Raw genomic sequence first — 41,402 nt, 5'->3', positions numbered from 1 at the left:
ATGGGAGCGAGTTTTTAGGGGAGTTTGACAAATATTTAAATGAGATAGGGATAGAGCATTACTTTAGCTATCCGAGAAGTCCAAAGACAAATGGAGCTGTAGAAAGATTAATAAGGACAATAGAAGAGGAGTTATGGTTTATAGAGAAAATGGAATATACGATAGATGAGATGAATAGAAGATTAAGTAGTTATGTGGAGAAATACAATTTTATAAGACCGCACTACTCTTTAGGATACAAAACTCCTGCAGACATAGTTAATAAAATGTAATAAAATTTTTTAGGTGTGGGTGTTCACGATGTATAGAACTTATACAATCTATGAGCTAAGGTTTACAGGTTATAATAAAATAATGGAAGTTCCCTATCTCTCTGGATGTTTTATGTTTATAAGAACTAAAGTATTAGAAAAAGTAGGCTTATTTGATGAGAGATTTTTTATGTATTTAGAAGATACGGAGTTATCAAGAAGAATCCACAAAGTTTCAAAAACAATTTTTTTATCCTTATGTCCATATATATCACTAATATGGGAAAGGTTCTTATAAAAACAAAAAACTACTTAAATATCACATTGAAAGCGCTATAAAATACTTTAATAAATGGGGATGGTTTTTTGATAAAGAAAGAGAGATAATAAATAAAAAAATTTTGGAAAAGCTTAGATATGTGAGGAATTAATGCTTTATTTAATAACATCTTTTATAGTGAGCTTTTCATTGTGTTTTATTTTTATAAAGTTAAAACATAGAAGCTTCGTGGATAACCACTTCTGGGGTTCAGAAATTCCACGACTGGGAAGTGTCAAGAATTGGTGGGGTAGCGATATTTTTTAGCTTTATTGATATTTGCATACCAGAAGACTATGAAAGAGCGAAAATTGAAATTGCCAAAAGTAAATAAAAGCTGGACTCTTTTTTTTAGATAGAGGTGGAGTTATAAATAAAAAGATTGAAAATGGATATGTACTAAACGTCAGTATGGTTGAGTTTTTAGATGGCGTTTTATCTGCGTTTCCTATTCTCAGTCAAACATTTGGTAGAATTATAGTTATTTCAAATCAAAGAGGTATAGGAAGAGGTTTAATGAGTACAAAGGACGTAGAATCTATCCACAACTTTATGATAAAAGAAATAGAAAAAGTCGGTGGAAAATAGATGCCGTGTTTTACTGCCCTCATGATTATGAAAAGGAAAATTGTAGCTGTAGAAAACCTGATATAGTTATGGCTTTACAATCGAAAGAAAGATTCAAAGACATAGATTTCAAAAAATCCATAGTAGTGGGAGATAGTTTGTCAGATATAGAGTTTGGAAAAAATATTGGAGCTTATTCTGTTTTTATTGATAAAAATAATAAAGAGCCAGAGTTAGCAGATTTTTCATTTGAAAACCTATACGAGTTTGCTTTACATTTAAGGATATAGGGGAACTTTTATATGCTAATACATACCATAACCTTTGCAATAAGTTTTTTTGTTTGTTTTTTAATAATACTTTACTCTAAAAAATTAGATATTTTCATCACAGACCATCTACACGCAGGACCTCAGAGATTTCACGAGAATCCTACTCCAAGAATAGGAGGGTTTGGTATTTTTATTGCTTTAAGTGTTGGACTTATGATTTATAATCCTCACTTCTGGATTTATGTTATTGTATCTCTACCTATATTTCTCTCTGGATTTGTAGAAGATTTAACAAGGACTTTACATCCAAAAATAAGACTTTTTCTTATGTCAATCGGCGGAATTATAGCTTACTTTGTTTTAGACGTAAAAATTACGAAGGTTGACGTTCCATTGATAGACCAGCTACTATCAGTAGGTATAATCTCACTGTTGTTTACTGTCTTTGCACTCGTTGGGCTTTCTAATGCTATAAACATTATAGATGGGTTTAATGGTCTTGCTTCTGGAGTTAGTATTATGATTTTGTTAGCTATTGGGTATGTTGCAAATGACGTTGGAGATTTTTTAATAAGAGACTTTTCAATAATGTCTGTGTTTGCTCTACTTGGATTTTTTATTTTAAATTTTCCTTTTGGTAAGATTTTTTTAGGAGATGGAGGAGCTTACTTTATAGGTTTTTGGATAGGAGGTTTAGTGATTCTTCTTGTTAAAAATAATCCATCTGTTTCTCCTTGGTTTGCCTTAGCTGTTAACTTTTATCCTGTTTATGAAGTTCTGTTTTCATTTTATAGAAAAGAAATTATCAGGGGGACTTCTGCTTTTGAGCCAGATCCTCTTCATTATCATATGATGGTATATAGAGTAATTTCATTAAAAAAAGTTCCGTTTAATAACAAAACTTTACAAAACTCTGCCACTTCTGTTTTTCTCTGGGTTTTAAATCTTTTTGCTGTTCTACCATCGGTGATTTTTTACAATAATACTCTATATTTAATAATAGTTTGCCTATTTTTTGCAATAATTTACAATCTAACCTATAGAAAACTAATACACAGTAAAGCCAAAGCATTTTTAAAGTAAGGAGGGAAATTTCAATGAAAGCTGTGATACTTGCAGGTGGTAGTGGGACGAGGTTGTTTCCTTTATCAAGGAAAAATTATCCTAAACAGTTTTTAAAAATAGGAAGTGATAAATCTTTATTTCAAAACACAGTTTTAAGATTACTTCCTATTTCAAAAGACCCAATTATAATCACAAATACAGAGTACAAATTCCACGTTATAAACCAGCTAAAAGATATAAATCTAAACCATTATCATCTCATAGAAGAACCTGTCGGCAGAAACACAGCTCCAGCTGTAGCCTTGGCGGTAAAGTTTGCCTTAGAAAAGTTAGACCTTCCTGAAGATGAAGTCTTAGGCATATTCCCTTCAGACCATCTTATAGAGCCAACAGACCTTTTTGTAGATTACATTAAAAAAGCTGAAAAAGTAGCAAAAGATTATCTTATAACCTTTGGTATAAAACCAACAAAACCAGAAACTGGATACGGCTACATAGAATCAGGAGAAAAAATTAACGATTACACTTATAAAGTACTAAAATTCCACGAAAAACCTTCATTAGAAAAAGCCCAAGATTACCTACAAAAAGGAAACTACTACTGGAACAGTGGAATGTTTGCCTTTACTATATCAAACATCCTTCAAGAACTAAAAAAACACAACCCAGACATATATCAACTTTTCCAAGAAAACTCTTACCAAACACTCCTTGAAAACTTTTCAAACATGCCAGACATATCCATAGACTACGCCATAATGGAAAAAACAGACAAAGCATCTGTAATCCCTGCTGATATAAAATGGTCAGACCTTGGCTCTTGGGACAGTGTATATGAAACGTTAGAAAAAGACCAAAACCAAAACGTAAAAGAAGGGAATGTAGTAAACATAAACACGAAAAACTCCGTAATACTTTCAAATAAGAGACTAATAGCTACTGTATCAATAGAAGACTTAGTAATAGTAGAAACAGACGATGTTATTCTTATAGCTAAAAAAGGAGATACTCAAAAAGTAAAAGATTTAGTAAACACTTTAAAGGAAAATCCTCAGTATAAAGAGATAACAGAGATACACAAAAGAGTATACAGACCTTGGGGAAGCTACACAGAGCTTGAAGAAGGAGAAAGATATAGAATAAAAAGGATAGTGGTAAATCCGGGAGAATCTTTAAGTATGCAACTTCACCATCACAGAAGCGAACACTGGGTAGTAGTAAGAGGAACAGCTAAAGTAGTGCTTGAAGATATATACGGAAAAGAGAGAAAAGAGTACTACATCCACGAAAACGAGAGTATATACGTCCCCAAAAGCACAAAACACAGACTCTCAAACCCGGGTAAAATTCCCCTTGAAATAATCGAAATCCAAGTAGGAGAGTACGTAAAAGAAGATGATATAATAAGATTTGAAGATAACTACGGAAGGACATAGATTTTTTACATAAGCTTCTTTGGAGGAGATAAAAATGGAAGTATTAGAAGAAAAAGTATCCAGACTTGAAGAAATGATGATGAGACTTTTATACATACAGCAAAAAACAGAAATGGAAATTCAAAGTTTGAGCAGAGAGATAAAAGAGTACAAGCAAGAAAACGATAGAAAATTTGCCAAAATGGATGAAGAGTTTGAAAAGTACAAACAAGAAGTTGACAAACAGATAAAAGAGTACAAACAAGAAGTCAACAAGCAGATAAAAGAAATGAACAAAAGATGGGGAGAGCTGTCTAATAAAATGGGAACTATCGTTGAAGACATTATCTCTCCAGCTACAAGACCTGTTTTGGAAAAGTACTTTAAATGCAAAATTGATAGAAAATCAATAAATGTTGAAGTAAACGAACAAAAAGTTCATACAGAGTTTGACGTTATTGCAATAAGTGAATCCTGTAAAACAGTATTTTTAATAGAAGTTAAAACTACTTTTAGAGGAAAGTTTGTAGAAGATGTGTTTGATAAGGTTGAAAAGTTTAAAATAGCTTTTCCAGAGTATAGAGATTATAAGATAGTTCCAATTTTAGCATCTTTATCAATGGATGAAAATACTGTAAACACTCTAACTAAAAACAAAATATACGCTATGGCTTATAGAGAGTGGGAATATATGGATATTCTTAACTTTGACCAGATAGAATAAGGAGGGATTTTGTGAAGGCTGTTATACTTGCAGGAGGTAGTGGAACAAGACTTTATCCAGTAACTATTGCAATAAATAAACACTTTTTACCGATTTATAATAAACCTATGATATATTACCCCCTATCATTAGTTATGCTACTAAAAATTAAAGACGTTATGTTTGTGGTGAATCCATCGGATTTAGAAATGTTTAAAAATCTGTTTGGAGACGGTAGCAAGTTAGGTATGAACATCCAGTACACTATACAACACAAACCTAATGGTCTTGCAGAAGGACTTATACTCGCAAAAGATTTTATAGGCAACGATAACATTTTATACATGCTTGGAGACAATGTATTTTTTGGACACGATTTAGTAAAAATAATGAACCAGGCAAGAGAAGACATAGAAAAAAACGGTGGTGCATACGTATTTGGATATTCTGTAAAAGACCCAGAAAGATTTGGAGTAGTGGAATTTGATGAAAATCAAAATGTAATATCAATAGAAGAAAAACCAAAAAAACCAAAATCACATTATGCAGTAGTTGGAATGTATTTTTACGATAGTAATGCAGTTGAAATAGCAAAAAACGTAAAACCTTCAGAAAGAGGAGAGCTTGAAATAACTTCTGTAAACGAAGAGTATTTAAAACAAAAAAAGTTAAAAGTAAAGCTACTTGGAAGAGGTTTTGCATGGTTTGATGCAGGAACCCACGACAGTTTCCTTGAGGCTGGAGAGTTTGTAGCAACTATAGAAAAAAGAACTGGACTTATGATAGGATGTATAGAAGAAATAGCTTATAATAATAACTGGATAACAAAAGAGCAACTTTTAGAACTTGCTAAACCCTTAGAAAAAACAGATTATGGAAAATATTTATTAGAAATTGCAAAAGAGGAATAACATGCCTTTTGAGTTTATAAAAACTGAAGTACCAGAAGTAATTTTAATAAAGCCAAAAGTATTTAGCGACAAACGTGGATTTTTTATGGAAAGCTATAAAAAGTCAGAATTTGAAAAAGCTGGAATAGACACAGATTTTGTTCAAGATAATCATTCAAAATCTATAAAAGGCGTTTTAAGAGGACTTCATTATCAGAAAGAACCTGCTGCACAAGGAAAATTAATAAGATGTATAAAAGGAAGAATTTTTGACGTTGCGGTAGATATAAGAAAAGGAAGTCCTACTTATGGAAAATGGGTAGGATACGAACTATCCGAAGAAAATAAACTTATGCTATGGATACCAAAAGGCTTTGCTCACGGTTTTTTAACGTTGTCTGAAGAAGCTGAAATTATATACAAAGTATCAGGAGCTGAATATTCACCACAGCATGATGCAGGCATAATATGGAATGATAAAACAATCAACATAAAATGGCCTATTGATAGTATTGAAAACATAATACTATCTGAAAAAGATAAAAATCTACCAACGCTTGAAGAAGCAGAGATAAATTTTGTATACGGAGGATAAGATTTGAAACTATTAATAACAGGTGGAGCTGGGTTTATAGGAAGTGAATTTGTAAGACAGGGAGTAAAAAAAGGATTTGACGTAGTAGTAGTTGATAAACTCACATATGCAGGAGATTTAGAAAGACTAAAAGAAGTAGAAAACAAAATAAAATTTTACAAGGCAGACATTACAAACAAAGAACTTATAGAGCATATTTTCAAAACAGAAAAGCCAGATGTATTAGTCCACTGGGCAGCAGAAAGCCACGTAGATAGAAGTATTTTAGACCCTTCAATTTTTATAGAAACAAATGTAAAAGGAACACAAGTTTTATTAGACGTAGCAAAAGAAAGTAATATAAAACAGTTTATAAACATAGCCACAGATGAAGTTTATGGAGAATTAGGAGAAGAAGGACAATTTTATGAAGATACACCATTAAATCCAAACTCTCCTTACTCTGTTAGTAAGGCGTCAGCAGATATGCTTGGAAGAGCCTACTATAGAACTTACAAACTGCCAGTTATTACAGTAAGACCATCTAACAATTACGGGTGGTGGCAGTATCCAGAAAAATTAATTCCAGTTGTTATTTTAAAAGCGTTAAATGAAGAACCTATTCCTGTTTACGGAACAGGACAAAACATTAGAGAATGGCTATTCGTGTCAGACTGTGCAGATGCAGTATTTCAAATAATGGAAAAAGGGAAAGAAGGTGAAATTTATAACGTAGGAAGCGGAGAAGAAAGAAGAAATATAGATGTAGTAAAATCTATTCTTCAAATTTTAAATAAACCCGAAAGCCTTATAGAATTTGTAAAAGATAGACCAGGACACGACTACAGATATAGTTTAAATACCGAAAAAATACAAAAAGAAATAGGATGGAAAGCAAAAATTAAATTTGAAGAAGGAATAGAAAAAACAGTTAAGTGGTATTTAGATAACATGGAATGGGTTGAAAAAAAATTAAAACATCTTAAAGATTACTGGGAAAAAGTTTACAGATGAAGTATTTAATATTTGGGAAAAACGGTCAATTAGGTTCAGAGTTTTCTCAGTACTTTGAAAAAAATGGCTATAAGTATCTGTCTTTATCAAGAAATGAGTGTGATATTACCAACTTTCAACTTGTAGAAAAAATAATAAAAGATTACAAACCAGACATAGTTATAAACTGTAGTGCTTATAACTTAGTAGACAAAGCAGAGGAAGAGTTTAAAGAAGCTCTTGAAATAAACGGTTTTGCAATAAAAAACTTAGGATTAATTTGTCATGAGTATAAATCATTTTTAATCCATTACTCAACCGATTACGTTTTTGATGGGACAAAACAGGACTTTTATACCGAAGATGATACTCCAAATCCATTAAGTATGTACGCAAAAAGCAAGTATATAGGAGAAAAATTTATAAAAGAAATTTTAGATAACTACCTTATTTTTAGAGTTAGCTGGGTTTACGGAAAAGGAAAACAAAACTTTCTATACAAACTCAACCAGTGGGCAGCTGCCAACAATATTTTAAAAATAGCGGTAGATGAGTTTTCAGTCCCTACCTCAACAAGAACAATCGTAGATATTACTTTAAAGGCTTTAAAACAAGGTTTAATAGGATTATATCATCTTACAAACTCTGGATATGCATCAAGGTACGAATGGTCTAAAGAGTATTTAAAATTAAAAGGAATAAATAAACTTATTTATCCAGCTTACCAATCAGACTTTAACCTTCCTGCAAAAAGACCAAAATGGTCAGCTATGAGTAATCAAAAAATAAGTAAGGCTTTGGGAGTTGAAATACCTATGTGGAACGAAGAATTAAAGTTTATGATAGAAGAAAATGACTTGTGAACTACTACTCTATTTTTATCTCATTCAAACTATTTGCAGTTAAAACTTTTCTAAGCAGCTGCCTCCTATCTCTTCCTTCACATCGCTACAGATCCAGTACAAACTCTTGTTTATTTAACTCTTGAAACTCTTTTAACTTCTCTTCGTAGCCTTTTCTTCCCATTAGACCGTATGCAAAGTTTTTACCTTCTTCTACTGCTGGCTGGTCAAATGGATTTATCTTGTATAAGTATCCTGTAAAGCCAGTTGCAAGTTCGTATATGTAAATTAGCATTCCAAGGTTGTAAGGGTTTAGTTCGTCTAATGTAATAGTGAGGTTTGGTACTTTACTTTTAGTTAAGGCAGATCTTGTTCCTAAAAGTTCTATGTCTAAGATTTCTTTTAAAGTGTGTCCAGACAGATAGGATATTTCAGGTGGCAAATCAGAAGGAATTTTAAAATCCCTTAAAGATTTTTCAACATTAATAAACGTAACTATCTTATCTTTAGGACCTTCTCTAAAAAGCTGGATTTGAGAGTGTTGGTCTATTGTTCCTATTGCTTTTAAAGGTGTTTGTCCGTATCCTTCCTTTCCTAAACTTTCTGCCCAGAGCTGTCTATACCAGTCTACAAATGAAGATAGTCTTTCAAAGTACGGCATCATAACTGAGATTGATTTTCCTTTCTTTTCGGCTGCTATGTAATGGATTAAACCTATTAGATAAGCTGGATTTTCTGTTATTAAAGATGTTTTACCGCAAATTTCATCAGCTTTTCTTGCACCTTCAAGAAGATTATCTATATCAATTCCACAAACTGCTGCAGAAAGTAGTCCAACAGCCGTCAAAACAGAAAATCTTCCTCCTACAAAAGGAGGAATGTCAAGGATTCTTATGTCTTCTTGCTGTCCAAACTTTCTTAAAAATCCTTTTTCTGGGTCAGTCGTAAATATTAAGTGATTTTTATAAGTGTTTGGTAGCAAATCTTTTAAGGTTTTGTAGATGATAGCAAAGTTAGCCATCGTTTCAACAGTTGACCCAGACTTTGTTATCACGTTAAACATAGTTTTTCTTACGTCTATCAAATCTAAAACATTTCCAAACTTTTCTGGGTCAACGTTGTCAAGAATGTATAACTTTGGAAACTCAAAGTTGTTGTAGTTAAACCCATTTATAGCTTCTTGAAGCATCTGATTACCAAGAGCTGACCCCCCTATCCCAATAACTACAAAGTAATCAAAATTTTCTCTTATTTCCTTGGCAAGATTTTTAATCTCTTGAGTGTTTTGATATGGAAGCTTCGTAAAGTAAAATTTAGTATCTTTTTCTTTTTGTATTTTTTCGTGGATTTCTTGGACTATATGACTGTACTCTTGAAATTCTTCTAAAATTATACCGTCTTTTTCACCTATGATTTTTGCCATTACATTTGTGTAATCAATTTTTATCATCAATCTCCCCCTAAAAACAACGTTTATAATATTTTATGATAGAAATCAAATTTTTGTTTTATAATAATGTTAGTAAATACTAACTATAAGAGAGGTGTGGCATGAGAAATTTTTCTTTTCTCCTAATTCTTTTTTCATTTTTTTTATTTTCCTGTGAAGGAAAAGGTAAGTTATCAGTTAAAGAACCTCAAGGTGCAGAGGTTTACGTTAATGGAAAACCAATAGGAAAAGCACCATTGGAGGTAGAATTAAAAGAAGGTAGCTATACAGTTGAAGTTGCTACAAGTGAGTTTGATAGAGACAGACAAACAGGAGTTTGGGTATATTATGACAAAACCACAGAACTTTCCTTTAAACCCAGACCAAAAGGAATCCTTGAGGCAAACACTATTCCTCAAGGCGCAATTGTAATGGAAGGTAGAAACTACCTTGGCAAAACACCATTTAAAGATTATCTTGACGTAGGTAAGCATCTGATAGTTTTTAAACTTGGGAATGTTGGAACTTCAAGAAAAGTCGTTATAGAGTACGGTAAAACAACTTCTTTAACAGTCAATTTAGAAAAAGCCGTAATACACTTTGATGCAAACCCAAGCGATGCTATTGTTTATGTAGATGATAAAAAGTTAGAATCATTACCTGCTACAGTTGAGTTAGACGAAGGAGTCCATAAAATAACTGTAGAGAAAGACGTTTACAAAGATACATTTACGTTAAAATGGAAGAAGGGAGATGAATACACCGTAAAGTACACACTTGAAGACGTTCAGCTTCCACCTGTTCAGGCATATGGTCCTATAACTATTACAAAAGACTATAAACACTTTGTATCTTTAGGAAAAGCAGGTATCTACTTCTGGGATTTATCTGACTTGAAACCTCACATCTCTTTATGGGACCCTGAAGACGTAAGAAACTTTGATAAATTTACAAATTTTGCTGTTTCTGACGATGGAAAACTAACATCAGGTATAAAACCTATAAAAGCTCTATCTTACAAATATAAAGATATGAAAAATCCTGTTAAAGTCTTAGTTTGGGATAACTCTACAGCTATGGTAGTTGTTAATAAACTTTTTGATGCCAATATTTCTTTTGTTGCATTTGGTAAAAACGGTTCTAATGTATATCTTCTTGGCAAAGACGGTAAAGGTTTTATAATAGACTCTAAAACAGGAAATAAAATTAAAGACGTATCAATTGGAGATACTATCTCTTCTGTAAAATCTTATTCAAATAAGATATATTTAGGTACAGAAAGTGGAAAACTTATAGTTTACGATACATCTTCTGACTCTTCAGTATCTACAAACCCTGTTCATAGTGGTAGAATAAACGATATTCAAATATCAAAAGATGGAAAATACTTAATTACAGCATCTAACGATAAAACTGTAAAAATACTCAATATTAATGATTTATCTACAGTAAAAACATTCTCTTCAAACGTTCCTGCAGTGTCTGCAAACCTTTCACCTTCAAACTCAAAGGTCGCTATTGCCAAAGCTGATAAAACTGTAGATGTGTTATCCTTTGATGGAAATAAACTTTACACAATATCTAACTTACAAGCTCAGGTCATCTCTGTAGCGTTTACATCAGAAGAGATTGTTCTAACTGCTTCTTCTGTAGATAATCCAGTTATAAATCTCTGGTATTCTGGAAAATTACTTAGAAAGTGGGTTCAAACAATTGAGTAATGTAAAAGACAGCTCCCTTTACGGGAGCTTTTTTTATTAATTTGAATAATTCTCGTTTAAATATTGGATAATCTTCTCTGCATCATCTTTTGATATAGGAGCTTTAAACTCATTTATCATTTGATAGACAACAGTTCTCCACATATCTTTTCCTGTTTTACCTTTGGATTGACCAAATACATAACCAGGAGAATGACACATTAAACAATTTTGTTCAAATACAAGTTTATACTTGCCTTCTTTCATTTTCCAATCATAGTATGGAAGATTGATAGAATAAACTTCGTTATCTTGTGCTTTTGAGCTACCAACTAAAAAAGTACTAAAGATTAAAGCAGATATTGAAAAAACTTTAAAAACTTTCATATTAGGCACCTCCTTAAACAACTTTTATCTTTATACTGTCAACTGCGTTCCACATATAGCCACCAGGGTTCCATCCTGCTTCAAAAGGTTGAGTTTCTCCATTTTTATTGATTGCTCTAACCATTACCTTTACTTCACCTTTTGTTGTAGGTTTAAAGTAGTAATACCACTCCCTAAAAGAGTATCTTCCTAAGTCTGGTCCAAGACCTGTAGGTTTCCACCTTTTACCACCATCAAAAGATATTAAAACATCTTGAATACCATAACCTTGGTCAAATGCTACACCAGCAATTTTAACAGTCTGTCCTAACTTTACTACTGTATTATCTTCAGGCGTTCCTATAACAGATTTAACGTTCATCTGAGTAATCATCCTTAATTTTGTTGGCTTTTGACCTACAGGTACACAGTGGCAAGCATTATCTGAAATATGGTAAGCTTCTTCCATCCAGAAATTTTTCAACTCTTGATTTAAGACTGTTATTGTTGTAACAGATTTTATCCAGTGGGTAGCATACCATCCTGGGACTATAAGTCTAAGTGGAAATCCATTTAGAATGTGTAAAGGTTCCCCATTCATCTCGTATGCAAGGATTAAGTCTTCATAGAGACATTTATCTATAGGTAAAGACCTTTCAACGTCTGGAGTTTGTGGATAAGGTGCTTTGTCAAGCCCTTTAAACGCAACTTCTACACTGTCCCATTTCACTCCTGCATAATTTAAAACATCAGATAGTCTTACGCCAGTCCATAAAGCATTTCCCATCGCTCCGTGTTTCCACTGTATTCCAAGGGCTGTTTGTTGTTTTTCAAAGAAAGACCTTCCATTTCCAGAACATTGTAAAACAGCATAGTAAGAGACGGGTTCAAATAAAGACTTTAGCTCGTCTAAAGTTAAACTTACAGTTTTGTTTACGTTTCCCGTTATTGTTAATCTCCATTTTTTTAAATCAACTTCTGTAGGTATGTCTGACAAGTGCCATCTAACAAAGAATGCTTCGTTAGGAGTTATGGCTTTTGAAAAATAGCTTCTTGGTGTTTCAAGCAATGGTGGTCTGTCTGAGTACATTATCAAATCGGCTTTGCCAGGATACTTTACAATTTTGGGATAATTTTGTAGGTCTATTGAGGGTATCTCATCTGCAAAAGATTTCTTCATCGTTAAACCAGCTACAGCCAACAATAAAGAGCTTTTTAAAAAATCTCTTCTTGAGCTCATAACTATGACCTCCTAAATAGTCTTTACGTAGAATAGGATAGAGCTGATTTTATAAAAAATCTAATAGAATGTTTAAATATGTGTATTGAAATTTTAAATCCTTTCTAAAACTGCGACACTTTCTATGTGATGGGTTTGAGGGAACATATCAACCATTGATACTTTCAGCGGATTAAATCCATGCTCTTTAAAAGATTTTAAATCTCTTGCTAAAGTTGACGGATTACAAGATATGTAAATAATTTTCTGTATTGAATCTATCTTTGATATCTCGTTGATTATCATTTTACTTAGACCACTTCGTGGTGGGTCAAACACTATAATTTCTGGTTTAAAGTCTTTTGCATACTTTAAACCTTTTTCTGTTTTTGCTTTTAAAAATTTTAGATTTTTGAGGTTGTTGTGTCTTACGTTTGCTTTTGCATCTTTTACAGCTTCTTCGTTTGCTTCCATACTTAAGACTTCTTTTGTATAAAAAGCCAAAGGGATTGAAAACGTTCCAACACCACAGTAAAAATCAACAGCTTTTTTATAGCCCTTATCATTTACTTCTTGTATTACTAAATCAATAAGATTTTTTATCTGAAAAATATTCACCTGAAAGAAACTATTCATACTTACCCTGTACTTGTAATTATCTACACTTTCAAAAACAACATCTTCTCCAAGTAGTATATGTCTTTTTTCCTTATCGTAAAATCCTATACCTTTTATGTTTTGATCTATTTCATCTTTATAGATTTCCATCTTAGGAATTACATTTACAATCTGGGAGCTGTCTGGAAAGACAAATTTAATAAGTTTTTGGTTTTTACTGTTTGAAAAAACGACAACCTGCGAAGGAGTTAAAGTATATTTAAATAAAAACTTTTTTAAAGGCTGAATTATCTGGTTTAAATCTTCTTTTAAAAGGTAGCAGTAATCTATATCAACTACCTGATTAGAGTTTGGTTTGTAAAAGCCAAAGTTTTTACCGTCAAACTTAAATTGGGCTTTGTTCCTGTAGTTAAAAGGCTGAGATGGATAAACTTTTTCTATAGGAAGCTCTATCTTTCCTATTCTTATTAGCTGGTCTTTTAAAATCTCTTTTTTTATCTCTACTTGCTTTTCATAGGGTATGTGCTGAAAATCACATCCTCCACACAAAGTAAAGTACTTACATACAGGCTCTTGTCTTTCTAAAGATGGTTTTATTATTCTTATTGGATTTGCAAGGGAGTAATCTTTCTTTTCTTCTATAACTTCAATCTCTACTTCTTCTCCTTCCATAGTATAAGGAACAAAGTAGACTTTATCGTCCTTAGCTAAACTATATCCTCCGTAAACGACTTTTTCTATCTTAACTACTTTACTCATCTTCCTTTATCTCTAATGGTATGCTTTTGTTGTTTGCTTTATCAACTGCTATAACTTTGTAAGTATCTGTTTTTTTGTAATCTTTATCTATAAAGTAGTAAGTCTTTAATGGTACATTGTTTAAAAGGGTGTTATTTTTGTATATCAAATATCCTACCATATCTTTAGACTCACTTTCTTCCCAGATGATGGTTGCCTGATTTCCTTCTACTATAATTTTTCCTCTTTTTGGCGGTTTTGGTGGGAATATATCTTTAAAAACACTACATACAGTTGGCGATTTCTCTGTCTCAACAGATTTATATATGGATAAAGTGTAGTAGTAGCAGTACTCTTTATCTAACTCTACATTTTGGTCTGTAAATTTTTCTGAATCTATGGTGTAAGAAGCTGTAGGAATAAACTCTTCTTTATTATGGACTTTGTAGATGTTTTTTGCGTAATTTACAGCAGGAAGATAGAGCTCAAAACCTTCTTCAACTAACTCTATCTTTGGAGTGTTTAACTGTAAATTAGGAACTTCTTTTTTAGATATACATACGACTTTAGAAGGTAAACTTTCTCTTCTTTTAGTTTTTACAACCACTTTATAACAGTTTTCTTTTCCTTCAAAACTATCAGTAAACCAGTATAAATTTTCTTTTGATTGGATCTGAGGGTTTATTCTTTTTTCATTTTTATAGATTATAAAGTAAACGTCTTCTTTTATAGGGTTTGAATCTGTGTACTTTTTATCGTAGTAAAAGTATACTAATGAACTATTGCCGTACTGTTTTACGTAGATGTTCTCAACTGGTAAAGGGGTAAAAGATGGAGGTGGTTTTGGATTTCCTTTTACACCACAGGCTGATATTATTATAGTTAAAACCAGTAAAAGCCTAAATATCATTACTTTCTATAAACTCTCTTAATTTTAAAAGATTTTCTACGATGACAGGAAAATCTTTTAACGGAATTTGGTTTGGTCCGTCTGATAAAGCTTTGTCTGGGTCTGGATGGGTTTCAAAAAATAGACCGTCAACACCTACTGAGACAGCTGCCTTTGCCAGAGGGTAAGCAAACTCTCTCTGACCTCCTGATGCTTTACCTAAACCACCTGGAGTCTGAACGCTGTGAGTTGCATCAAATATAACAGGAGCAAACTGTCTCATTATCTTTAATCCTCTAAAGTCAACTACAAGGTTATTGTAGCCAAATGTAGTACCTCTCTCTGTAAGGTATATCTTATTAGCACCACCAAATTTTAGTTTATCTACAATGTTTTTAGTATCCCAAGGGGCTAAAAACTGACCTTTTTTAACGTTAACTTCTTTTCCAGTCCCAGCAGCTGCCAAAAGTAAATCTGTCTGTCTGCACAGGAAAGCTGGAATCTGAATGACATCTACAACCTCAGAAACAGGCTTAGCCTGATAGCTTTCGTGAATATCTGTAAGCACCTCTAAACCGAATTTGTCTTTAACATCTTTTAAAACAGACAACCCCCACTCTAAACCTCTTCCTCTAAAAGACTCTAAACTACTTCTGTTAGCTTTATCAAAAGAAGATTTAAAAACGAATCTAACTTCAGGATGTTTTTTTTGGAGCTGTTTTAAAACTTCGGCTACTTCAAAACACAGCTCTCTACTTTCAATAACACACGGTCCTGCTATAATCGTAAACTTATCCAATATAAAACCTCTTTGTTTACCTTACTATAATAGATAATAGTTTATCATAACAAGGTTGCAATATTTAAAATTCTGTGTTAATTTTATAGAGGGGATAAATACAGTAGCTTGATTTTTTAATCATATTTGCCTATAATTACTAACATTAAGAAGTTATTAAAGAGCTAAAAGATGGATAATTTAACCCTTTCATACAGCTTAACACTACCCCAAAGCATATACCCACACTTAGACTATTTAATGTCAATAAACAAAAGACAGATTAAAAACTATTTAAAAGACCTGTGGAATAATGAAACACTAAGTAAACTGACAGAAAAAGCAAAAGCATTAGCAGTATTAAAAAAAGACACAAAAAGAACAGATAAATGGATACCTTCAAGAGTTTACAGAAACTCATTAGAGCTAACAGGACAGATACTCCGCTCACAAATAGAAAGAAAACAGATTTATGAATTTATAGCAAATCACCCTTGCACAATAGTTTATAACGAAAACTATTTAGCAAAATATTTAGAAAAATCACCACTATTTATATTAAACATACAAAGACAACTAAAAAAGCAAATAAAAAAAGGATACATAGAAAAAGACTACCTAAAAGCAGTAAAACCAGATTTTAATGCAGATATATTTATAAGCTCAGCAGACGATAGCATAGAAAACGGGCAGTTTAAAAAATTAGAGTTTTACAAGAAAAAAGGACTATGGTTTATGAAATTAAAAATAAAACTACCAATAACAAATCAAAAATTCAAATGGTTTGAAATAAAAAAAGCAGTTTCAAACAAAATAGCAAAATTATTAAACAAAGAAGCAAAGCCAAAAGCACCGTTAATAAAAAAAGAATTACTATCAAACGGATATGAGATATTCAAGCTAATAATACCTTTTGAAATAAAAATAAACACACCAAAGGTAGAAAAAATAGAAGAAGAAAAATTATTATCAATAGACCTATCACCAAGTGAAAACAGACTTGCAGTGGCCACAGTAGTAGAAGAAAAAGGACACTCAAAACCAGCATTTTTCAAAGCAAAACGAATAATAAGAAAAATAGACAGAATACAAAAAGAGATAGACAGATTAGAGAAGAAGATAGACCACATAGCAAACAACATACACACAACCACAAACAAAACACATAAAGAAGAATTACAAAAAAGACTACAGCATCTATACCAAGAACAAAAAAGAAAACAAAAGAAGATAAAGCAAATCAGAAAAGAAGTCTTAGAGATATTCACAAATTGGATAATAGAATATGCAAGAAGTTATGGTATAAAGGTAATAGCGATAGAAAAGCTATCATTTAAAAATATACCAAACTGGAAAATCAGTAAAGCAATAAAAAGATTTACAGACTGGTTTTACAGTAAGGTAAAAGACAAATTAGAGTATAAGGCAAAAATAAAAGGGATAAAGATAATAGAGATAAACCCAGCAAATACAAGCAGATACTGTCATAAGTGTGGGGAAAAAGGAAAAGCAGAAAAATTAGTATTTAAGTGTGAATGTGGAGAGTATGATAGAGACTACAATGCAAGTGTAAACATAGGAAAAAGAGCGATAAAGATAATAAAGAGAATAAAAGAAGAAACTGGCAAGTCAAAATCCCAAGAGCAAGGCTCAAGAGATACTCCTGCCAGAAATCCGTTCCGTCAGGGGCTTGCCAGTTTTAGAAGTTTATTGTCAATAAAACCTTTAACTCAGCTTGTAGCCTACAGTAGTTTAGTGGAAGTATCGGCGATAAAACTCAAAAAACTATCTAAATGGATAGACTTACACGATTATGGATATGGATAGATGGGACGGATAAAATGATATGGATTGTATTTTTAGCCTTTACTATATTTAGTTTTGCTTATTCTCAGACTTTAGATGAATTGATTAATCTTGCATTAAAAAACAATCCTCAGCTAAAAAAATTAGAAAAAGAACTCTCTATTATAAAAGAGAAGTCAGAAACTGCAAAAAAACTACCCAACCCTTCTTTTTCTTTATCTTACAGTGGTGGCATTAATGTTTCAATGAGACAGTACATACCGTGGTATGAAAAGTTAGAATTATCAAAAGATATAGAAAAACAAAACTACAGATCTCAATTTTACATTTACGAATTAGAAAAAAATAAACTTATCCGTCAAGTAAAAGAAGTTTCTTACAGAATAAAGATTTACAAAGATAAAATAGAACTTTTAGAAAATTATCAAAACGACGTAAAAAATCTTATAAACTTAAAGAAAGACAGCTACGAAGTAAATAAACTTAAAATTTTATACACAGACCTACAGTTGGAAAAATTAAATTACCAAAGAGAGATAGAATCTTTACTCTCGTATTTAAAAGAGCTTGTTAACTATGAAATACAAGATATTGAAGTAAATGAGATAAATTTTAGAGAAGATTTAAACATTGAAACTATCTTAAGAGAAGCAGAAAGACAAAGTCCTATATTAAAAAGTTTAGAGGAAGCATTAAAAAGAGATAGATTAGCCTACAAACTTGCAAAAGAAATTTACTATCCAGATGTTTCTTTGGGATTAACATATAAATCTAAAGAAAGGTTGCAAGATGCTTTTTCCGTTGGTTTTAACTTAAATTTAAACTTTCCTTTTTGGAGAACTTTAAGCCAAGAACAGATTGTATTAGAAAGAAAACTCTTTGTAATAGCCCAAGAGGAACGAAAAATACAAACCTTAAACAGTTTAAAAACTCAGTTAACAACTTTCTACAACGAATACAAATACAACTTACAAAAGTTAAATCTGCTTTTAAGTACAAAGGAAATTTATGAAGAGGACTTTAAAAATACTTATAAAAAATTTTACTCTGGAGAAACTGACTTTCAAACGTTTTTAACTTCTTTTAACAGCAGGAAAAAGTCTGATTACGATATTTTAGATTCTAAATTAAACGCGTCCATATCAGCTATGAAGATAGAAGAGTTAATTTATACAAGTTTTTAAATTGACCTTAGAGTATAAACTGTCACGTTTTCAAAAATTTACTTTTTTCGTAACAGATTTAAGTTTTTGTTATAATTATAATTATAAACTTTTTAAAAATCTTATGGTGACAGATTGATTGATGAAAAACTAATAGAAAAAAGGAAAGAGATATTAGAGTCTTTAGGAGGACTTCCAGAACCAAAAGTTAAAAACAAAGAATGGCTTTATTTGTTAGAAGAAGAAACAAGAAACTCTATAATGATAGAGGGTTTTTTCATTTCTGAAAAAGAGCTAAAAGAAGTTTTATCTAAAAATCAAACCTTAACAAAAACAGAAGAAGAGGCTTTTAACTATTTTAGAACTGCTACGTTTATCTACGAACTTGCCTATGAAAATTATAAGCAAAAAGATTTTTTGTTTGGAATTCCTTTAATCAGACAAATTAATAAAGGTTTAGGGAAAGGTGGAGAATTTAGAAAAGGTAAAATCAAAATTGCAGGGGCAAAATTTGAACCGCCTGAGAGTTATATAGAAGAATGGGTCAAGAGTTTTGTAGATTTTACTCTTTTTACAGAGAAAAATTTTTCTTTTGAGTATTTATCAATACTTCACGGATTTCTTGAAGAAATTCATCCTTTCTCTGATGGAAATGGAAGGACAGGAAGAATACTTTTAAATTATTTCTTGATAAGTAAAGGCTATCCTCCTGTAATAATTAAAGGAGATGAAGAAAACAAAAATCTGTACTATAAAGGACTTGAAGAAATAGATAAACAACTTTTAGAAGTTTTAAAAAAAAATAAAAATAAACCTCCTGAAAAAGACCAAGTAATCAGTAAATTAAAAACTACAAAATCAAAAATCTTAAAAAATCTTATACTGGAAAGCATAAAAAACAGTTTAGATATGATTATAATTAGTGTTTATGAAAACCAAGGTAAAAAATTACAACCAGTATCAGATTTAATATCTAAAATAGGATACAGTCCATCAAGTGGGAGACAGTTAGTAAAAAGAGGTAAAATAATAGCTGTTAAAAGAAAAAATGTATGGTTATCTGTCAAAGATGTTGTAGATAGGTTGTTGAAGTAGTAAAACGGGACTTTGTCCCGTTTATTTTTAACTTCTTAAAGCTTTTAACACTTTCTCATCTAACTCTAAGGCTTTTTGAACATTTCCTGTATGCTCAAAAGGTATGGTACCTTTTACAGTAGCTCCCGGGAACAGGTTATCAACAACATTTTCAACTTTAACGTCTAAAACGGATACGCCAAAAGGAATGTCATCAATAGTGTCCTTTATAACTTCTGCTTTACCGTAAATTGTGGCTGCAATCTCTGGACCAAATACAGAAACTGCCACGTTTGGATTGTTTTTTACGTTTTCTACGGATTTAGAGTTTTTACTTAAAGCAACTCTTATCGTGTTTTGGTCTTTTGCTATAAGCCAGCTTACAAAAGCAAGATAAGGTTTATCACCATCTGCAGTAGCAAAAACAGCAGGAGTAAGGTCATTTAAAAGCTTCATCAAATTTTCGTTTAACATAGAATACCCCCTAAAGATTTTTAAATATAATACTACAACTTTAAAAAAAGGGTATCTATGCTTTTTATCAGATTAAGCCGTTGCAGTCAGTTGCCACTTTTCTATGTTTACACCTTCCGGATTAACCGGTACAACGCCTCTTTCTGCTATCTTTTCATCAACTCTTTTTGGCTTTAACATCTTAATTATGTATTCCATAGCCTTAAATGTTTTCTCTTTACCACCGCAGGTGTAAACATCTATAGCAGCATAACCGTGTTCAGGCCAAGTATGAATTGATATGTGAGATTCTTCTAATAGGATTACTCCTGTTGCTCCGTGAGGATTAAATTGATGAAAGTGAGAAGATAACTTACTTAGGTTTGCGTATTTAACAGCTCCTTCAAGAAGTGCCTTAATGTCTTCAACATGGTCTAATTTGTCAAAATCTACTCCGTAAAGGTCAGCTATGATATGCAGTCCGAGGGTTTTTTCCATTTTCTTTCCTCCTTAAAAGTTTTTTTAGTTAAAATTTTCGTCGGGCTAATACTGCCCATAGTAAAAAACCTCCTTTGGAGAATTTTATTCTTAAAAATGAAAAATATATTATATGATAAATTTTTAAAATTTTAAACCTGATTGCATAAAAAATATGCAAATTAAATTTTTTTTAGATATGATATAATTTTGATTCAAAATTTAAAATAAAGTTAAGGAGAGTATAGATGAACGTAGTTGTAGAGTCAAACGAATTAGTTAGAACTTTAACTATTAAAGATGAGGGAGAAAAAGTAAAAAATCTTGTAGAAGAAGTTGTAAAAGAAATATCAAAGGTAGCAAATATACCTGGATTTAGAAAAGGGAACGTTCCCAAAAATATAGTAAAAGCAAAGTACAAGAATGAGATTAAAGAAGAGGTTGCAAAGAACTACGTAAATAAATACTTACCAGAGATCTTGGATCAGCACAATCTTAAACCTGTTACTCAAGAAGTTTATTTTGGAGAAGTTGAGATTGTAAATGACCAAGAGTTGACTTTTAAAGTTAGCTTTGAAGTTGCTCCAGAGTTTGAATTAAAACCTTATGAAGGGATGGAAATAGAAATTACAAAGTTAGAAGTAAAGGATGAGGACGTAGAAAAGTACATACAAAATCTCTTAGAAAGAAATGTTGAGTATGTAGTAGAAGATAAAGAAGTAGAAGAAGGAGATAAAGTTAAGATAAAGTACCATATAGTATCTGAAAAAGGCGAAGAAGAGGAAGACGAGTTTGAAACTATAATAGGGTCTGGAACTTTAAGAAAAGAGATAGAAGATACAATAAAAGGAAAAAAGGCAGAGGACAAAGTAGAATTAGAGAATATTCCTCTTTATAACGAAAAAGGAGAAGAGATAGGTAAAGCAAAGGTTGAAATAGAGATTTTAGAAGTAGCTAAGAAAGTTATACCTGAGTTTAACGATGAGTTTGTTAAGAAGGTAGGTTTAGGAGAAAACGTAGAAGAAACTAAAAATAAGATAAGAGAAAATCTACAAAAACAAATTGAAGAGATTAAAAAACAAGAAACTCAGCAAAAAATATTAGATAAAATAGCTTCAGAGTATGACTTCCCTGTTCCAAATTCATTATTAGAGTTAGAACTTCAAAATTTAGCTCAAAGATACGCTCAGCAGCTGCAAGCTTACGGTATAAATCCAAACAGAGAGATGTTAGAAGTTGCTAGAGAAGGTTTAACAAAAACAGCTATTAACAACATTAGAGTAATGTTTGTTCTCACAAAAATAGCAGAAAAGGAAGGTTTAACTGTTTCGGAAGAAGAGTTAAACAAAGAGATAGAAAGGTTGGCTAAACTTTACAACACCGAAGCCCAAGATTTAAAAGAGTACCTAACTGAAAGAAATATGATAGAAGGAATTAAAAGTGATATCTTAAGACAAAAAGCTCTTGACATATTAGTGCAAAAGGCAAATATTAAAGAAGTTGAAAAACAAGAAGAAAAGCAAGAGGAGAATAATGGATAAAATACTAAACCAACTGGTTCCTATAGTAATTGAACAAACACCAAGAGGTGAAAGAGCCTACGATATATACTCAAGGCTATTAAAAGATAGGATTATACTTCTTGGAACGCCAATAGACGACCATATTGCAAATCTGGTAGTAGCTCAACTTTTATTTTTAGAAGCTGAAGACCCTGAAAAAGACATATATATGTACATAAACTCACCCGGTGGAGTAGTAACAGCAGGACTTGCTATCTATGATACTATGAACTATATAAAGCCTGATGTAGTGACTATATGTATGGGTCAAGCTGCATCTATGGGAGCATTTTTACTCTCTGCAGGAGCTAAGGGAAAAAGATACTCTCTCCCTAACGCAAGAATTATGATTCATCAACCACTTGGTGGCTTCCAAGGACAGGCTACAGACATAGAGATTCACGCAAGGGAGATTCTTAGATTAAAAAGAATGTTAAACGAATACCTTGCAAAGCATACAGGGCAACCTATAGAAAAGATAGAAGCTGATACAGAGAGAGATTACTTTATGTCTGCTGAAGAAGCAAAAGAATACGGTCTTATAGATAAGGTGATATACAAAAGAGGTGAAAACGTATAGATGAGAAAGTGTTCATTTTGTGGAAAGCCTGAAAATCAGGCTGAAATTTTAATAGAGGGACCAAACGGAATATACGTTTGTGATTCTTGTGTAGATAGACTGGCAAGTATTGTAAAAGAAGAGATTGAAAATAAAAAGTTTGAAGGATTATCTCAAGTACCAACTCCTGCTGAGATAAAAGCTAAACTTGATGAATACGTTATTGGTCAGGAAAAGGCAAAAAAGATACTTTCTGTTGCGGTTTACAATCACTACAAAAGAATATATCAAAAAGACCTTTTTAAAAACACAGGGGTAGAAGTAGAAAAAAGTAATATTTTGCTTATAGGTCCAACAGGTTCAGGAAAAACCCTTCTTGCAAGGACTTTAGCAAGGATACTCAACGTTCCATTTGCCATAGCTGATGCTACAAACATAACGGAAGCTGGATACGTTGGTGAAGACGTTGAAAGTATTTTAGCAAGATTACTTCAAAACGCTGATTACGATGTAGAAGCTGCGGAAAAAGGAATAGTATATATAGATGAAGTTGACAAAATAGCAAAAAAATCTGGAGATAACCCATCTATAACAAGGGATGTTTCTGGAGAAGGTGTACAGCAAGCTCTTTTAAAAATCCTTGAAGGGACGATTGCAAACGTTCCACCACAAGGTGGAAGAAAACATCCACATCAAGAATTTATACAGTTAGACACTACAAACATTCTCTTTATACTAGGTGGAGCTTTTGTTGGACTTGAAGATATAATCAGACAGAGATTGGGTAAGAAGGCAATAGGTTTTGGAGCTGAGATAAAAAGTAAAAAAGAAGAAGGAAATTTATTAGAACAAGTCCAGCCAGAAGACCTTATAAAGTTTGGACTTATTCCTGAGTTTTTAGGTAGAATACCTGTTATTGCAACCTTAAAAGAACTTGATGAAGATATGCTTGTAAGAGTTTTAACAGAGCCAAAAAACGCACTTATAAAGCAATATCAGGCTCTTTTAGCTGTTGATGGAATAGAACTTGAATTTACAGAAGATGCTTTAAGAGAGATTGCAAGGGAAGCAATAAAAAGAAAAACAGGAGCAAGAGGTCTAAGAGCTATAATAGAAGATATAATGCTTGACATTATGTATGATGCTCCAAATCAAAAGACTTTAAAGAAGGTTGTTATAGATAAAGATGTTGTTTTAAAGAATAAACCACCTATATACGTGTATGAAAAAGCAAGTTAAAAATGAGTATTAAAAGTGTAGAGTTTATAAAAAGTGCAGTAAAGCCTGAAGATTATCCCCCTCCGGATAAACCGGAGGTGGCTATAGTTGGAAGGTCAAACGTAGGAAAATCCTCACTTATCAACGCCATCTTTAAAAAGTCCGTTGCAAAAGTAAGTTCAACCCCAGGAAAAACAAGATTTATAAACTTTTTTACTTTAAACAAAGACATCTACTTTGTTGACCTGCCAGGATATGGTTTTGCATCTGTTTCTCAAAAAGAGAGACTCAGCTGGCAAAAAATGATTGAAAACTACCTATTAAACAGAGAGAATTTAAAGCTTATAATAATGCTTGTAGATACAAGATACCCACCAACCAACTTAGACATACTTATGAAGCAGTGGCTTGATACGTTTGAAAAACCTTACTTTGTCGTTGGAACAAAAATAGACAAATTAAACCAAAGTGAAAAAGCCAAAGCAAAAAAGATTATAAAAGAGACGTTAGATTTAGATGAAAACACGCCGATATTTTTAGTATCAGCAAAGGAAGGAACAGGAATAGATACTCTCGTGTCAGAAATTTTCAAAGCGGTTAAGGAGTAAAACGTGATAAAAGAAGTTTTTCAAAGTAGAAAACCTCTTATATGCTACTTTATGGCAGGTTATCCTTCTGTAGAAGACAGTATTAAAACAGCTTTTACTCTAATAGAAAACGGAGCTGACATACTTGAAGTAGGATTTCCATTCTCTGACCCTGTTGCAGATGGCACAACAATTCAAATTGCTCACGAAAAAGCCGTAAAAGACGGTATTACACCAGAAAAAGTGTTTCAAATCACTAAAACAATAAAAGAAAAGTATCCAAACATACCTTTGATAGGAATGAGTTATTATAACCCTATATTTAGACTAGGAGAAGAAAACTTTTGCAATAGAGCAAAAGAAAGCGGTATAGACGGTTTTATAGTTCCAGACCTACCACCAGAAGAAGGAGAAAGCTTAAAGAAAGTAGCAAACAGTAAAGGGCTGTCTTTAATATTTTTACTTGCACCTACTTCTAACGAAGAAAGAATAAAACTTGTATCAAAGATGAGCGATGACTTTATATACTACGTATCGTTGACAGGGATAACGGGAGAAAGAGATACACTACCTTGGAACGAACTTAGAGAGAAGATAGCTACAATAAGAATAATAACAGATAAAAAAATTGCTGTAGGTTTTGGAGTTTCTAAAGGAGAACATGCAAAGATAATATCCCAGATAGCAGATGGTGTTATAGTAGGTAGTAGTGTCGTAAAACTTCAAGGAAAGAGAGATTTTGAAGGACTTAAAAACTTAGTAAAAGAGTTAAAGTCAAACATAGAGGCATAAATGATAGCACTTGTTGATTACGGTATGGGAAATTTAAGAAGTGTTGAAAAAGCGCTGGAAAAAGTTGGTTTTAATGTTTTGAGAACATCTAATCCAGAAGATTTAGACAAAGCTGACGCGGTTGTTGTCCCAGGGGTTGGAGCATTTGGAGATGCAATCCATAATCTTGAGAGATTTGGGCTGAAAAATAAAATAATTGAAGTTATAAATCAAGGAAAACCTTACCTTGGTATATGTCTGGGACTACAGATTTTATTTGAGTATGGATACGAATTTGGACAGCACGAAGGACTTGGAATTTTAAAAGGTAGTGTTGTAAGATTTGATGAAAGACTACCCATAAAGATTCCCCACATGGGTTGGAACCAGATTCACAAGAAAAAAGATTCTAAGATGTTTGAAGGAATAAAAGATGGAGAGTTTTTCTACTTTGTCCACTCTTACTATGCAAACCCTGAAGATAAAACTGTAGTTGCAACTACAACGGATTACGCCATTGATTTTTGCTCTTCAGTAGAAGTAGATAACCTATGGGCTGTTCAGTTCCATCCAGAAAAAAGTCAAACAGCAGGCTTAAAACTTTTAGAAAACTTTAAAAAGTTTGTTTATGGAGTTTAAAGAATTTCTTAAAAAACATTTAGAAGAGATAAAATCAAAGAATCTTTACCGTCAAAGAGTTATATTATCAAGAAACATAGTAAACTTTTCTTCAAACGACTACTTAGGCTTAAGGGATAATCAAAAAACAAAAGAGAAGCTCCTTCAAAATATAGGCAAGTTAGACCTTGGTAGTGGAGCTTCTGTTTTAGTATCAGGCTACCATCCTATCCAGCAAGAGTTAGAAAACTTTATAGCAGACTTTAAACAGACAGAAAGCTGTATAGTAGTAGGAAGTGGTTATATGGCAAACGTTGGACTACTGCAGGCAATTACAGAAGAAGATGACCTAATTTTTAGTGATGAGTTAAACCACGCTTCTATCATAGATGGAATTAGACTATCAAAGGCTAAAAAAGTAATTTACAAACATTTAGATTTTGAAGATTTAGAAAGTAAGATAAAATCCATAGATACAAAAGGCAAAAAGTTTATCATTACAGACGGTGTTTTCAGTATGGAAGGAGATATAGCTCCCCTTGACAAGATTTTAGAGATAGCGGATAGATACAACGCAGTTTTAATTGTAGATGATGCCCACGGAACAGGAATAACAGGAGAAGGTAGAGGAACTCTTAACCATTTTGGCATTAAACCTAAAGATAACATCATTCAGGTAGGGACTCTTTCAAAGGCAGTTGGTAGCTACGGTGCTTTTATATGTGGAACCAAACTACTTATAGATTTTTTAGTTAATAAAATGAGGTCTGTAATCTTTACAACTGGTCTATCCCCAATACAAAACTTTATATCACTTGAAAACTTTAAACTATTATCAGAAGAAGACTACAGAAGAGAAGACGTTTTAAAAAAAGCCAAGTATTTGTATGACGGTTTAAAAAGTATTGGTATAAATATACATTTTCATAACACACCTATTTTGTCTTACATAGTATGTAGTGAAGAAAAAGCATTAAAGATAAGAGATACGCTACTGGAAAATAATATATTTATTCAAGCTATAAGACCGCCAACTGTTCCAAAAGGCACTTCAAGACTTAGAATAACTGTAAGTCATAAAAACAGTTATAAAGAGATTGATAAACTGTTAGAAATTATATCTAAGATTTAATTTTTTGCTTTTCCATAGCTTGTAGTAGCTTTTCTTCTACTTCGTTTAGCCAGTGTTCTCTTCTTATCACTTCGTCAAAGGTTTCTTTGTGAAGTATCTCACAGGCGTGGTATTTTGACCTAATTTCGTCATATCTGTAAAAGAAATTTAACGACGGCATAAAGTTTACTATCTGGTCTATCTCAAAAAAGTTTATATCCTTATCTATAAGAAGTTTTTTTTGATAATCTGTAAGCTGTCCGTTGGTTATTATCAGGACTTTGTGGCAGCTGTATTTATCCTTTCCTTTTAGGAGCTGTGAGACATAATTATCATCTAACTTTTTTAACTGGGTGTAATCCATAAAGTCTACTGCAAAGTACTCTGTTTTAAGGTCATCTTGGTACTTTACTATTGTATCTATGTTGTGGTCTTTATAGATGGGAGGGTCTATAACTATAAAACCCAGCATCTCAAAACTCTGGGTTAAAAAGTACTCAAACTCTGACCCTTTCATACTTTTTAAGTAGTTTATTTGAGACTCAGTCCAAGGATAGAGAGAAAGGTTTTTCTTTAATTCTTGGAGCTGCCCTTTTAAATCTTCAAGTTGTTGTTTTAAGTTTTGGCTTTTTTCTAAAAATTGTTGTTTTTCTTCTGTAAATTTTTGTTTGTAGCTTTCTAACGTTGGTATTAAGAGTTTTTCTTCTTTGTGCTTTTCTTCTCTATATCTTACGTATGCATAAAGAGACACTATAAGTATAATTGTTGATACAATGGCTATGTCAATCAGAGACATTTAGAATTTCCTCAAGGGATTGTTTGTACACATGATATATATCTTCCGTAAACAATACAAAACGGATTTCTTTAAACCAGTTTGGGTTTTCCTTTATAAAATCTATTACTGTTTGGAGAGCTACTTTTGAAGCTTCTTTTTTATCACACCTATAAGCTCCTGTACTTATAGATGGAAATGAGATTGATTTTATGTTGTGAATTTTTGCAAGAGTGAGACTGTTTCTGTATGCGTTTGAAAGTAGTTGTTTTTCTTTTTCTGTCATAAAGCCATCACATATAGGACCTACAGTATGAATTACGTACTTTGCTTTTAGATTACCACCAGAGGTTATAACAGCTTCTCCAGTAGGAAGTCCATCAGGATATAGTGTTTCTCTTATTTTTTTACATTCTTGTAAAATAGAGGGTCCACCTTTTGAATGAATAGCACCGTCAACCCCTCCTCCACCCATTAAGGAGGGGTTTGCAGCATTAACGATAGCTTCTGTATCTGCTTGGGTAATATCTCCTATTACTAAGCTTAAAGTTGTGCCACCTATTTTAACTTCCACATAAATTATTTTATCAAAAAGTCTTCAGGTTTTATATGGTCAAGCATCTCTCTAAACTTTTCTAAATCTTCATCTTTTATTCCAATGTCTTTAGCGTCAGGAAGGTTCAAGTTATTTACTTCTGTTTGCTCAGCCAGTTCTTCTACTGTTTTTACATCATCTTCGTCTTTTTCTTCTTTTTCTTGCTGTTGTGTAAACTGAGAAACGTTTACTTTTTTAACTACTTCTTCATTAAGGTATATTGGTGCATTAAATCTAAGTGCTAAGTTAATAGCATCGCTTGGTCTTGCGTCTATAATTATTTCTTTACCGTTTTGGTCTATAACTAACTCTGCTATGTATGCATTATTTATCATGCTTACGATAGACACGTGTTTAACTTTTCCACCTAAGCTCTCAATTGTATTTTTAAATAGGTCATAAGTCAACGGTCTTGGTGGGACAAATCCGCTTTGATTAACTACTATTCCTTCTGCCTCTGCAACACCTATCCATATAGGGTATATATCATCAGGATTGTTAACATCAGCCAAAAGTAGTATAGGATTTCCTGTTAAAGAATCTATTGCTATTGACTTTACTATTACCTCTATCATATTTATTACCTCCAATGTTAATCAACTTGATAATAATATACTAAAATTTAAAAATTTTTCAATGATGATAAAATATAGTTATGGAAATTGTCTACAAAAAGGTTTTAGAGCCAAATAAAGCTGTATACAGCGATTATGAGTTTGAATGTAAAAAGATAAACGACTTTTTAAAGAAAAACTCTATAAAACTCTACAGTCATCAAGTTGAAGGGATAAAGGCTGTTTTAGAAGGAAAGGACGTAGTTATCACAACTCCTACCGCATCTGGAAAATCTATGATTTACACTTTATCAATATTAAATCAAGTATGTAAAAATCCCAGCACAAAGGCTTTACTTATCTTTCCGTTGGTTGCTTTGGCAAGAGACCAAGAAAATAAAATAAGAAGTTTGATAGAAAAATCAGGAGTAAGAGCTTCGGTAGCAACTTATTACGGTTCTACAGAAAGAGATGAAAGATATAAAATAAAAAATAATCCACCAAACATTCTAATAACAACTCCTGATATGCTAAGTAAAGGGATACTTCCTTTTCATTACACGTGGGAGAAACTGTTTGAAAATTTAAAGTTTGTAGTTATAGATGAACTTCATTCATACAGAGGTGTTTTAGGGTCTCATGTTAGTAACGTAATAAAAAGGTTAAACAGAATTGTAAAGCACTATACAGGAGAACTTCCTATTTATGTATGCAACTCCGCTACTATAAGAAATCCTGTAGGATTTGCCAAGAAGTTTGTAAACAAAGATTTTGTAGAGATAGATAAATCAGGAGCTCCTACACCTAAAAAAGTTATTTATATATCAAAACCTACTTCTAATGAGAAACTTATGAGCCTTTTAAAAGAACATTTACATAAAGAAATTCCAACCATTGTATTTATAGACAGTCGTAAAGATGTAGAACTACTTTACAAAAATATAAAAATATTTTTAGAAAAAGAAGGCAGAATAGATTTAATATCTAAAGTAAGTCCTTACAGGTCTGGATATAGTTCAAAAGAAAGGCAAGAGATTGAAAATAAAATGGCTACAGGAGAATTAAAAGTTTTAATATCTACAAGTGCCTTAGAGATGGGAATAGATATAGGTTCAATAGACAGTGTAATTGTAAAAGGTTTTCCTGGAACGCTGGCTTCTTTATGGCAGAGGTTTGGAAGGTCTGGAAGAAGTGGAAGAGAGTCTATAAACTACTACATTGCAAAAAATGACGCATTAGACCAGTATTATGTAAAAAATCCTACAGAATTGTTTAACAGGTCTGTAGAAGAACCAGTTATAAATCCTGAAAATAAGTATATTCTAAAAAAACACATTCTTGTTGCAGCAAAAGAAATTCCATTGGACATTAAAGATTTAACAGACAAAGAAAAAGAAGTCGTTAGAGAGCTTTTAGAAGAAGGAAAGTTGACCTTTAGAAATGGTAAATTTTTTGTAAAGAGTAAGTCTATTAACACAGATTTTAACATTAGGTCAACAGGAAGCTCTTACGACATAATAGAAATAAACAAAAACAGAAAGATAGGCGATATAAATCAAGAATACGCATTTTATGAAATGTATAAAGATGCTGTTTATCTTCACGGAGGAGAAACATATAAGGTTTTAGATGTAGATGAAGAAAAGAAAGTTATATATGTAGAAAATCAACATTTAAATTATTACACCACACCAATATTAAACACAGAAATCGATATTCTTAAAATTGAAAAAGAAAGAGTTTATAAAGATATAAAGATTTATTACGGAGAGTTAAACGTAAAGTCAAGTATAGTAGGCTATTCCAAAATAGAAATAGAAGAAAATAAAAAAATAAAGGACATAGAGTTTGAAGAATCTCTAGAAAGAAACTTTATAACAAAAGGAATGTGGTTTACATTAGAAGATTACTACGAAAATCTTGTAATTGAAAGAACAAAAAAAGAAAAAGAAAGTTTTGTTTTAGATAAATTAAAAAAGATAGTAGATGAAACCTCTTATAGATTAATTGTAAGGTTAACAAAAGAATCAAAAGAACCTCTAAAAACCTTAAAAGAAGCTCTCTCTATAGAATTTTTAAAAAGTCAAAAAAGAGTAAAAAAAGAAGATATACAGGTTATAGAAGACCTTGAAAATACTCTAAAAGGTGGAAGAGAGGTTTTTATTGGAAGTTTACACGGAGTAGAGCACGGAATGATAGGTATATACTCTATTTTTGCTATGAACGACAGATGGGACATAGGTGGTATGTCAACTAACTTCCACAATCAAACAGAAAAAGCAAGTATATTTATTTACGATGGTTTCGAAGGCGGAATTGGTTATGCAGAAGTTGGCTTTGAAAGAGTTGAAGAGATACTTAAAGCTACTTATAAAAATATAAAAAACTGCAAATGTATATCAGGTTGTCCTTCCTGCATCTTATCACCAAAGTGTGGAAACGCAAACGAATATTTAGACAAGATAGGCTCTATAGTTTTACTGGAGCTGATAACGGCGTAGCTATTGAAAATGTGTAAAATATATGTGGTAAAATTTAGGAATCTATATATTGTTATATATTAGAAGATTATTTTAAGAGAGGTTTAAATATGCAAACTATAAACCTTAACGACCTTCCAAAAGAAGCACAGAAGGAATTGTTAGATTTTTATGAATTTTTACTTCAAAAATATAAGAAAAGAGAAAAGAAAAAAAGAATAGATGAAATAATTCCTAAAAAAGTTAAAGCATTTCAACCTATAAAAAGAGAAGAACTATAATAACATTATTCTATAGGTTTATAAGATACTCTAATTCTTGCTCCGTATTGCCGAATTTAAACTCTATCGAATTACCTCAATATCATTTTAATCAATCTATCCTTTTTATCAAACTATCTCTTTTTATCTTCCTTTGGAGCTCTATCTCTTTGTAAGCGTGAGGGATGTTTTCTATTAAGTCTGTTGCTTTTAAAGACTCTTGACCTTTTTCTGCAGCTGCTAAGTCTCCTGCTATTGAGTGAAGCAGTACAGACAGCTTTAGAGCATCTTCTACTGGTAGTCTGTTTAAAAGAGATCCGACAATTCCAGCCAAAACGTCTCCTGTTCCGGCTGTTGCCATTCCAGGATTTCCTCTATTACAGTAGTATATTTTCCCATCTGGAGTAAAAACAACCATTCTAGAAAACTTTAAGATAAGATAGCTACCACTCTCTTTTGAAAATTCAGAGGCCATGCTTTCAAAGTTTTTAAGTATCGTTTTAGTGTCTAACCTTGTAAGTCTTGAAAACTCTCCTGTGTGAGGAGTTAAAACTGTTGGAAAAGCTCTCTGTTTTAATAAGTCTTTAAAGTTTTCTATTTTTGACAGGTTATTTATACCATCTGCATCAATTACCAGCGGTTTTTTAACCGTAAGTATTCCTTCTATTACTTCTACAGTATCTTCATTAACAGACATTCCCATTCCAACTACTACAGAAGAAAACTTCCCTTTATTTAATATATCAAGTATCTCATCTTTACTTTCTTTTGAAAACGTTCCGTTTTTGCAGTTAACAGGAATACTCATCTCTTCTATAAGATTTGTTTCTATTGTTTGATTTATATCCTTTGGAACGATTGCCGTTGTAAGTCCGCTTCCAGCTAAGCTTGCAGACCTACTTGCCATAATAACAGCTCCAGACTTTCCTACACTTCCACCAATTATAGCCACGTGTCCAAATGTGTACTTATTCCCAGTTTTTTCTCTTTTTGGAAGTGAAACGTTGTATGGGGTTATAAGTTGTCTGTATGAAGGAGCGTAGGTATCGTCAAGGCTTATATCTGCTACAAATACTTTTCCACAGTTTTCAGCTGCAGGGTAAAGTATGTGGCATGGTTTTAAATATCCAAATGTAATCGTTGAATTTGCTTTTACTGCTGTATCAAAAAAAGGACTGTCTGCATCTATTCCTGAGGGAATATCTACAGATACAACAGGCTTTCCACTACTGTTTATCATAAAGATAACGTCTTTTGAGTATCCTTCTACGGGAGGTTTAAATCCAGTTCCAAATATTGCATCTACGATTAAGTCTGTAGTATTTAAGTTTTCTTCTAAAAATTGTAAGTCTGATTGGGTTATAAAGTAAAAATGATTTGAAAATTTTTTAAAGATGTTAAGATTGGTTTTATTGTCAAAGGACAATTTTTCTTCATTTTGTGCAAGGATAAAAAGTTTTATGTTTTTTCCAAGTTTTTGTAAATATCTAGCAACGACTACACCATCTCCGCCGTTATTTCCTTTCCCAGCTACTACTGTTATATTTTTGGCAAAAGGAAACTCTTTTAGAATAACTTCTACACAAGACCTACCGGCATTCTCCATAAGCACCAAGGAAGGAATGCCGGTTTTTTCTATGGTGTTTTTATCTACCTGTGATATCTCTTTACTTGTAAGTATTTTCATTACTTTTTAGCAAGTCTGATAACTTCGTTTACCAGTTTTTCTATACCTTCTGCAACGTCTTTTATTGTTTTTCCAAGCATGTAAGCAGGGGTTGTAACTATCTTATTTTCTTCGTCTACAACCATCTCGTTTACTGGACAGGCTAAATGTCTTGCTCCCATAGATTCTATTGCTTTAGCAACGTCAATATCTGTTCCTATTGTTACAGTAGGTTTAGCTTCCCTTAATGCAGATGCTACTATTACAGGAGATATACATATAGCACCGATTGGCTTTCCAGCTTTAAATAATTCTACTAACAACCTTTTTACTTGTGGAATAACTTCAGCTTCTGCGCCTTTTTCTAAAAAGTTAGAAAAGTTTTTTGCTACGCCGTATCCACCGGGCATTATAAGACCGTCTATATCTTCTGCTTTTACTTGGTCTATATCAACTATGTTTCCTCTTGCAATTCTTGCAGCTTCAACTAAAACATTTCTCTCTTCGTTCATTGGCTCGCCAGTAAGGTGGTTTATAACGTCTTTCTGCTTTATGTTTGGAGCCATTATAAGTGTCTCTACTCCTGCTTTATCTAAAAAGTAAAGTGTCAATGTCGCTTCGTGAATTTCTGCCCCGTCAAACACTCCACATCCTGCTAATAAAACGCCTATCTTCATAAACTACCCCCTAAATTTAGTGCTTATCATAATAATAATTTAACGATTCCTTTTTTTCAAGATTGACTAACAGCTTTATTTTTTCTATTAACTTCTCTAAATCCTATATCTTTTCTATAAAAGGCTCCTTCAAAGTGTATCTTCTCTACTGCCGAATATACTTTTTCCCTTGCCTGATTTATGTCTTTTCCAGTTGCCGTGATGGTTAAAACTCTTCCGCCATTTGTGATTATCTTTCCGTCTTTTTCTTCTGTTCCAGCGTGGAATACTACTACATCAGGGTCTTTTTCAGCTTCTTCTATACCTGTTATCTCAAATCCTTTCTGATAGCTATCTGGATATCCTTTCGATGCCATTACAACGCCAATTGCGTATTCTTCTATCCACTGAGGTTTTACTTTATCTATGTCTCCTTCTAAAATCTGTAGAATGTGTTCTACCAAGTCAGACTTTAGTCTTCTCATTATAGGCTGGGTTTCAGGGTCTCCCATCCTTACGTTAAACTCTAAAACGTTTATTCCTTTTGGACCTATCATGAGCCCTGCATATAAAAATCCAGACATAGGTCTTCCTTCATTTATCATACCCTTTAAAGTCGGCAGAATTATCCTTTCTTGTATCTCTTTTTCTATCTCAGGGTTTATTAATGAAGTAGGGCTGTAAGCTCCCATTCCTCCAGTGTTTGGTCCTTCATCGTTGTCAAATGCTCTTTTGTGATCTTGTGAAGTAGGCATTGGCACAAATTTATCATCTTTAACAAAACATATGTAAGATGCTTCTTCACCTTCTAAAAACTCTTCTATTACAACTCTTTTACTTGCAGGTCCAAATTTTCCTGCGAACATATCTTTTACAGCTTGAAATGCTTCTTCTTCCGTTTTTGCAACTACAACGCCTTTTCCTGCTGCAAGACCATCAGCTTTTATTACTGTAGGAGCTCCAACAGATTTAATAAACTCTATAGCATCTTTTTCATTATCAAAACTTTTAAACTTTGCAGTTGGGACTGAGTATTTTTTCATAAAGTTTTTGGCAAAGACTTTACTTGCTTCTAAAATGGCTGCACTCTTTTTATGCCCAAAAACTTTAAGGCCTTCCTCTTCAAACCTGTCTGTAATACCCTCTGATAAAGGTTGCTCTGGCCCAACTATCGTAAGGTCTATCTTTTTTTCTTTTGCAAACCTTACAAGGTTGTATATGTCTGTGGGAGATATGTTTACCCTTGTGGCTATTTTGCCTATACCTGCGTTTCCTGAAGCACAGTAAACTTCTTTTACTAATGGACTTTGTTTTACTTTCCAGACTAACGCATGTTCTCTTCCACCGTTTCCTACAATCAACACTCTCATAAAACTTCCTCTTCTAACTTTGTTATAAAACTGTAATCTTCTCTTTCTTTGATTATCTTATACTTATCACCATCTACAAGAACTTCTATAGCTTTTGGTCTTACGTTGTAGTTAGATGCCATACTACTACCGTAGGCTCCAGCTGTAAGTATTGCTATAAGGTCACCTCTATTTACTTTTCCTATCTCTCTATCCAATCCAAAAAAGTCTCCTGTTTCACATATAGGTCCTACTATATCTGCTATCATCTTTTCCTCTTTTTCCTCAACAGTCACTATGTGATGGTAAGCGTTATATATGGAAGGTCTTATAAGGTCGTTCATTCCAGAGTCAACTATAACAAAGTGTTTATCTTTTTTATCTTTTGTAAAGATAACCTTTGTAATTAAAGCTCCGGCTTGGGCTATCAAAGACCTTCCCGGCTCTATTATTAACTTTAAACCTGTCTGTCTTATAATTGGTAAAACCGTATTTGCTAAGTCAAAGGCGGAAGGAGGATTGTCCTGTGGATAATATTTTACACCTAAACCACCACCAATATCAATAAATTGAAGCTCTACTCCTTCTTTTTTAAGTTTAAACACAAGGTCTACAGTTTTTTCTACAGATTCTTTATATACAGAGACATCCATAATTTGAGAACCAATATGACAGTGAATTCCAACTATGTTTAAGTTTTCCATTTTTACAGCTTTTTTATATACATCTAAAGCTTGGTCTATATCTATTCCAAACTTACTTTTTTTCAATCCTGTTGATATGTAAGGGTGAGTTTTAGGGTCTACATCTGGATTTATTCTAATACTCACATTCGCTTTTTTGTTTTGTTTTCCTGCTATCTCGTTTATAACTTCAAGCTCCATCTGACTTTCTACATTAAAAGACAAAATATTTTCATTTATAGCGTACATAATTTCTACATCTGTTTTTCCTACCCCTGCATAAACGATTTTATTGGAAGATATTCCAGCTTTTCTTGCTTTATAGAGCTCTCCACCTGATACGATGTCAGCTCCAAGACCGTGTTCTTCAAATATTTTTAAAATAGATAAGTTAGAGTTTGCTTTTAAAGCGTAGCATATTAAAGTAGGATAATCTTTAAAAGCCTCTTTATACTGGTTTATTTGATCTAAAATAGCTTTTTTACTGTAAATGTAAAAAGGAGTCCCTACTTTAGATGCGAGATTTTGAATACTTACATCTTCACAGTAAAGTTTTCCTTCTTTATAGACGAAATAATCATTAAAATTATCACCCATTAATAATTTTTGACCTCCAAATGAATTTTGCAGTAGAATAGATAAGCATAAATTATTAAAATTTTCAAGAAGGTAAAACATATGGGAATTGAGATTAAAGGTTTAACAGTTCCAGCTTTACTTATAAAGTTAGACCCCAGTTTGTCTGTAGAAGAGAATATAAATCAACTTGAAAAGAAGCTCTCTTCTGCTGTTTTTAAAGGTTCTTACGCTGTTTTAGATTATATGGGCTTAGAGTTAAACCAAGACAACTCTAAGAAAATAGAAGAGATTTTAAAAAGTCATAATACAAAGGTTTTAGGTTATCAAAATACTAAATCAGATAATAAAAACATTCCAAAACATGTAAATGAAAAAAAATCTTTAAAAATCATTAATAAAACCCTTAGAAGTGGTCAAAGTGTTGAGTATGACGGAGATGTTCTTATATTAGGTGATGTAAATCCAGATGCTTACGTTATTGCCTCAGGAAGTATTATTGTGATGGGAGCTCTAAGGGGTGTTGTTCACGCTGGAGCAAATGGTGATGAAACGTCAATTATAATGGCTCTAAAACTAATGCCACAACAGCTTAGAATAGCAAGCTACATAGCAAGGTCTCCTGATTCTTACGAAGAAGTAAATGAGCCAGAAAAAGCATACATAGAAAATAACCAGATTGTAATAGAAAAAATTAAGTAGAGGTGTAATCTATGGCAAAAGTTTACGTCGTTACATCGGGAAAAGGTGGGGTTGGAAAAACTACAATAACAGCTAACGTGTCTACCGCTTTGGCAAAATTAGGTAAAAAGGTTCTATGTATTGATGCTGACATTGGACTTAGAAATCTTGATATGATACTTGGACTTGAAAACAGGATAGTTTACGACATAGTTGACGTTGTAGAGGGAAGAGTTCAACCACAAAAAGCCTTTGTAAAAGACAAAAGAGGTCTTCCTTTATACCTTCTGCCAGCTGCTCAAACAAAAGATAAAGATGCAGTTAAGCCACATCAAATGGTAGAAGTTGTTGAATCTGTAAGAGATGAGTTTGATTACATCTTTATAGACTCTCCAGCAGGGATAGAAGGAGGGTTTAAAACAGCATCAGCCCCAGCAGATGAGGCGATCGTTGTCGTTAACCCTGAAGTTTCCTCTGTAAGAGATGCTGACAGAATAATAGGTTTACTTGAATCTATGGAGAAGAATCAGCCAAAGTTAGTAATAAACAGAATAAGACTTCATCAGGTTAAAAAAGGTGAGATGCTATCAGTAGAAGACATAGAAGAAATACTCCAGATACCAAAGATAGGTATAGTTCCAGATGAAGAAAAGTTAGTTGACTTCACTAACAAAGGAGAGCCTATTGTATTACACGAGGAGCTTCCAGCTGCCAAAGCTATTATGAACATAGCAAAAAGAATAGAAGGTCAGGATATTCCGTTTACAGAGCTTGAAGAGAAAAAAGGATTTTTTGCAAAACTGTTTGGAAGATAATTCAGGGGGAATAAAATGTCAATATTCAGTTTTTTCAAGAGAAATTCATCGGCAAACAAAGCAAAAGAAAGATTGATGATGGTTTTGTCTTATGAAAGGAAAGGATTACCACCTAACTTTGCAGATATATTGAAGGACGATTTGGTGGCGGTTTTTTCAAAGTATCCTCAGTTTGATTCAAGAAATATAGAGGTTGAGATAAAGTCAGAAAACGATAGAGACGAGCTTTGGATAAGTATACCATTTGCTAACGGAAGGTGAGATATTGGATAAGATAACCTTTGCACTGCCAAAAGGAAGGCTGTTTGACCAAACAATAGATATACTTAAAAAATCTGGAATACTGTCAGAAGACATACATCAAAATACAAGAAAGCTTATTTTAGAATCTAAAGATTACAGATTTTTAGTCGTCAGGGCAAAAGATGTTCCTGTTTACGTAGAAAACGGTATAGCAGACGTAGGAGTAGCTGGAGATGACGTTCTACTGGAATCCCAGCCAGACGTGTACAAGCCATTAGACCTTAAAATAGGATACTGTAATATAGTAGTTGCAGGAAAACCAGAAGACAGAGATTTTTATTTCTCAAACCCTGCATCTTTAGATATTGCTACAAAGTATCCTAAGATAACAGCTCAGTTTTTTTCAGATAAAGGAATAAACGTAAGAATATTTGAGCTTTATGGGTCTGTGGAGCTGGCACCTTTAGTCGGTCTTGCAAAGTTTATAGTTGATATAGTTGAAACTGGAACAACCTTGCGAGAAAATGGACTTGTAGTTATTGACAATATAAGACCATCTACCGCAAAACTAATCGTTAACAGAGGAAGTTATAAGTTAAAATCTGATAAAATCTTTAAAATACTTGATAATGTAGAAAAGTTTTTGAGAGGTGAGATATGATAGATTTTCCTCTAATTGCAGTTGTATTGGCAGCTGGAAAAGGTACTCGTTTTAAGTCTGAAAAACCTAAAGTAGTTCACCAAATATTAGGCAAACCGATGCTGTGGTATAGTCTTTTTGCAGTTAGATGGATAAAACCTCAAAAAACAGTTATTGTTGTAGGACATAAAAAAGATGAAGTTATAAACGCAGTAAACTGTGATGGGTGTGAATTTGTGTACCAAGAAAATCAGATGGGAACAGGACACGCTGTTTACACAGCAAAAGAGTACTTTAAAGACTTTGACGGATACGTATTAATAATAAACGGAGACACACCACTTGTAAGAGGAGAGACTCTTCACAACGCAGGAGAGTACCTTAAAGCACTTGTTAGATACGAAGGAGCAGACCTTACAAACTACAGAGGATACGAAAACAAGTCTATAGCAGGAGTTGTTTTAACTGCCAGAGTTCCAAACCCTTACGGTTATGGAAGAATTATAAAAGACAAAGACCACAGAGTAATAAAGGTAGTTGAAGAAAAAGATGCAACCAACCAAGAAAAGCAGATTAACGAAGTAAACTCTGGAATATACTTTTTCTATGCCCCTTACTTAATACAGGCTTTGGAAAATCTTGAAAATAAAAACGCACAGCAGGAATACTATTTAACAGACGTAATAGAGATACTTCGTCAAGAAGAAAAGTATGTATATGCTCTGGAAATTCCAGATTACACAGAGATTTTAGGAGTAAACGATAGACTTCAGCTTGCAGGAGTAGAAAACATACTAAAAGAAAGGTACATAACTTTTTGGGCTTTAAACGGTACAACCTTCCATAATCCACAGTCTGTATGGATAGAATTTGACGTAGATTTGTCAAGAGACGTTGAGATACACCAAAATGTTGTACTTAAAGGAAAAACTTCTATAGATGAAGGAACGGTTATAGAACCAAACTGTATTATAAAAAATTCTAAAATAGGTAAAAATGTAAAGATTCTTGCAAACTCTTACATAGAAGATTCAGAAATACAAGACAACGCAGTTATCGGACCATTTGCCAGAATAAGAGGAGGCAGTGTTATAAAAGAAGAAGCTGTAATAGGAAACTTTGTTGAGGTTAAAAACTCTGTAATAGGAAGAAAAACAAACGCAAGACATCTATCATACTTAGGAGATGCAGAAGTAGGAGAAGAGGTAAATATAGGAGCTGGCACTATAACCTGCAATTATGACGGATTTAAAAAACACAAAACAGTAATAAAAGATAGAGCATTTATAGGAAGTGATACAATGTTAGTAGCCCCTATCACCATAGGAGAAGAGGCTATTACAGGGTCTGGCTCTGTTATTACAAAAGATGTTCCAGATAAAGCCCTTGCAATTGAAAGAAATCAACAAAAAATAATAGAAAATTACGCAGAAAAGAGGAAGAAAAAGTATGAAAAAGGTTAGTTTTATCTTAATCTTTGTTTTATCAGTTGTAGGACTTTTAAAAGCAGAAAATTTAGATGATTATCAACTTTTTGATAAAATAGTTTTAGTAGTTAATGGAGAGCCTGTTTTAAAATCTGACGTAGAGTTTGCAAAAGAGTGGTATAAAATAAAAGACGAAAAACAAGCTCAAGAAAAAATAATAGATTCTATACTACTATCCCAGCAAGCTAGAAAGTTAGGAATATCAGTCTCTCCTAAAGAGGTAGACAACGCACTTTTATCAATAGCAAAAGCAAACAACATCCAAGATTTAGAAACATTTAAAAAAGAACTTGAAAAAAACGGCATATCCTATACAAAACTAAGAGAGTTTATAACAAGAGATTTAATAAGCAATAAATTTCTACACTTTTACCTAAGAGATTACATAACCAAAGGAATTGTGGAAGGAAGCGTTGAAGACGTTAAAAAAATTAGAATGATATACATCTCAAAAGATAGACAAGATTATGAAAGTGTGGTAAAACTACTTAAAGAAAAGCTAAATAAAAATAACTTTTCTGAATACGCAACTAAATACTCAGACGATAAATTTACAGCTGAAAACGGTGGATTACTTGGAGAAGTTAAAAAAGGAGACCTTGCAGAAGATTTAGATAAAGAAGTGTTCAGCAGAAAAGAAGGAGAGATTTTCCAAGTAGACACAAAGGAAGGGACTTACTTTATATACATTGAAAAAGATGAGAAAAAACTTATTCCAAAAGAAAATCTAACAGAAAAAGATATGGAAAAACTAAAAAGAGAGTACGATATATACCTAAAAAAACTTAGAGAAAAAGCGGTAATTCAAAGATTTGAATAAAAGGAGTTTTGGTAAAAAAAACGAAGATTTAGCGGTAGATTTTCTACAGAAGAAAGGTTATACAATTCTGCAGAGGAACTTTTATACAAGATACG

46 protein-coding genes (1 of these 46 cut by a window edge) are annotated in these 41,402 nt (G+C 32.6%); 31 read left to right on the top strand and 15 right to left on the bottom strand.

The annotated features are described in order from the left end of the window. From Q385_RS08985 to rfbD, 11 genes are all read left to right on the top strand, one after another. The coding region (locus Q385_RS08985) for an integrase core domain-containing protein (protein ID WP_156925208.1) at positions 1–272 on the top strand (272 nt) is incomplete at its 5' end. A 28-nt stretch (positions 273–300) separates the two neighbouring features. Beyond that, positions 301–549 carry a glycosyltransferase family protein gene (locus tag Q385_RS09595; protein WP_028950943.1) on the top strand — a complete coding sequence of 83 codons (249 nt, stop codon included), beginning with the start codon at positions 301–303 and terminating at the stop codon, positions 547–549. A gap of 432 nt (positions 550–981) precedes the next feature. Continuing rightward, complete coding sequence (locus Q385_RS09340; protein ID WP_156925207.1) at positions 982–1,158, top strand: HAD family hydrolase; 177 nt, start codon at positions 982–984, stop codon at positions 1,156–1,158. A gap of 5 nt (positions 1,159–1,163) precedes the next feature. Then, entirely contained in the window at positions 1,164–1,427 is a 264-nt protein-coding gene (locus Q385_RS09150) for an HAD-IIIA family hydrolase (protein ID WP_051524413.1), read from the top strand. 12 nt (positions 1,428–1,439) lie between these two features. Continuing rightward, on the top strand, positions 1,440–2,492 hold the full coding sequence (locus Q385_RS0106785; RefSeq protein ID WP_028950942.1) for a glycosyltransferase family 4 protein: 1,053 nt from the start codon (positions 1,440–1,442) through the stop codon (positions 2,490–2,492). A 14-nt stretch (positions 2,493–2,506) separates the two neighbouring features. Beyond that, positions 2,507–3,910, top strand: a complete 1,404-nt coding sequence (locus Q385_RS0106780; protein ID WP_028950941.1) for a mannose-1-phosphate guanylyltransferase/mannose-6-phosphate isomerase — start codon at positions 2,507–2,509, stop codon at positions 3,908–3,910. 34 nt (positions 3,911–3,944) lie between these two features. Then, positions 3,945–4,613 (top strand): DUF8196 domain-containing protein, encoded by a 669-nt coding sequence (locus Q385_RS0106775; RefSeq protein ID WP_028950940.1) that lies wholly within the window; start codon positions 3,945–3,947, stop codon positions 4,611–4,613. Positions 4,614–4,624: 11 nt separating this feature from the next. Further along, positions 4,625–5,503 carry a glucose-1-phosphate thymidylyltransferase RfbA gene (rfbA, locus tag Q385_RS0106770; RefSeq protein ID WP_028950939.1) on the top strand — a complete coding sequence of 293 codons (879 nt, stop codon included), beginning with the start codon at positions 4,625–4,627 and terminating at the stop codon, positions 5,501–5,503. Between the two features lies 1 nt (position 5,504). Further along, on the top strand, positions 5,505–6,077 hold the full coding sequence (gene rfbC, locus Q385_RS0106765) for a dTDP-4-dehydrorhamnose 3,5-epimerase (RefSeq protein ID WP_028950938.1): 573 nt from the start codon (positions 5,505–5,507) through the stop codon (positions 6,075–6,077). A gap of 3 nt (positions 6,078–6,080) precedes the next feature. Beyond that, positions 6,081–7,070, top strand: coding sequence for a dTDP-glucose 4,6-dehydratase (gene rfbB, locus Q385_RS0106760; RefSeq protein WP_028950937.1), 990 nt, complete (start codon positions 6,081–6,083; stop codon positions 7,068–7,070). Further along, complete coding sequence (gene rfbD, locus Q385_RS0106755; RefSeq protein ID WP_028950936.1) at positions 7,067–7,912, top strand: dTDP-4-dehydrorhamnose reductase; 846 nt, start codon at positions 7,067–7,069, stop codon at positions 7,910–7,912. The genes rfbB and rfbD overlap by 4 nt, the downstream gene beginning before the upstream one ends. Positions 7,913–7,997: 85 nt before the next feature. On the opposite strand, the gene Q385_RS0106750 is transcribed toward rfbD, so the two are convergent. Further along, positions 7,998–9,341, bottom strand: a complete 1,344-nt coding sequence (locus tag Q385_RS0106750) for a glucose-6-phosphate isomerase (protein WP_037919759.1) — start codon at positions 9,339–9,341, stop codon at positions 7,998–8,000. Between the two features lie 101 nt (positions 9,342–9,442). Here Q385_RS0106750 and Q385_RS0106745 point away from each other — a divergent pair, with 101 nt between their 5' ends. Further along, positions 9,443–11,041, top strand: coding sequence for a PEGA domain-containing protein (locus Q385_RS0106745; protein ID WP_028950934.1), 1,599 nt, complete (start codon positions 9,443–9,445; stop codon positions 11,039–11,041). Positions 11,042–11,077: 36 nt separating this feature from the next. On the opposite strand, the gene Q385_RS0106740 is transcribed toward Q385_RS0106745, so the two are convergent. From Q385_RS0106740 to kdsA, 5 genes are all read right to left on the bottom strand, one after another. Continuing rightward, positions 11,078–11,407, bottom strand: a complete 330-nt coding sequence (locus Q385_RS0106740; RefSeq protein WP_028950933.1) for a c-type cytochrome — start codon at positions 11,405–11,407, stop codon at positions 11,078–11,080. A 13-nt stretch (positions 11,408–11,420) separates the two neighbouring features. Continuing rightward, positions 11,421–12,626, bottom strand: a complete 1,206-nt coding sequence (locus tag Q385_RS0106735) for a molybdopterin-dependent oxidoreductase (RefSeq protein ID WP_028950932.1) — start codon at positions 12,624–12,626, stop codon at positions 11,421–11,423. A 93-nt stretch (positions 12,627–12,719) separates the two neighbouring features. After that, the gene (locus Q385_RS0106730) at positions 12,720–13,982 is read right to left on the bottom strand and encodes a class I SAM-dependent RNA methyltransferase (protein WP_028950931.1); all 1,263 of its coding nucleotides are present in this window, start codon (positions 13,980–13,982) and stop codon (positions 12,720–12,722) included. Then, complete coding sequence (locus tag Q385_RS0106725) at positions 13,975–14,871, bottom strand: fibronectin type III domain-containing protein (RefSeq protein WP_028950930.1); 897 nt, start codon at positions 14,869–14,871, stop codon at positions 13,975–13,977. The genes Q385_RS0106730 and Q385_RS0106725 overlap by 8 nt, the downstream gene beginning before the upstream one ends. Further along, positions 14,861–15,649 (bottom strand): 3-deoxy-8-phosphooctulonate synthase, encoded by a 789-nt coding sequence (kdsA, locus tag Q385_RS0106720; RefSeq protein ID WP_028950929.1) that lies wholly within the window; start codon positions 15,647–15,649, stop codon positions 14,861–14,863. Before kdsA ends, Q385_RS0106725 begins: the two co-directional genes overlap by 11 nt. 171 nt (positions 15,650–15,820) lie before the next feature. Between kdsA and Q385_RS0106715 the strand changes: the two genes are divergently transcribed. The 3 genes from Q385_RS0106715 to Q385_RS08970 all read left to right on the top strand — a co-directional run bounded on the left by Q385_RS0106715 (position 15,821) and on the right by Q385_RS08970 (position 19,692). Beyond that, a complete protein-coding gene (locus tag Q385_RS0106715; RefSeq protein WP_028950928.1) occupies positions 15,821–17,455 on the top strand; it encodes a zinc ribbon domain-containing protein in 1,635 nt (544 codons plus the stop codon). A gap of 14 nt (positions 17,456–17,469) precedes the next feature. Beyond that, on the top strand, positions 17,470–18,618 hold the full coding sequence (locus Q385_RS0106710; RefSeq protein WP_028950927.1) for a TolC family protein: 1,149 nt from the start codon (positions 17,470–17,472) through the stop codon (positions 18,616–18,618). 114 nt (positions 18,619–18,732) lie between these two features. Next, entirely contained in the window at positions 18,733–19,692 is a 960-nt protein-coding gene (locus tag Q385_RS08970) for a Fic family protein (protein WP_084609416.1), read from the top strand. 27 nt (positions 19,693–19,719) lie between these two features. Here the strand turns inward: Q385_RS08970 and Q385_RS0106700 are convergent, their stop codons facing one another. Beyond that, complete coding sequence (locus Q385_RS0106700) at positions 19,720–20,145, bottom strand: pyridoxamine 5'-phosphate oxidase family protein (RefSeq protein ID WP_028950926.1); 426 nt, start codon at positions 20,143–20,145, stop codon at positions 19,720–19,722. Positions 20,146–20,217: 72 nt separating this feature from the next. Then, a complete protein-coding gene (speD, locus tag Q385_RS0106695; RefSeq protein ID WP_028950925.1) occupies positions 20,218–20,622 on the bottom strand; it encodes an adenosylmethionine decarboxylase in 405 nt (134 codons plus the stop codon). A gap of 227 nt (positions 20,623–20,849) precedes the next feature. Here speD and tig point away from each other — a divergent pair, with 227 nt between their 5' ends. Genes tig through bioF form a run of 7 tightly spaced genes read left to right on the top strand, consistent with a single transcriptional unit; the run spans position 20,850 to position 27,048 of the window. Continuing rightward, positions 20,850–22,142 carry a trigger factor gene (gene tig, locus Q385_RS0106690; RefSeq protein WP_028950924.1) on the top strand — a complete coding sequence of 431 codons (1,293 nt, stop codon included), beginning with the start codon at positions 20,850–20,852 and terminating at the stop codon, positions 22,140–22,142. Further along, positions 22,135–22,743: an ATP-dependent Clp endopeptidase proteolytic subunit ClpP gene (gene clpP, locus Q385_RS0106685; protein ID WP_028950923.1), complete on the top strand. Its 609-nt coding sequence runs from the start codon at positions 22,135–22,137 to the stop codon at positions 22,741–22,743. Before tig ends, clpP begins: the two co-directional genes overlap by 8 nt. Then, a complete protein-coding gene (gene clpX, locus Q385_RS0106680; protein WP_028950922.1) occupies positions 22,744–23,961 on the top strand; it encodes an ATP-dependent Clp protease ATP-binding subunit ClpX in 1,218 nt (405 codons plus the stop codon). 2 nt (positions 23,962–23,963) lie between these two features. Continuing rightward, positions 23,964–24,548 (top strand): ribosome biogenesis GTP-binding protein YihA/YsxC, encoded by a 585-nt coding sequence (gene yihA / locus Q385_RS0106675; protein WP_028950921.1) that lies wholly within the window; start codon positions 23,964–23,966, stop codon positions 24,546–24,548. Positions 24,549–24,551: 3 nt separating this feature from the next. Further along, positions 24,552–25,319: a tryptophan synthase subunit alpha gene (gene trpA / locus Q385_RS0106670; protein ID WP_028950920.1), complete on the top strand. Its 768-nt coding sequence runs from the start codon at positions 24,552–24,554 to the stop codon at positions 25,317–25,319. Then, positions 25,320–25,937, top strand: coding sequence for an imidazole glycerol phosphate synthase subunit HisH (gene hisH, locus Q385_RS0106665; RefSeq protein WP_028950919.1), 618 nt, complete (start codon positions 25,320–25,322; stop codon positions 25,935–25,937). Next, positions 25,927–27,048 carry an 8-amino-7-oxononanoate synthase gene (bioF, locus tag Q385_RS0106660; RefSeq protein ID WP_028950918.1) on the top strand — a complete coding sequence of 374 codons (1,122 nt, stop codon included), beginning with the start codon at positions 25,927–25,929 and terminating at the stop codon, positions 27,046–27,048. Before hisH ends, bioF begins: the two co-directional genes overlap by 11 nt. Here the strand turns inward: bioF and Q385_RS0106655 are convergent. From Q385_RS0106655 to Q385_RS0106645, 3 genes are read right to left on the bottom strand one after another with little or no spacing between them, the layout of a single operon-like run. Next, the gene (locus Q385_RS0106655) at positions 27,038–27,823 is read right to left on the bottom strand and encodes a restriction endonuclease (protein ID WP_028950917.1); all 786 of its coding nucleotides are present in this window, start codon (positions 27,821–27,823) and stop codon (positions 27,038–27,040) included. The genes bioF and Q385_RS0106655 overlap by 11 nt on opposite strands. Continuing rightward, positions 27,810–28,376 carry an O-acetyl-ADP-ribose deacetylase gene (locus Q385_RS0106650; protein ID WP_028950916.1) on the bottom strand — a complete coding sequence of 189 codons (567 nt, stop codon included), beginning with the start codon at positions 28,374–28,376 and terminating at the stop codon, positions 27,810–27,812. Before Q385_RS0106650 ends, Q385_RS0106655 begins: the two co-directional genes overlap by 14 nt. Before the next feature lie 5 nt (positions 28,377–28,381). Further along, a complete protein-coding gene (locus Q385_RS0106645; RefSeq protein ID WP_028950915.1) occupies positions 28,382–28,972 on the bottom strand; it encodes a bifunctional nuclease family protein in 591 nt (196 codons plus the stop codon). Positions 28,973–29,052: 80 nt separating this feature from the next. Between Q385_RS0106645 and Q385_RS0106640 the strand changes: the two genes are divergently transcribed. Together Q385_RS0106640 and Q385_RS09255 are read left to right on the top strand one after the other, a co-directional pair. After that, positions 29,053–31,452 (top strand): DEAD/DEAH box helicase, encoded by a 2,400-nt coding sequence (locus Q385_RS0106640; protein WP_028950914.1) that lies wholly within the window; start codon positions 29,053–29,055, stop codon positions 31,450–31,452. Positions 31,453–31,541: 89 nt separating this feature from the next. Further along, a complete protein-coding gene (locus Q385_RS09255; RefSeq protein ID WP_084609415.1) occupies positions 31,542–31,712 on the top strand; it encodes a DUF2281 domain-containing protein in 171 nt (56 codons plus the stop codon). A 91-nt stretch (positions 31,713–31,803) separates the two neighbouring features. Here Q385_RS09255 and Q385_RS0106630 read toward each other — a convergent pair whose 3' ends face one another. From Q385_RS0106630 to lysA, 4 genes are read right to left on the bottom strand one after another with little or no spacing between them, the layout of a single operon-like run. Next, positions 31,804–33,378 (bottom strand): bifunctional ADP-dependent NAD(P)H-hydrate dehydratase/NAD(P)H-hydrate epimerase, encoded by a 1,575-nt coding sequence (locus Q385_RS0106630; RefSeq protein ID WP_028950913.1) that lies wholly within the window; start codon positions 33,376–33,378, stop codon positions 31,804–31,806. Then, positions 33,378–34,034, bottom strand: coding sequence for an isoprenoid biosynthesis glyoxalase ElbB (gene elbB, locus Q385_RS0106625; protein WP_028950912.1), 657 nt, complete (start codon positions 34,032–34,034; stop codon positions 33,378–33,380). The genes Q385_RS0106630 and elbB overlap by 1 nt, the downstream gene beginning before the upstream one ends. Before the next feature lie 56 nt (positions 34,035–34,090). Next, on the bottom strand, positions 34,091–35,383 hold the full coding sequence (purD, locus tag Q385_RS0106620; RefSeq protein ID WP_028950911.1) for a phosphoribosylamine--glycine ligase: 1,293 nt from the start codon (positions 35,381–35,383) through the stop codon (positions 34,091–34,093). After that, positions 35,380–36,642, bottom strand: a complete 1,263-nt coding sequence (gene lysA, locus Q385_RS0106615; RefSeq protein WP_028950910.1) for a diaminopimelate decarboxylase — start codon at positions 36,640–36,642, stop codon at positions 35,380–35,382. Before lysA ends, purD begins: the two co-directional genes overlap by 4 nt. 81 nt (positions 36,643–36,723) lie before the next feature. On the opposite strand from lysA, the gene minC reads away from it, so the two are divergent. The 7 genes in view from minC to Q385_RS0106580 are tightly spaced (at most 15 nt apart) and all read left to right on the top strand, a layout consistent with a single transcriptional unit that may run on beyond the window. After that, positions 36,724–37,323 (top strand): septum site-determining protein MinC, encoded by a 600-nt coding sequence (gene minC, locus Q385_RS0106610; protein ID WP_028950909.1) that lies wholly within the window; start codon positions 36,724–36,726, stop codon positions 37,321–37,323. An 11-nt stretch (positions 37,324–37,334) separates the two neighbouring features. Further along, positions 37,335–38,117 (top strand): septum site-determining protein MinD, encoded by a 783-nt coding sequence (minD, locus tag Q385_RS0106605; RefSeq protein ID WP_028950908.1) that lies wholly within the window; start codon positions 37,335–37,337, stop codon positions 38,115–38,117. Positions 38,118–38,132: 15 nt separating this feature from the next. Continuing rightward, the gene (minE, locus tag Q385_RS0106600) at positions 38,133–38,378 is read left to right on the top strand and encodes a cell division topological specificity factor MinE (RefSeq protein ID WP_028950907.1); all 246 of its coding nucleotides are present in this window, start codon (positions 38,133–38,135) and stop codon (positions 38,376–38,378) included. A 4-nt stretch (positions 38,379–38,382) separates the two neighbouring features. Next, positions 38,383–39,021: an ATP phosphoribosyltransferase gene (gene hisG / locus Q385_RS0106595; RefSeq protein ID WP_028950906.1), complete on the top strand. Its 639-nt coding sequence runs from the start codon at positions 38,383–38,385 to the stop codon at positions 39,019–39,021. Further along, a complete protein-coding gene (glmU, locus tag Q385_RS0106590; RefSeq protein ID WP_028950905.1) occupies positions 39,018–40,463 on the top strand; it encodes a bifunctional UDP-N-acetylglucosamine diphosphorylase/glucosamine-1-phosphate N-acetyltransferase GlmU in 1,446 nt (481 codons plus the stop codon). The genes hisG and glmU overlap by 4 nt, the downstream gene beginning before the upstream one ends. Next, positions 40,450–41,307 carry a peptidylprolyl isomerase gene (locus Q385_RS0106585; protein WP_028950904.1) on the top strand — a complete coding sequence of 286 codons (858 nt, stop codon included), beginning with the start codon at positions 40,450–40,452 and terminating at the stop codon, positions 41,305–41,307. The genes glmU and Q385_RS0106585 overlap by 14 nt, the downstream gene beginning before the upstream one ends. After that, a protein-coding gene (locus Q385_RS0106580; protein WP_028950903.1) for a YraN family protein crosses the window boundary here: on the top strand, positions 41,300–41,402 show its 5' portion. 251 nt of this gene lie beyond the right edge of the window; 103 of the gene's 354 nt are visible here — the first part of the coding sequence; it begins with the start codon at positions 41,300–41,302; the stop codon falls past the right edge of the window. Before Q385_RS0106585 ends, Q385_RS0106580 begins: the two co-directional genes overlap by 8 nt.

Origin of the sequence: Sulfurihydrogenibium subterraneum DSM 15120, from assembly GCF_000619805.1 — a bacterium.
Classification (GTDB): domain Bacteria; phylum Aquificota; class Aquificia; order Aquificales; family Hydrogenothermaceae; genus Sulfurihydrogenibium; species Sulfurihydrogenibium subterraneum.
This window is presented reverse-complemented; position numbering and strand designations above follow the sequence as displayed.

Bases quoted from the DNA above. Each gene is read 5' to 3' on its own strand.
- Q385_RS0106750 (WP_037919759.1), bottom strand. From the start codon at position 9,341: ATGATAAAAATTGATTACACAAATGTAATGGCAAAAATCATAGGTGAA.
- bioF (WP_028950918.1), top strand. From the start codon at position 25,927: ATGGAGTTTAAAGAATTTCTTAAAAAACATTTAGAAGAGATAAAATCA.
- minE (WP_028950907.1), top strand. From the start codon at position 38,133: ATGTCAATATTCAGTTTTTTCAAGAGAAATTCATCGGCAAACAAAGCA.
- tig (WP_028950924.1), top strand. From the start codon at position 20,850: ATGAACGTAGTTGTAGAGTCAAACGAATTAGTTAGAACTTTAACTATT.
- Q385_RS0106725 (WP_028950930.1), bottom strand. From the start codon at position 14,871: ATGATATTTAGGCTTTTACTGGTTTTAACTATAATAATATCAGCCTGT.
- Q385_RS0106745 (WP_028950934.1), top strand. From the start codon at position 9,443: ATGAGAAATTTTTCTTTTCTCCTAATTCTTTTTTCATTTTTTTTATTT.
- Q385_RS09595 (WP_028950943.1), top strand. From the start codon at position 301: ATGTATAGAACTTATACAATCTATGAGCTAAGGTTTACAGGTTATAAT.
- Q385_RS09340 (WP_156925207.1), top strand. From the start codon at position 982: ATGGTTGAGTTTTTAGATGGCGTTTTATCTGCGTTTCCTATTCTCAGT.
- Q385_RS0106655 (WP_028950917.1), bottom strand. From the start codon at position 27,823: ATGTCTCTGATTGACATAGCCATTGTATCAACAATTATACTTATAGTG.
- minC (WP_028950909.1), top strand. From the start codon at position 36,724: ATGGGAATTGAGATTAAAGGTTTAACAGTTCCAGCTTTACTTATAAAG.
- Q385_RS0106735 (WP_028950932.1), bottom strand. From the start codon at position 12,626: ATGAGCTCAAGAAGAGATTTTTTAAAAAGCTCTTTATTGTTGGCTGTA.
- Q385_RS0106645 (WP_028950915.1), bottom strand. From the start codon at position 28,972: ATGATAGAGGTAATAGTAAAGTCAATAGCAATAGATTCTTTAACAGGA.
- minD (WP_028950908.1), top strand. From the start codon at position 37,335: ATGGCAAAAGTTTACGTCGTTACATCGGGAAAAGGTGGGGTTGGAAAA.
- Q385_RS0106730 (WP_028950931.1), bottom strand. From the start codon at position 13,982: ATGAGTAAAGTAGTTAAGATAGAAAAAGTCGTTTACGGAGGATATAGT.
- Q385_RS0106700 (WP_028950926.1), bottom strand. From the start codon at position 20,145: ATGTTAAACGAAAATTTGATGAAGCTTTTAAATGACCTTACTCCTGCT.
- lysA (WP_028950910.1), bottom strand. From the start codon at position 36,642: ATGGGTGATAATTTTAATGATTATTTCGTCTATAAAGAAGGAAAACTT.
- Q385_RS0106780 (WP_028950941.1), top strand. From the start codon at position 2,507: ATGAAAGCTGTGATACTTGCAGGTGGTAGTGGGACGAGGTTGTTTCCT.
- glmU (WP_028950905.1), top strand. From the start codon at position 39,018: ATGATAGATTTTCCTCTAATTGCAGTTGTATTGGCAGCTGGAAAAGGT.
- speD (WP_028950925.1), bottom strand. From the start codon at position 20,622: ATGGAAAAAACCCTCGGACTGCATATCATAGCTGACCTTTACGGAGTA.
- rfbD (WP_028950936.1), top strand. From the start codon at position 7,067: ATGAAGTATTTAATATTTGGGAAAAACGGTCAATTAGGTTCAGAGTTT.
- Q385_RS09255 (WP_084609415.1), top strand. From the start codon at position 31,542: ATGCAAACTATAAACCTTAACGACCTTCCAAAAGAAGCACAGAAGGAA.
- Q385_RS0106785 (WP_028950942.1), top strand. From the start codon at position 1,440: ATGCTAATACATACCATAACCTTTGCAATAAGTTTTTTTGTTTGTTTT.
- clpX (WP_028950922.1), top strand. From the start codon at position 22,744: ATGAGAAAGTGTTCATTTTGTGGAAAGCCTGAAAATCAGGCTGAAATT.
- Q385_RS0106640 (WP_028950914.1), top strand. From the start codon at position 29,053: ATGGAAATTGTCTACAAAAAGGTTTTAGAGCCAAATAAAGCTGTATAC.
- rfbC (WP_028950938.1), top strand. From the start codon at position 5,505: ATGCCTTTTGAGTTTATAAAAACTGAAGTACCAGAAGTAATTTTAATA.
- Q385_RS0106715 (WP_028950928.1), top strand. From the start codon at position 15,821: ATGGATAATTTAACCCTTTCATACAGCTTAACACTACCCCAAAGCATA.
- Q385_RS0106630 (WP_028950913.1), bottom strand. From the start codon at position 33,378: ATGAAAATACTTACAAGTAAAGAGATATCACAGGTAGATAAAAACACC.
- hisH (WP_028950919.1), top strand. From the start codon at position 25,320: ATGATAGCACTTGTTGATTACGGTATGGGAAATTTAAGAAGTGTTGAA.
- purD (WP_028950911.1), bottom strand. From the start codon at position 35,383: ATGAGAGTGTTGATTGTAGGAAACGGTGGAAGAGAACATGCGTTAGTC.
- Q385_RS0106775 (WP_028950940.1), top strand. From the start codon at position 3,945: ATGGAAGTATTAGAAGAAAAAGTATCCAGACTTGAAGAAATGATGATG.
- Q385_RS0106585 (WP_028950904.1), top strand. From the start codon at position 40,450: ATGAAAAAGGTTAGTTTTATCTTAATCTTTGTTTTATCAGTTGTAGGA.
- elbB (WP_028950912.1), bottom strand. From the start codon at position 34,034: ATGAAGATAGGCGTTTTATTAGCAGGATGTGGAGTGTTTGACGGGGCA.
- yihA (WP_028950921.1), top strand. From the start codon at position 23,964: ATGAGTATTAAAAGTGTAGAGTTTATAAAAAGTGCAGTAAAGCCTGAA.
- clpP (WP_028950923.1), top strand. From the start codon at position 22,135: ATGGATAAAATACTAAACCAACTGGTTCCTATAGTAATTGAACAAACA.
- Q385_RS0106740 (WP_028950933.1), bottom strand. From the start codon at position 11,407: ATGAAAGTTTTTAAAGTTTTTTCAATATCTGCTTTAATCTTTAGTACT.
- Q385_RS0106710 (WP_028950927.1), top strand. From the start codon at position 17,470: ATGATATGGATTGTATTTTTAGCCTTTACTATATTTAGTTTTGCTTAT.